The sequence below is a fragment of the Microbulbifer discodermiae genome, from assembly GCF_040742695.1.
GTDB lineage: Bacteria > Pseudomonadota > Gammaproteobacteria > Pseudomonadales > Cellvibrionaceae > Microbulbifer.
This window is the reverse complement of sequence record NZ_JBFLAB010000009.1, coordinates 57,672-98,382: the sequence shown is the minus strand read 5'-3', so window position 1 is coordinate 98,382 and position 40,711 is coordinate 57,672. Positions and strand designations below refer to the sequence as shown.

Sequence of the window (40,711 nt, the reverse complement as noted above, 5' to 3'; positions counted from 1 at the left end):
CTGCTGAAGCGAGGTGCTGCGAATCCAGCTTTCCAGGGTCGCTGCATCATGAGCGGTAATTGTAAAAACGTCAGGAGTATCCATGTGACAAGTATACGTGAAATCAAATCACGTAACCTTATTTTCCGCATGGGCCACTAGGGCAGACCGGGCGCCACAAAGCGGCGGTAGTAAGCCACCGACAGCGCGTAAAAGTCCTCATCGATACGGCGTCGCAATTCCACCAGGGAAACACCTCTGGCCTGCGCAGTCAGTCTCAGGCCGAACTCCGCCGGATCCCCGATCTGGCTGGCGCCGGCCCGCAACAACTCGAACACCCAGCAGTAGGGGTGCAGGGTTTCGTCGAAACGAATCTGCTGGTGCTTCAATTGGCGCAGCAGCAGCGCCCGATCCACAATCTCCAGCTGATTGCGCACCGCACTGGCCAGATAGGTCTCGCGGCGCTGCGCGATGAGGCGGCGCTGCTCTTCGCTGTAGCTATTCCAGTCAATCACTTCGTGGGCGAAGCGCTTGCAACCCCGGCAGACATCATCGCCGATACCGGTGGAGCAAACGCCAATGCAGGGAGTGCGAACTTTTTTATACATCGGGCTGTGGTCACGCCATTTGGTCTGAGTCTGTGCGCGGCCAGACTATTTGGTTTCCGGCTGGAAGAAAAGGCCGCTGCCCAGCCTCCGGTAAAATTCACCGTATAAATAGCGAAAATTGGCGTAAGTTATTGATTTTTCAATAAACTTAACAGGAATAGTGCTTTCCTGTAGAATTCCCGGCCCACATCCAGCGGTCACCACTGGAAACCCCGGGCCGGCATAGCCAGCCATACTTTCGCCAGCTGTTGGTGTCACCGAACCACTAAGAGGGACTTATCCGTGCTTGAAGCCTATCGCAAACAGGTCGCTGAACGCGCCGAACAGGGTATTCCGCCCAAACCTCTGAATGCAGAACAAGTGGCCGGGCTGGTGGAGCTGTTAAAGGCCCCACCCGCAGGCGAAGAACAGGAGCTGGTGGAACTCCTCACCCACCGGGTTCCACCGGGGGTGGACGAGGCCGCCTACGTCAAGGCCGGTTTTCTCTCCGCCATCGCCAAGGGCGAAGAAAGCTGCCCCCTGATCGACCGCGAACATGCCACCCGGTTGCTGGGCCAGATGCTCGGTGGCTACAACATCACCACCCTGGTGGAGCTGCTGGACGACACCAGTCTGAGCGAACTGGCCGCCGAGCAGTTAAAAGACACGCTGCTGATGTTCGACGCCTTTCACGATGTGGAAGAGAAAGCCAGGGCCGGCAACGCCAACGCCAAGGCGGTGATGCAGTCCTGGGCGGATGCCGAGTGGTTCACCAAGCGCAACCAGGTGCCCGAGAGCATCAAGGTTGCGGTATTCAAGGTCACCGGCGAAACCAATACCGACGACCTCTCCCCCGCCCCCGATGCCTGGTCGCGTCCGGATATCCCGCTGCATGCACTGGCGATGTACAAGATGGCCCGCGACGGCCTGACGCCGGAGGAGCCGGGAGTTACCGGACCGCTAAAACAGATAGAGGAAGTGCAGGCCAAGGGTCTGCCGGTCGCCTTTGTGGGCGATGTGGTCGGCACAGGCTCCTCGCGCAAGTCCGCCACCAACTCGGTGCTGTGGTATTTCGGCGAGGATATGCCCGGGGTACCCAACAAGAAAGGCGGCGGCATCTGTATCGGCGGGAAAATAGCGCCGATCTTCTACAACACCATGGAAGATGCCGGTGCTCTGGTATTCGAGGCCCCGGTGGATGCACTGAACATGGGCGACGTCATAGAGATCCGCCCCTACGAGGGCAAAATACTGGCGGAGGACGGTGGAGTACTGTCTGAATTCGAGCTGAAATCCCAGGTATTGCTGGACGAAGTACAGGCTGGCGGCCGCATCAACCTGATCATTGGCCGCGGTCTCACCACCAAGGCGCGGGAGTCCCTCGACCTGCCCCCGTCGGAGCTGTTCCGCAAACCGGAGCCGCCCACGGACACCGGCAAAGGCTATACCCTGGCACAGAAGATGGTCGGCAGGGCCTGTGGCGTCGACGGCATACGCCCGGGCACCTACTGCGAACCGAAAATGACCACCGTGGGCTCCCAGGATACCACCGGGCCCATGACCCGCGACGAGCTTAAGGATCTTGCCTGCCTCGGCTTCTCCGCCGATCTTGTGATGCAGTCCTTCTGCCACACCGCGGCCTATCCCAAGCCCGTGGATATCGACACCCAGCACACACTGCCGGACTTCATTATGAACCGCGGTGGTGTCTCCCTGCGCCCGGCCGACGGCATTATCCACAGCTGGCTAAACCGCATGTTGCTGCCCGATACAGTGGGTACCGGTGGCGACTCCCACACCCGTTTCCCCATGGGTATTTCCTTTCCGGCGGGTTCCGGTCTGGTGGCCTTTGCCGCCGCCACCGGCGTTATGCCGCTGGATATGCCGGAATCAGTACTGGTGCGTTTCAAGGGTGAAATGCAACCCGGCATCACGCTGCGCGACCTGGTCCACGCCATCCCCTACTATGCAATTCAGCAGGGTCTGCTGACCGTGGAGAAGAAGGGCAAGAAGAATGTCTTCTCCGGCCGCATCCTGGAAATCGAAGGCCTGGAGAACCTGACTGTAGAACAGGCATTCGAATTGTCCGACGCCTCCGCCGAGCGCTCCGCCGCCGGCTGTACCATTAAGCTGTCCGAGGACACCATTGCCGAATACCTGCGCTCCAATATCACCCTGCTGCGCTGGATGATCGCCGAAGGCTATGGTTCCAAGCGCACCCTGGAGCGCCGGGCCCGCGCCATGGAAGCCTGGCTGGAGAAACCGGAATTGCTGGAGGCCGACACCGACGTCGAGTATACCGCGGTGATCGACATCGACCTGGCCAAAATCAAGGAGCCCATCGTCTGTGCGCCGAACGACCCGGACGACGCCCGCCCCCTGTCCGAAGTGGCCGGCGACAAGGTGGACGAAGTCTTCCTGGGTTCCTGTATGACCAATATCGGCCACTTCCGCGCTGCCGGCAAACTGCTGGAGCAGGTAAAAGGCGGACTGCCGACCCGCATGTGGATAGCCCCACCCACCAAGATGGACGAACACCAGCTGATGGAAGAGGGTTACTACAATATCTACGGTCGCGCCGGCGCCCGCACCGAAATGCCCGGCTGCTCTCTGTGTATGGGCAACCAGGCGCGCGTCGCGCCAAACAGTACAGTGCTGTCCACCTCGACCCGCAACTTCCCCAACCGCCTGGGTGACGGCGCCAATGTGTACCTCACGTCGGCGGAGCTGGCCTCGGTGGGCGCCATCCTCGGCAGGCTGCCCACGCCGGAGGAATACCAGGAGTATGCGAAAAACATCAACTCCATGGCGGCGGATATCTACCGCTATATGAATTTCGACCAGATCGAGGAGTTCCAGAAGTCAGCCGAAGAGGGCAAACGAATCGCCGCAACGGAGATTCAGGAGGTGCGCGTCTAGCAGGCTGTTGAAATTCGAAGAATTTCGACGCCTGGTACCGGAATATGGATGTTCCGGCAAAATCAACGACGCCTAAGTCGTTGATTTTGGGAGAAAAGTGAAAATCACATTTTTCGCTTTTCGTGTTTTGAAACAGGCAGGATGCCTTTTTCAACAACCTGCTAAGGAACCCCTGATCAATTCGGTGCAACCTCTTAGGCTTTTATCAGCGCGGCAATCCAATAGATGATCCCTCATCCATTGGATTGCCGCTCTTGAAAACCTGCGCAATTACCCGGAATCGGTTGCTTCTTACAAGCTTGTACAGGCCCCCTCCGGGCGGAGGCACATCCTTGTGCCGCATAAACCCATTTAGCTACCGGGTCAACAGTTGCCGGCCACTCCCCTTACGACAGTTCAAACTGCTGTAACCTGCCAGCGCGCTTTTCTTCCGCAAAATCACAACTGGTTAGGCGAAACATCAGCATGTAATCAGACAGGCAGCGGGTATCGTGAATGTCACCGGGCAGAAATGCACTGCAGTCCCCCACCCTCATGGTATAGGCTCCGCGGCTGACCAGCTGTTCCCCGCCCCCCGGCTTTCCAAACTGGCCATAGGTGGCCATCTGCACTTCGCCGTACTGCAGCCCATAAAACACCCAGCCGTTGCCGTGATTGTGTGGTTTGCGATACTGGCCCTGATATTCCACATGGGCCAGCAAAATAAAACCCTGGTCCGGATCCCGGTACAGCTCCTCCGCGGCTGGCTTCGTCTCGTGCAACTGGGCGAGCCAGGGCTCGGTGCTGGCGGCGCCCGCCAGCCTGGCGACAGCCGTGCGGCAGCGGCTAATGGCGTCCGAGTTCAAACCGGTCCAGTAGCTGCGCAAGTCCGCGATACACTGATCCAGAGCATTTACAGTCATGATCTTTCTCCTCAGGTTAAAACAAAAGTTACAGTAATCCGGGCAGACAACTTCGCCTCTGGCAGGTTGCTGCCTCCAGATTTTTCTCAATCCGGATTTGCGGTCCGGACACAGCTGTGGGGGACAGCAGCCTGTGGTATTACCTTTGTATAGAAGCAGGATACGAATTGAAGCCGACTTTAAGTCAAATCCAATAAGGTAAATTTTTTCCTGGCAATCCAAAAATTCACTATCGGCAACTTGGCGGATTTTTGGTGGAGACTACCCAATAGATAGAGGACCAACTATTGAATTGAACCGTGAGTATCACGGTCGAATACTGCCACCAATGCCCGGATCACCACCGCCAGGACCAATAGCAACAGTGCCAGCACATAAACCTGATTCAGGCCCGCCACCACTAGTGTCGGGTCCACCTTTTCCACCCGAGACAGCCCCGAGGCCACCGCAAACACCACACCCATGATGGAAACACCCGTGAGCAGACCCAGATTTCTGGACAAATTCAGCAGGCCGGAAATATTGCCCCGCTGCTCTGCACCGGCGTCGTGCATTGTGAAGGCATTGTTCGAAGACAAATAAGTGCCGTAACCCGCCGCCGTGACGGTTGCATACAGCAGGTAACCGGGTACACCATCACCCAGTTCCAGATAGATCACTCCCAAGGCCCCGGACACCATCAGGCCCAGACCGACAAATATGGCCAACCTGGACTTGAAACGATCCACCAGCCGCCCCGCCACATGGGCGAAGATGGCCACCGAGAAGGATCCCGCCGACATCACCAAACCGGTCCGGGAAAAATCCAGTCCTAGAGCCATGGTCAGATAAAAGGGTGCCACCACCTGTGAACTCATCACCGCTGCACCTACCAGCAGATTCCCGGCCAAATTACCCCAGAGGGAATAGTCCCACTGGCTGGCGTTCACTGGAGAAAATGTACGCGATAGCCGCCGCTTCAACACCAGCAGGCTCAACAGCGCCACACCGGACAGGGCTGCGGCAATCACATTGACCGCGCCATAATTGCTGTTGAGTGGTTTAATGGACAGGGTGTAGAAAAGCACTGCGGAAAAAACACCGATAAAGATCGGCATCTCCAGCTGCGGCCGGACAATAGTCGCACCACGGACACCCGCATCATCGGGCAGAACCCTTTTCGCCAGCAGAAAGATGAGCATCCCTATTGAAGCCTGCACCAGGAAAACCGACTGCCAACTGAACACCTCCAGCAACAGCCCACCCAGTACCGGCCCAGTGCCTGTGCCGACAGCCGAGGCACTGCCGAGCAAGCCGATAGCCGTACCCGCGCGGGACTTGGGAAAAGTATCGCTGGCGATTGCCATGGCCACGGCCACAAACATCGCCGCACCCATACCCTGCAGGGCGCGGAAAAATACCAGCATCCAGATATGCGTGGAAATTCCACAGCAAAGTGCGGACAGGGTGAAGATGACCACTCCGACAACAAAAATATTTGTACGCCCAATCCTGTCGCTCACCCGCCCGGCGACCGCCAGGGTTGCGGTGAGAAAGGTCACAAAGGAAATAATGGCCCATTGGGCCCGGCCATAGGTTGTGCCGAGATCCTGGATCAGTGCGGGCAGCACGATATTGACACTGCTGACCGCCAGCGCGTTGACAGTGGTCGCCAGGCACAAAACCGCAAGAATTCCCCGTGTGGATATGTTTGCGCAGTCCTTGCGCGAACGCGAATTTAAATATTTTTTGACTGCAAACATCGGTTGTGAACTCGCCTTGCCAGGGGTGGTGGGAGAGGCTAGCATACAAATTCAAGTCGACTTGAGGTCAATACGGATGGCAAACCGACAGGACATTGATATCCGCGAAGTGTCGAAACTTTCGGGGCTGCCGGCGTCAACGCTGCGTTACTATGAGGAAAAGGGCCTGATCAAATCCATCGGCCGGCGGGGCATCACGCGGGTATTTCCCGCCAGTGTGCTGCAGCAGCTCCCACTAATCTCCCTGGCCCGCTACGCCGGTTTTTCCCTGGATGAGATAGGCACCATGTTCATTCACGGAGACAGGCCGGATATCGACCGGGAGCGATTGCTGCACAAGGCCGGCGAACTGGACAAAGCCATCGGCCGCTTACAAGCCATGCGCGACGGCCTCAGACATGTGGCCAATTGCCCCGAAGAAAATCAACTGGAGTGCCCCAAGTTTCAGAACCTGATCAAGAAGGCTATGAGATTGCAACACAGGGAAGAGCGCAAAGGGAAACCCAGGGCGCGAATAACCAATCGCCATTGAGTTGTCGCCGATACCCTGCCGGTGAAGAACCCTTTCGCTGCAGCGGCCTGCCCGGATGCCATGCAGCCACCCAGCCTCCGGGTTCGCAAAACCGTTAAAGAATTTATCTATATCAAGTAAATCCCGATATGCAGATACAAGTGTTACCCAGCCACAGATTTCATAACACCGGCGACCTGGGCCGGGCATTCAATCGCCTGGGGATCACCGATTTTCCCGCCGCTTGCCGGTATGTGCAGGAATTGCCCTATGGGCGCACCACAGACCGGGCAGACTGGCTCGGCGTGCTGCGGGAAAACCGGGGCAGCTGCAGCACCAAACACGCGTTGATCAAAGCTTTGGCTGCGGAAATTGGCATCTCCGTTGCTTTGTATCTGGGCATCTTTCAAATGTGCGAGAAGAATACACCGGGAGTTGGAAAAATATTGTCAAACGCGGGACTGAAGTATACTCCCGAGGCCCACTGCTACCTGAAATACCGCGGCCACAGGATCGACCTTACCGGCCTCAGCGCTTCCCCCGCTGAACTCGAATTTCTGCAGGAGACAGAAATAGAAGTGTGCCAAATCGGTGCCTTCAAAGTGAACTATCATCAAATGTTTATAAAACAATGGTACGGCGCAGCTGAATTTGACCGAATCTGGTCACTGCGGGAAGCGTGCATAGCTGCCCTTGGCACAGGGTAAATCAGCCGCGCCCAAGTCCAAGCCGTAGAATGGAAAAAACACTCAGAACTGGCCGTCGATAGTTTGATCCCGCCAGTAGCGCTGCATCTTCAGAAACATAAAAGACGCTGTCCAGGTGATCATCACCAGACCGGTCAGGGCCTCCAGGCCGGTGGTAAAGCGCAGGTTGCCCAGGGGCCAGATATCGCCGAAACCCAGAGACGTATAAGTGGTAAACGAAAAATAAATGCAGTCCACCAATGATCCGTCGAAATTGCCCTCCAGAGTTTCGAAATGCTCGGAGCGGACCATATAGTAATAGCCGAGCCCGAAGAGCACGATTTCGGCGATATGCGCTAACAGAGCACCAAATATGCCCACCAGCATCGCTGCATTGCGGCGCATTGCCCGCTTCTGGCTCAGGCGAAAAAGCCAGTTGAGCACTTCGTGGTGAATAACCACCACGGCTGCGACCAATGTGCAGTTGAGCAATAATGCAACCAACATCTCACCGCCTGTTCCGGAAAAATTCCTGCACCATGGCTGCTGTTTCCTCAGCCATGACGCCGCCCTCTACTTGAATACTGTGGTTGAAAAAATCCGCCGCCGCCAGCTTCAGGCGGCTCTCCACTGCACCGGCGCGGGGCTCACTGGCACCATAGACCAGGCGCTGGACACGTGCATGTACCATGGCCCCAAAACACATGGTGCAGGGCTCGATGGTCACATACAGGGTGGAGTGCGGCAAGCGGTAGTTGGCCTCGCACCGGGCGGCGCTGCGCAGGGCAATGACTTCGGCATGGGCACTGGGATCACAGCTGCCAATCGGGCAGTTACTGCCCTCACCGATGATCTCGCCGTTGCGCACCAGAACTGCGCCCACCGGAACCTCCCCGCGCTCGCCCGCCATCCCCGCCAGCTCCAGCGCCCGCTGCATAAAAGAATAATCTCTTGGTGTCGCCATGCTGTTGCTACTTCTTCTGCGTGACCAGTTTGCGCACTACGAAATCCGCTTCCAGTTGCAAGCTCTCTCTCAGTTCCAGCTCCCGGCGCACCTCGGCGCTGCCCTTCCAGGCAAACGGCGTCATCGCCAGAAAATCACCGATAGCGTCGCGTCCGCGGAGAGTGAACGGAAAGCAGCAGCGCATTTCCATTATGGGCGTGAATCCCGATAGCGGTTTCGGTGGCGCATGTGTCCGCGCGCGCGGATAGAGCGCCTGCTTCAGGGGCCACAGGTGCTCGGGACCGGGCGCCACATCCAGCAGACTGCCACCGGGGTTGACCACCCGGTGCAGTTCGCCGGCTGCAGCCGGCGCGAAAATCCTGAGCAGGTGGTCAACGCTGTCCCCTGCCAGTGGCAGTTCACGACTGCTGGCCACTACATACTGGGCACCGGACAACCCCTTGGCCGCCAACCTCGCCCCGGCTTTGGCGATGTCGACACCGGCCAGGGCGTCCTGAGGCCAGCCGGCGATGTGCAGCTGGCGCGTGTAATAACCTTCCCCACTGCCCACGTCCAGTAACTGCCGGCCGGCCACATAGGGTAAAAATGCGTTGATGGCCTCAGTCAGCGGCCGGTAGTGGCCGGCCTCCAGAAAACGGCGGCGCGCCTGCAACATAGCCGGCGCATCACCCGGTTCCCGGCTGCGCTTCTGCTGCACCGGCAGCAGGTTGACGTAGCCTTCGCGGGCGACATCGAAGCTGTGGAGGTTTTCGCAACGCCAGCTGTGCCGGCCGGGAGATAAAGGCAAGTGGCAGTGGGGGCATTGCCAGATCATTCCGCTTCCTTAACCAGCCGGCTCTCCGGCACCACCCTCTGCTGTCGCAATATCATGTCTGCGGACTTCTCCGCGATCGCCATGACCGGAGCGTTGGTGTTGCCACTGATGAGGGTGGGCATTATGGAGGCATCCACTACCCGCAGTCCATTCACACCGCGCACCTTCAGCTCCGCATCCACCACCGCCATGTCATCCCCGCCCATTTTGCAGGTGCCCGCCGGGTGGTAAATGGTCTCCGCATATTGACGGATAAAATTCTCTATCTCGCGGCGGTTCGGCAGCCGCTCGGTGGGGCTCCAAAGGCGCTTCCGGTATTTTTTAAGGTCCTCCTGCTCCAGGATTGCGGCGGCCATCTCGTAGCCCTCCGCCATCACCGCCAGATCCTCCGCCGCACTGAGGTAATTGGGTTGGATAACCGGCTGTGCCCGCGGGTCGGCGCTTTGCAGCTTTATCTCGCCGCGACTGTGGGGGCGCAGGGCACAGGTATGCAGCGAGTAACCGAAGCCTTTGGTTTTCCTGCGACCGTGGTCGAACAGCGGCGCCGCCGACAGGTGAAATTGCACATCCGGGAAAACGCCGGCCTTGCTGGAACAGGCAAAGCCCCCCGCCTCTGCCACATTGTTGGTGAGCGGCCCGGTACCCGCGAGCAAAAATTCCGGCAGGTGCAGCGCCATCTTCAGCTTCGCGCCCAGCGACTCGGAAAAACCTATTGGCGCTGAGGTCTCGACCACCTGGGTGATATCCAGGTGGTCCTGCAGATTTTTGCCCACACCCGGTAGATGGGCCTGGGTGGCGATACCCAGGGACCTGAGTTCATTTTCGGGTCCTATTCCCGACAACAGCAATAATTGTGGCGACTGAATCGCACCGGCACACAGCAGCACCTCCCGTTGGGCGAGAATCCTGCGCCCATTGAGCAACTGCACACCGCAGACCCTGTCGCCGCGAAACAGCAGCTTCGCCACCTGGATGTTCGTAGAAACTTTTAGGTTCACGCGATTTCTTACCGGACGCAGGTAGGCACCGGCGGAGGAACAGCGGCGGCCGTGCCGCTGGGTTACCTGGTAAAATCCCACTCCCAGTTGCCGGTCGCCGTTGAAGTCGTTGTTCAGAGAGTGGCCGGCGGATTCCGCCGCGCGCAAAAAAGCGCGGCCCGCCTCCGATGTCCATTTTAGATCCGACACCGCCAGTGGGCCGCAGCTGCTATGGAATGCACCGCCACCCCTTGCATTGCCCTCCGACAACAAAAAGTAAGGCAGCATACCGGACCAACCCCAACCGGGATTGCCGGCGGCTTCCCAGGCGTCGTAGTCGCCGCTATTGCCACGCATATACACCATGGCGTTGATGGAACTGCTGCCGCCAAGGGTGCGCCCCCTCGGCCAATACAGTCGCCGGCCCTTTAGTTCGGTTTGCGGCTGGGTATAGTGGTGCAGATTGTAGCGCTGCCCGGGAACCAGGTAGCCAATGCCTGCCGGCATCCGGATCAACAGGCTTCGGTCCGGAGGGCCCGCCTCCAGCAGGCATACGCTATCGCGCTCGTTCGCACTCAGGCGGTTGGCCAGTACACAGCCGGCGGACCCACCGCCGACGATAACATAATCAAACACCTGCTGACGGGGCATGGTTTCTCCGCTCTTTTTTGTTGCTGCCACTCCAACAGTACACTCGGCACTGGGCCCCGTTCAAGGTATGCCACTGGCAGATGAGCGCCATCCCTATTTGGTGAAACAGGAAAGCCAACATAACCCGTGGAAGCCCGGTATTGCACTAACCGCGACCCCACTTCGCGACTTTACATGCAGGGGCTTCAATGCCGGCGCAGTTCCACAGCCCGTCCCGCTCTTTGGCCGTCGGCGCTGCGGGCCCGCAGCGCCAGCGCAGCGCCAGCTGCGGAGGAATCCACGAAAGGCCGCCAGTGCTCCCCGTCAAAATACTCCAGTGGCAGCCCCGGATAGGGCAATGCCGTGTGCAACCGGTCGGTTCCTGCCACAGCGCCCGGCACCGGAATGCGGTAGCGGATTGTGGCCAAATCCAGTTTGAACAACTCCTTGTGTCCCAGAGCCGCGGTAAACTGATCCCAATCCGCCTGCAGAGCATCTCGATCCACCGCTCCGGTCCCAGCTGAAAACTTCTGTCCCACCATCAACGGCAGCTCCCAGTCGGCCCGGTGCCAGGCGCGCTCCGCCAGTGCCAGCAGCCGCGGGAAGACCATATATTCCACCTGCTGGTCTGTGCGCACCACCTCGCTCCACAATTGGCCCTGGATACCCCGCACCCGCGCAGCAAACTCCGCCGCAGGCGCTTCGGCAGCCCAGGTCCCACCATCGCGATCCGTAGATATTTCTGCCAATTGGGCGGTGTTCAATGGTGCGTAGCTAAAAACCTTGCGGGTGTCGATATAGCGGGAAGCCCAATAATAACCGCTCTCCTGCGGGTCCACCTCGTAGGGCATATCAAAATAGAGGAAGTCCGCGTGGGACTGCACCACATCGAACCCGGCTTCAGCCAGTCGCACACTCTCATCGCCCCCACCCGAAAACAGGGGGGCCCAGGCATTCGCATAATTTTCTCCCGTCGCCAGCGTCGCCACATCGTCGACGCGCTTTACACCGTCGTTCCAGGCTCCCATGGTGGCAATACCGGCTTCCTCGACCAGCAGGCTCACACGCCTGGCGTAGTATTCGCCCAGCTCATTCACTGAAGCGACCACTCCACTGTCGATGAGGCGCTGGCACTGAGGAGAACCACTCCAGGGCTGCCGGCGGAATTCAGCGGGGGCGTCCCCTTTTTCCGGATGGCTGCCGGGTGCCTCTTCAAAGGCCCCCCCGGCGAGAATATTGATGGCCTCGTCGCCACCAAAATGCCAGGTGGACAAGGTCTGACCCGCGGCGCGGTGCATTGCCTGTACCTCGCGCATTACCCTGCCCACAAATCGATAGGTGGATTCCATACAGGGATTGATATAACTGTCGTCGTAAAATTGCACCGACAGGAAACGGGTATCATCTTGGGGGTCTATCAGACGGTATTCCGCCGCCCGCTGCGGTGCGGACTTCTCCAGGCGCCGGTACCTGGCCTCCATAGCCACCACCGCCGCCCGCGCGTGGGCTGGCATATCGAATTCGGGGATCACCTGGATGTGGCGGGCGGCGGCATAGCGCACTATCTCAATATAGTCCTCCACCGAGAAATAGCCGCTGCCATTGTTGTCACTGTAGGGACCCGAGCCCAGTTGCGGCAACAGGCAACGGCTTTCGCTCAGATCGAAACAGCGCCGGGCGCCCACCTCGGTCAGCTCCGGTAAGCCGGGAATTTCCAGGCGCCAACCCTCGTCGTCCGACAGATGGAAATGAAAGCGATTCAGCTTGTATGCGGCCATCTGGTCCAGCAGCTTCAGAATCAGGCCCTCGCTGTGGAAATTGCGGCCCACATCCACAAACAGCCCCCGGTGCGCAAAACGCGGAGCATCCTCGACCTCTACCAGTGGGAGGGTCCGCGTGCGTGCATCCAGCAGCGCCAGGAGCGACTGCAGGCCGTAGAAGGCCCCGGCCCGGTCGCCGCCTATCACCGCAGCGCCACTCTCTCCAACCCGCAACTGATAAGCACCGGCGACCGGGTTTTCAAGGCTGTCCTTTTCCAGCGACACAACCACTGGGTAGGCCCCATCGCCGCTAGGGGCCAGATCCAGTTGCGCCAGCCGCCTCTGCACCGCCGCCAGGCTGCCCGGCTGTAGTGACGCTCCCTTTATCTCCACTATCTCCACACCCTGGGTCAGTGTCACCGCCCCTCCCAGTTCGCGGGTGCGTAGGGGTTTGGGAATAATGCGTGTCGACCAGCGCTCTTGGTCACCCGCGGCGGAATAAGCTGCGTAGCGGCTGGCCGCGGTGGCCAGGGTATTCTTGTCCTCCGCAGTGCGCTTCCAGTTGTCCGGATGATTGTGGGTGACCGGTTTTACCAAACCGGCAACACTGTCACTGTCGGTGGATTGGATGATGTGTGCCTCGCCCGCAGCATCCACGACAAACAGCCGCGGCATAAAGTCCGACTCGAACTGCATCCAGTTTTCCGCCAATAGATCAAACTCAACCGTCGCACCGGGCCCGATACCGGTGAAATCCGAGTTGGGCGTCAGACGGTGCAGGTCGCCTTTGACATGCTCCAACTCAAAATCATGGCGATTGCGCAGCTTGAAGGTGCGGCGAATACTGTGGAAATACAGGCTCCAGTCCCGCTCCCGGGCATCGATGGCCGGCCCATTGTTGATCAGTGAGATGCGATAAGTGGAACAAATGGCACCGCCGCCACCGGCACGCTTGCAGTCATCGCGCAGGTCTCCATCTACACCCTGGAAATTGGTGAGCACCTCCAGAGTCACAGCAAAATTCTGTGCTATCCGCTGTGGGGCTGAAACGCCACTTGACCGGTCGGGTGCGAAGGAATCGGTGCAGGCGGTGACGATACCGAGGACCAGGGTGACGACAAGCAGGGTACGGGTCATGGCATGGCTCTTATTGGTTTTGTGAGGGCTTTGTGCCACAACAATAACGCAAAAGACAACGCTGTCAATCCAGGCTTCCGGATGGATGGACCTCTATTCCCAGGACCCCCTGCAAACAGGCATGAATGGCAAAGATGAATAATCTGCCACATCAGGTCTTCAACAACCCTGGGTTGATTGGCTGCAACCCATCTTCCCAAAGTCGGCTGTAACAGGCGCCGGCAACTTAACCCGGCTCTCCCTGCCCTGTTCGGTTGGGGCCAGACCAATATTCGATGCAAACGGATGAAGCGCTAACGGCGCAAAAAATAACATCGCTTTACCGCACCCCACTATTCGATATCGACCTTCCGAACGACAATCTCCAAAAAACTAGATCATGTTTTCATAACAAAAATTCAAATACCCGCGGGAGGGCAATAAAAAACTCTGGCGCAACGCTCAGCAAAACCAGGCTGGGATCAGCGACAATTAGCTCAGCCTTTCGCAATGCGGTCTGCAGAGAAGTGACCACAATACAGAATATGTTCACTGAAATTTATTGCACCGGGTACCCCAACTGTGAGATACACAGGTTTGTCATGGGTGAACCATAATAAATTCAGCGGTTGACGATCAACCGTCGGGCAAGAAGTAAACACCCCAGGATAGATCCAATGGAATTCTGCAGTCACCGTTTCATTCGCGGCAAACACTTGTCAGCGGTGTTTTCCCTGATCTTTCTCCCTCTCCTCCCCAACCACTGTCCAGCCAACGACCAATTTATTCCCGACTCGGTCGGCGGGCTCAACCTACAGGCGGACAGCACTTTTTTTACCGACAGCGCCTTTGGCATGGACAATACGGCTCTCTACCAGTCAGCCGCGAGCCTGCGCAACAATTCCATGGGCACTGTCCAGCGCCAGCTGAATTACCAGTGGCTGCAAATGCATACCAATCCGGACGAGTTCACTCCCACCACCGGCGGCAAGGTGCTGAACGAAATCCTGCGTATGGGTTGGGACACTTATCGGCGACACAACAGGCACACCAAGGACAGTGCTCTACTGCGCTATACCAGCGGTAGCGGCAAGATAGGCAAGGCCTTTGACTATGACCTGCGCCTGTCCGACGACAAATTCCGGTTTTCGTTCGAATACGAATTCTGATCTGCGATCGCCGCGGCAGGCTCCTGTCAGCGGCGACTGTTTGCTAGAATCTCCGCCCCCAGGTCAGGCGGAGAGCACTGTGAGCAACCCCAATTCACCCACCAGTTTCTGTCAGCTTCCCATTGCCGGAGTCGGCCGCCGCCTGGCGGCGCTGGGATACGACGCGCTGATTATTGTCGGGTTGCTGATGGTTTTTATGTTCCTCGCCCTGATGATCGCCTCATCCTTTTCCGGTCTCAACTGCAACCCCCAGACCGCCGACTACACCCCATGCGTACGCGGCCCGCTGCTGCAGTTCGGCATGCTGGTGGTCATCGCCGGGTATTTTGTCTGGTCCTGGCGCGCCGCCGGACAGACCATCGGCATGCGGGCCTGGCGCCTGATTCTGGCCAGTCCACAGGGAGTACAACTCGGCTGGCGACAGTGTGGGCTGCGGCTCCTGGTGGCGCCCGTGTCACTGGCCTGCTTTGGTATCGGTTATTTCTGGGCCTGGACCCGCAGTGACCGGGCCAGTTGGCAGGATCTGGCCTCCAACTCACAGGTACGCCTGTTGCCGAAAAAATAAACAACCGAATGTAGGGGAAAACGGCAGCCGGGCACTGAACGGGCGCTAACGCGCCCGGCGCAGCAGGTACCAGCCTAGAGCGAAACACAGCAAAATCGGCACCGCCACGGCGATAAAGGGTGGAAAGCCGTATACCAACGATGATGGACCCAGCATGTCCTGCACCGTTTTGAACACGATACCCACAATCACACCGCTAAATACCCTGAGACCTGTCGTCACTTCCCGCAGCGGGCCAAAGATAAAGGAGATGGCCACCATTACCAGGCTGGCAATGGTCAGCGGTTGCAGTATCTTCTTCCAGAATTCCAACCAGTAACGGCTCGAATCCTCCGCCTTGCGATCCAGAAAATTAGCGTAGGACCAGAGATTGCGCGGCGACAGATCCGACGGCAGCGGCACTATCAGAGAAAACAGGCTGGGCGCGACACTGGTCTGCCAATCGCTCTTTGCCCTCGACTCGCTGCGCACCGCCTCCTCGCCAAACACCGTGGTGCGACTGTTGTCCAGCTGCCAGCCCTCATCCAGAAAGCGCGCCTTCTCGGAGAAGGTTACCCGCTCCAGCTCGCGTTTGTCGCCAAACCGGTAACGGGTGATACCGAACAGCTCGCCATCCGGCATGGCGGCATTGAAGTGGACGAATTCACCCCCATCGCGCATCCACAGGCCCTGTTCCAGACCGCCCCCCTCCAGATTTCCCAGGGCGACCGCCTTGCGGTTCTCCGCCGTCTGGCTGGTGATCGGCACGACCAGTTCCGCCAGCAGCAAGCCGCAGGCAATCAACACTATGACCGGTTTCATCACCGCCCAGGCGATACGACCAATGGACACACCGGCGGCCCGCATCACCGTCAGCTCGCTGGTGCCCGCCAGGGTTCCCAAACCAATCAGGCAACCCACCAGTGCTGAAAAACCCAATTGTTCATAAACCCGGCCGGGGATACTCCAGACCACATACTGCAACACCTCTCCCAGCTGATAATCGAGCTTGCGGTCATCCAGTTCATCAAGGAAGGCAAAAGTGAGATCCAGCCCCACGATCACCAGCAGTACACCGGCGATTGCCACCGCCACAGTGCGGGCAATATAGGCATCCAGCTTACGCATTCGCTGGCCCTCCACTGAGAGGCTCTACCGGGCGCGGCTTCCGGCCCCAAATGGGGCCTTCCAGCAACAGCAGGCCGAGAATCAGAAACGGCAAATGCACCAGCCAGATAGAGGCGGGGTCCTCTATTTTTCCGTCCTCGATAGCCCCCCGTACACGCAGCAGCAGCAGCAGATAGGCCAGGTAAAGTAGCACCGCCGGGATCATCTTGGCATAGCGGCCCTGCCGGGGGTTGGTGCGACTGAGCGGAACCGCCAGTACCGCCACCACCAGCACCAGTACCGGCAGGGAAAAGCGCCAGTGCAGGAAGGCCTGTTCCTGCCGGTCATCGCTGCGCCACAACTCCAGCGTGGAAGCGGACTGAATCTGGTCACTGCGGCGCTGGCGCACCTGGGGAATATCCAGCAGGATTTCGTAACTGGAGAATTTCATCAGGCGGTAATCCCGCTGGCCGGGCACGCCCTCGTAGCGATAGCCATCCCGAAGCACCAGGTAACGCAGACCGGTTTGCGCATCAATTTTCTGCACCCCCTCCTTGGCAAAATGCACCGTCTGGTAATCGGTCTCGGTGTCGCCGCGGGCGGTGCCCAGCTCGGCCAGGAAAACGTCGTACATGGTAGAGCGGTCCGCGCTGAGCGCGTCCGCATAGTACACGGCCCGGTCGCCCTCAGTGGCGATAAATTTTTTCGGTACCAGGTGATCAAACTCGTTGCGGGACTTGTCGGCGGTCAGCAGACCCGAGGAGCGCTCTATGCCGGTGGGTGTGAAATACAGGCTCAGGCCCGCCACCAGCAGAGCTACCATCAACGCCGGCGCCAGGGTGTAGACGAGCAGCTGGCGCTCGCTGAAACCACAGGCGCGCAGCACCGTCATCTCGCTGTCGATATAGAGGCGGCCGTAGGCCAACAGTATGCCGATAAAAAATCCCAGTGGCAGTACCAGCTCGAGAAATCCGGGCAGGCGGTAGCCCATCAGCGAAAACAGGATATTTGCGGAGAGATCCCCGGCGGCGGCCTCGGCCAGGTACTTTACGAAGCGCCCGCTCATCACTATCAGCATCAACACGGCAGTGACCGCCAGGGTGGCATACAGCAGTTCGCGGCTGAGGTAGCGAAAAATAATCACTGGGCGAGAGAATTCCTTGGCAGCCACAATGCGCTTCAGTCTGGATCAATTTTAGGTGGATTGCAGGCACTTACAGCAATCCAGACGCGCTCGGGTTAAACTTGTGCCGCGCATTATCACCAAAAACATTTCCAATGTCTCCTTCTGGAGCATTGTTTCAGAACCAGCGAAAGGATAGGAATCATGCGGTTTTCTGCCAAAGTCTCCGATATCAGCAAGCAGCGCGCTGCCTGTGTCATCATCGCCGTCGACAGCAAGGGCAAGCTGGGGGCCAGCGGCAAAGCGCTGGATGCCGCCTGTGGCGGCACAATAGACGAGATTCTGAAACGCGGTGACCTGGGCCTCAAGCTGGGTAGCACCATGGTGATCCCCCTCACCGAAGGGCCCGCCCAGCGGGCACTGGTGGTTCGCAGCGGTCCCGGAGCCCTGAGCCAGGCGGAGTTTCGCAAGCTGGCCAGCGCCACTGCCAACGCCGTCAAGGGGTTCAAGGACGCCTGCAGCTACCTGCTGGAACTGGAAGTGGATGACGCCGACATTGCCTGGCAGGCACAACAACTGGCGGCGGCCGTGGGACTTGCCAGCTACAAATTCACCCGCTACCAAACTGGTGCCGACCCCTACCCGCTGGCCAAGTTCACACTGCATGTCCCCGCCAGCAAAATGCTGAAGACCGTGAAAGCCGGGCTCGCTGTAGGCGCGGCCCAGGCATCGGGCAGTAACCTGGCGCGGGAACTCGGCAACCTGCCGGGCAATACCTGCACCCCCAGCTATCTCGCCGCCCAGGCACGCGCCATGGCAAAGAAGCACCCCAAGCTGACCACCACCGTGCTGGACGGGAAAAAAATGCAATCCCTCGGCATGGGGGCGTTTCTCAGCGTGGCCAAAGGCAGTGATGAGCCACCGGCGCTGATCGCCATGCACTACAAAGGTGCCAGTAGCAGCACTAAGCCGGTTGTACTGGTGGGCAAGGGAATCACATTCGACACCGGCGGTATCAGCCTGAAGCCGGGCCTGGCCATGGATGAAATGAAATTCGACATGTGCGGCGCCGCCAGTGTATTCGGTGTCATGCAGGCGATCGTCGAACTGGAGCCGGCCCTAAACCTGGTGTGTCTGGTGGCCGCCGCGGAAAACATGCCCAGCGGCGGCGCCAGCAAGCCCGGCGATATTGTCACTTCCATGTCCGGCAAAACCATCGAGATACTCAACACCGACGCCGAGGGTCGCCTGGTACTTTGCGATACCCTGACCTACGCCGCCAAATACAAACCCGAGATCATCATCGATGTGGCCACCCTGACCGGGGCCTGCGTAATTGCCCTGGGCAACCACGCCACCGGTCTCTACGCCAACCAGGACCAACTGGCACAGGATCTGATCGCCGCCGGTGAGCGCACCGGTGACCGCGCCTGGCGCATGCCCCTCTGGGACGAGTATCAAACCGCACTGGATTCCAATTTTGCCGATATGCAGAATATCGGCGGTCGCGAAGCGGGTTCCGTCACCGCTGCCTGCTTTCTGGCACGCTTTACCGAAAGCTATACCTGGGCCCACCTGGATATCGCCGGCAGTGCCTGGAACAGCGGTGCCGCCAAGGGCGCGACCGGGCGGCCGGTGTCGATGCTGCTGGAATATTTGCTCCAGCGCTGAGCCCACAAGCCACAAGGGGCCGACGGCCGTTCCACCGGGTCCGGCCGTCAGAGCCTGTTCACACTTTCACTTGCCATTTCCGCGCAGAGCTGGACATTCCCCCCAAGCCGTGTCTTGATGGTGGGCCTCTCTGCGCGCCAGGTTTGTCGCCACTGAGCCACAGGTTGCCGAGCAATGACCCGTATCGATTTTTATGTTCTGCCATCCGACCTGTCCCGGGATGGCGACAGCTTTGCCTGCCGGCTGGCTGAAAAGGCCCACCGCGCGGGGCTGCGGATACTGATCGCGGTGGACGACGAAGAGCGGGGCCGGCAGCTGGACCAGCTTTTGTGGACCTTTCGCGAGGACAGCTTTCTGCCTCACGACCTGCAGGCGCATGAAACCGGGGCGGGAATCGAAATCAACTGCGGCCAGGACCCGGGCCAGCACCACGGTCTGCTGATCAATCTGTGCAGTGAAACACCCGGCTGGTTCAGCCGCTTCGAGCGACTGGCCGAAATAGTGGTGCAGCAACCGGAGGCGCTGGCGAGATCGAGGGAGCGCTTCAGCCTGTTTCGCGACCGCGGCTATCCGTTACAATCACACCGTATCGGTGGCAGCTGATGGTCCCTGAGACAAGCTGGCCGTCTGGCCCAGGACAGTTCCAGAGCCGCAGACACAGGGATAACGGCACGGTGAACTGGCTGCCGGGCTGAAAGTCGCCGGCGAACAATAACTTCATAGACAGCTCAAAAGCATGTCCGGTCGAAAACACAAAAACAGACAGCGCGGACAGCGACGCGAACAACCCACGGAACTGCTGCGGGAACTGAGTGCCCTGCAGGAACTGCTGGGTAGCGGCGAAGCCGGTGATATTCCCCTGCTGGACCAGGTGGCGGACAAACCCCGTGCCGGTGGAAGTCAGGGCCTCGAAACTGAACCTGACAAGGCCCCCAAAACACCCACCGCCAACACACCAGTGCCCGAATCACCGCAAGGGGGCGAACTGCCGGTCCTGTTCGCACAGGTGGGCGGGACAACCAGCGAGGACTCCCGCGCGGAACTCAGTGCAACCGAGCGCGCGCTGCTGCGCCCACTGCAGGACCTGCGCAAAAAGGCGGAGTCCGAAAAACCTCCATCCGCGGATACGAAGCCGGGTGCCCCCCCCAAAGGCCAGGAGCAGCAGGAACTGTTCCAGACCCCGCCAGCACCGGCAGCGGAGGAAAACCCTTTTTTACCGGCCCATATCCGCGCCCGCCTGAGCAGCCGACAGCCGGACAAAACGCCGACCCCGGTCGCAGCCGTGGCCAGCGGGGATACGACTGAGCGGCGCCCCCAGTCAAGCGCAGAGCCGGTGCCTTTGAGCAAGGGTGCCTCCCCCCCTGCGGAGCATCCGAAACCGGAGACTGGCGAAACAGCACTGGTCGGGCCCCCAGCCCCGGCAGAAAGTGTCGATCAGCGGCGGCAGCTGGTCGACCGGCTGGTGGCCCGGCAGCTGCCGGAGCTGGAACGTCAATTGCGTGCTCGGATCGAAATGATGGTGGACGAACTGGAGGCACAGGGCTGAGTTCCCCCAGCAGCCGGTGACCTTTTGCCGCCAGGGCCGCAGCGGTATAATTGCCGCTTTTTTGGCGCAGCCCCTTCGCTTCCCGCACTGTTCCATACCCACAAGGCATGCGCCCGCAGTCAGTCACTAAAAGGTTTCCCACCCGCATGGACAAAACATACCAGCCTAACGCCATCGAACAGCAGTGGTACAACACCTGGGAGGAGAACGGCTACTTCAAACCCTCCGGGGATACGGAAGCCAGATCCTACTCAATCATGATCCCACCGCCGAACGTCACCGGCAGCCTGCATATGGGCCACGGTTTCCAGGAGTCCATCATGGACGCCCTGATCCGCTACCACCGCATGCAGGGGGACAACACCCTGTGGCAGGTGGGCACCGACCATGCGGGCATCGCCACCCAGATGGTGGTGGAACGACTGCTGGCGGCAGAGGGTGTGTCCCGCCATCAATTGGGCCGCGACAAATTTATCGACAAGGTATGGGAGTGGAAGCAACAGTCCGGTGGCACTATTACCCGCCAGCTGCGCCGCCTGGGCGCCAGTCCGGACTGGTCCCGGGAACGCTTCACCATGGATGAGGGCTTCTATAAGGCGGTACAGGAAGTGTTCGTGCGCCTGTATGAGGACGGCCTGATCTACCGCGGCAAGCGGTTGGTGAACTGGGACCCGAAGCTGCACACCGCCATCTCCGACCTGGAGGTGCTCAATGAGGAGGAGCAGGGGCATCTGTGGCACCTGCGCTATCCCCTGGCCGATGGTTCAGGCCACCTGGTGGTTGCCACCACCCGCCCGGAGACCATGCTCGGTGACAGCGCCGTAGCGGTGCATCCGGAAGATGAGCGCTACCGGCACCTGCTCGGCAAAAATATCAAACTGCCCCTGAGTGACCGCGAAATCCCCATCATCGCGGACGATTATGTAGACCGCGAATTTGGCACCGGCTGCGTGAAAATCACCCCGGCCCACGACTTCAACGATTACGAAATGGGCCAGCGCCACAGCCTCGAGATAATCAATATTCTCGACGCCGACGCCAACCTCAACGAATCAGTGCCGGAAAAATACCGCGGTATGGAGCGCTTTGCCGCGCGCTCCCAGATTGTCGACGACCTGGAGGCACTGGGACTGCTGGAAAAAGTGGAGCCCCACACCCTCAAGGTGCCCCGCGGCGACCGCTCTGGAGTCGTGATAGAACCCTGGCTCACCGACCAGTGGTATGTGAGAACCCAGCAACTGGCTGCAGAGGCCATCGCCGCAGTGGAGGACGGCCGGGTTAATTTCGTACCGAAAAATTACGAAAACATGTACTTCTCCTGGATGCGCGACATCCAGGACTGGTGTATTTCCCGTCAATTGTGGTGGGGCCACCGCATCCCCGCCTGGTACGATGAGGAGGGCAACGTCTATGTGGGGCGCAGCGAGGAAGAAGTGCGCCGCAAGCACAGCCTAGGCGCTGATATCACCCTGCGCCAGGACGAAGATGTGCTGGATACCTGGTTCTCCTCCGGTCTCTGGACCTTCGGTACCCTGGGCTGGCCCGAGGACACCCCGGAGCTGAGAGACTTTCACCCAAGCTCTGTACTGGTAACCGGCTTCGACATCATCTTCTTCTGGGTCGCGCGCATGATGATGCTGACCCTCTACCTCAAAAAAGAAGTGCCCTTTCACACTGTCTATGTCCACGGCCTGGTGCGCGACAGCCACGGCCAGAAGATGTCCAAGTCCAAGGGCAATGTGCTCGATCCCATCGATCTGATCGACGGTATCGACCTGGAAAGCCTGGTGCAGAAACGCACCACCGGCATGATGCAGCCGCACCTGCGCGAAAAGATTGAACAGCAAACCCGCAAGGAATTCCCCCAGGGTATCGCCGCCTACGGTACCGACGCCCTGCGCTATACCTACTACTCCCTCGCCTCCACCGGTCGCGATATCAAGTTCGACGTGGGTCGTATCGAGGGCTTTCGCAATTTCTGTAACAAGATATGGAACGCCTCCCGCTATGTGCTGCAAAACTGCGAAGGGCAGGATTGTGGCCAGGACAACAGCAGCGACTTTGAACTGACCCTCGCCGACCGCTGGATTATCTCCCAACTGCAGCGCACGGAAACCACCGTGCGCGAGGCCATGGATAGCTACCGCTTCGACCTGGCATCACAGGCCTTATATGATTTTATCTGGGGTGAATACTGCAGCTGGTACCTGGAGCTGTCGAAGCCGGTACTCTGGGACGAAACCGCTGCGGCCGCCGTGAAAAAAGGTACCCGCCGCACCCTGATCCGCGTACTGGAAACCCTGCTGCGCCTGGCGCACCCGCTGATGCCTTTTATTACCGAGGAAATCTGGCAGAGGGTGAAGACCCTGGCCGGCAGCGGAGGCGAATCCATCATGCTGCAGCCCTACCCGCAGCCCAATGCAAACAAATTTGACCAGCAAGCGGAAGCCGCGGTCGGCTGGCTGAAACAGGTGATCGAAGGTGTGCGCAACATCCGCGGCGAAATGAATATCTCCCCGGCGAAAAAAATCCCGCTGCTGCTGCGCGGAGGCTCCAGCCGCGACCGGGAACTGCTGGATCAGGCCCGGAGCCTGCTCACCAAACTGGCCAGCCTGAAAAGCATCTCCTGTCTGGATGCCGGTGAATCCGCGCCCGCCTCTGCCACCGCACTGGTGGGTGACATGGAGCTGCTGGTACCCATGGCCGGTCTGATTGACGTCAATGCCGAGAGCACTCGCCTGCAAAAGGAAATCGACAAACTGGCAAAAGACCTCACGCGGGTCCAAGGCAAACTCAACAACCCCAAATTCGTGGACAAGGCGCCGGCAGAGGTTGTTGCCAAGGAAAAAAACAAACTGGCGGACATGCAAAGTGCCTATGACCGCCTGCGCGAGAAACTGCAACAGCTCAGCGGTCTCTGAGACACCTTTGCAGCCCAGAGGGCTCCGCTGTTAGCCATGCGCCTGGCCACCATCGACGCCGGGCGCATTGCCTTGAGACTGCCACCGACGTGAGCCTAGCGGCGGTGGTCGAACCCAGCGCCAAAAAACCACCACCGGGTCTGTCACCTCCCCCCTCCCCCGACAGATGTCGCACGAAACTACAGAACTTTTCTTCATATGCATGGACTTCAAAAGAGTCAAACATTCTATGGCGCCTCTGGCGTAAAACCCTTTTAGCCTTTATAAAAAGGCCTGCACGACAAAAAGTATTTTCGGGAAAGACGGACGGCCATAAAATTTGAATGACTCCCTGGGTAAATCCACGGGATTCGCGGTTTTTATAAAAAGTTTTGCGCCAGCAGGCAGTGGCTGAGTCGGGACCCAAGTAGCAACCCCAGTCCTTTCCGATCTTTGCACAAGAGCGATTTTGCGCCACCTGCGTCCAACCCCAAAGCGCGGACAGGCGACAAAAAAATAACGGGGGAAGAAAAAGTTGAATAACCCAGCCCAGCTCGACCCGGACGTCTGGCCCCTGCTCGCCTATGCGCTCGCGGTTTTAGGCCTGATTCTGCTGATGCTGGTGGCATCCCACTTTCTCGGCCAGCGACGGCGCGACCCCGCCACCGACGAACCCTACGAATCTGGCATTGTCTCCCAGGGAGGTGCCCGCCTGCGCCTTTCGGTAGCCTACTACCTGGTCGCCATTCTGTTTATCGTCTTCGACCTGGAAGCGATCTACCTGTTCAGCTGGACCATCGCTTTTCGGGAAACCGGCCTGATGGGCTTTATCGAAGCGGCGATCTTTATATTCATACTCCTGGTCGGACTGATTTATCTGTGGCGCCTCGGTGCGCTCGACTGGGGCGGAAGACAACAAAGCCTCGTCGGGGACGGGCGACACCCGGAAAAGTAATTTCCAGACTAGCGAAAGGAATCCAATATGCGCTGGCAGTTGAGCAAAGTCGAAACGGAAGACAATCTGATTGCCGCCAACGGCGATAGCTTTTCCCGGGAAATCAAAAAAAATATTCTCCTCACCAAGTTGGAGGATTTGGTCGCCTGGGGTCGCGCAAATTCCCTCTGGCCATTCAATTTCGGCCTGTCCTGCTGCTATGTGGAGATGGCCACCGCCTTTACCAGCCGACACGATATTTCCCGCTTTGGGTCAGAAGTGATTCGCGCAACACCCAGGCAGGCGGACCTGATTGTCATCTCCGGTACCGTATTTATCAAAATGGCCCCAGTGCTGCAGCGCCTCTACGAACAGATGATGGAACCGCGCTGGGTGATTTCCATGGGGTCCTGCGCCAACTCCGGCGGCATGTACGACATCTACAGTGTGGTACAGGGTGTGGACCGTTTTCTGCCCGTGGACGTCTATGTGCCCGGATGCCCGCCGCGCCCCGAGGCACTCATGCAGGGCCTCACCCTGTTGCAAAAATCCATCGCCTCCGACCGCCGCCCCCTCAGCTGGGTGGTGGACGATCAGGGCCAGCGCCAAGTTCCCAAGCCGAGTCAGCGGGACCTGCACCGCGACAGGCGTATGCGCGCCGAAACGCTGCGCACACCCGACAGCGTTTAGGTTAAGCGGCCATGAGCAGCGTGATCGCCGCCAGCGTTTTCAGCCAGAGTCCATACCGCGCCGCCGCCGAAGCATTCGTCAGCGACCTGCGTGCGGAGAGCCCCAGCGACAGCTACTGGCTGCAGCCGGACTACACGGCTATGCCGACCCTGTGGGTAGACCGGCAGCGACTGCTGCCACTGCTGCGCTTTCTCAAGAGCGAAATCTCCCGCCCCTTCCCCATGCTCTACGACCTCACCGCCATAGATGAGCGCTTGCGGATCAACCGGGACGCGGGGCCCAAGCAGCAGCCCCAGAGCGACTTTACCCTGGTCTATCAACTGCTTTCGGTGGAGCGCGATCTGTTCATTCGGATAAAAGTGGCGCTGCCGGAATCGGCGCTGGCCATAGCGTCGGTCACCGGAATCTGGCCCAACGCCAACTGGTATGAGTGCGAGGTCTGGGATCTGTTTGGCATCCACTTCACGGACCACCCCCACTTGCGGCGCATCATGATGCCCGAGACCTGGGAGGGCCATCCGCTACGCAAGGATCATCACGCCCGCGCCACTGAGGAAGACCCCTTCACTTTAACCGCGGACAAGCAAAACGCTGAGCAGGAGGCACTGCTGTTCCGCCCGGAACAGTGGGGCATGGCGCGGGCCAGCGACAGCGCCGAATTCATGTTTCTCAACCTGGGACCCAACCACCCCAGTGTGCACGGAGTCTTTCGCGTTGCACTGCAACTGGATGGCGAGAGGATTGTCGATGCGGTGCCGGATATCGGCTACCACCACCGCGGCGCGGAGAAAATGGCCGAGCGCCAGGCGTGGCACACCTATATCCCCTACACCGACCGCATCGACTATCTCGGCGGTGTTATGAACAACCTGCCCTATGTGCTGGCACTGGAACAACTGGCGGGAATAACCGTGCCGCCGCGGGCGGAAACCATCCGGGTGATGCTGTGCGAATTGTTCCGCATCTCCAGCCACCTGGTTTTTTACGGCACCTTTGCCCAGGACGTTGGGCAGATGTCGCCGGTGTTCTATATGTTTGTGGACCGGGAGAAGCTGTTCGGGATCATCGAGGCCATTACCGGCGGACGCATGCACCCCGCCTGGTTTCGCATTGGCGGTGTGGCGCAGGACCTGCCGCGCGGCTGGGAGGCCATGATCCGCGAGTTTCTCGATTACATGCCCGCGCGGCTGCGCGAATACGAAGCCATGGTGCTGGACAACAAGCTGTTGCAGCGGCGCACCCGCGGTATCGGCGTCTACGACACCAGTGAGGCGCTGGAGTGGGGAATCACCGGGCCGGGTCTGCGCGCCACCGGACTGGAGTGGGACCTGCGCAAGCGCCGCCCTTACAGCGGTTACCAGAACTTCGAATTCGATGTGCCGGTTTTTGACGGTGGCGACTGCTTCGACCGCTGCCGGGTAAGGGTTGAGGAGATCCACCAGAGCCTGCGCATCATTCGCCAGTGCCTGGAAAACATGCCCCCGGGTCCCTACAAATCGGATCACCCGCTGGCCACGCCGCCGCGTAAAGCGCGCACCATGCACGACATAGAAACGCTGATTCAGCACTTCCTCAACAACAGTTGGGGGCCGGTGATGCCGGCCGGCGAAACCTTTTTTGCGGTGGAGGCCACCAAGGGCATCAACAGCTACCAGATTGTCAGCGACGGCGGCACCAGCGCCTACAGGACGCGCATCCGGACCCCCTCCTTCCCCCACCTGCAGATGATTCCGCTGATGAGCAATGGCCTGCTGGTGGCGGACCTGATTGCCATTATTGCCAGCATCGATTTCGTCATGGCGGACGTGGACCGATAGGGGCGCACAATGACCAGTACCTTCGAAGAAGCGGAAGTGATCGATCTGATGGAGCACAACACAGCAGCCAGGCCCGGCGGCAGCTCCCTGAGTGAAGCAGAGCGAAGGGAGATCGACGCGGAGTTTGCGCACTATGAAACCAAAGCCTCGGTGGGACTGGAAGCGCTGCGTATCGTGCAGAAACATCGCGGCTGGGTGTCGGACGAGGCCCTGCAGGCCGTATCCGCTTATCTGCAGATCCCCGTCGCGCAACTGGAGGGTGTCGCCACCTTTTTTCAGTTGATCTTTCGCCAGCCGGTGGGCAGGGAAGTGATCCTGTTGTGCAACAGTGTCAGTTGTTGGATCAAAGGCTGCGAGCAGCTGCAGAGAAACATAGAACAGCGGCTCCAGATCGCGCCCGGACAAACCACCCCCGATGGCCTCTTCACGCTGTTGGAAACCCCCTGCCTGGGGGACTGCGACAAGGCGCCGGTGATGATGATCGGCGAGGAGACGTACAGCAACCTCGATGAGCGCAGCATCGAGAAAATCCTGGAAGATAAGAAACACCACCATGCTGACCAAGCCCCTGACTAAAAATATCGGCACGGAAAACGTAGCTGCGGATATTGACCGTTATCGCGACAATGGCGGCTATCGGGGTTGGCTTAAATCCCTCTCCATGTCTCCGCAAGACATCGTCACCACCGTGCAGGACGCTGGTCTGCGCGGCCGCGGCGGGGCCGGATTCAATACTGGCCTGAAGTGGAGTTTCGTTCCGCCCGTCGGGCAGGGCCCCGAGATCAGATACCTGGTCTGTAATGCGGACGAGATGGAACCGGGCACCTTCAAGGACCGGCTGTTGATGGAGCGGGACCCACATCTGTTGATCGAGGGAATGGCCATCGCCGCCTACGCCATCGGCGCCACCAGCGCCTACATCTTTATTCGCGGTGAATACCATTTGGCCGCAACGCGTCTGCAGGAAGCCATCGCCGCCGCCACTGCCACCGGCCTGCTGGGCAAACAGATACAGGGCCGCGACTACAGCCTGACTATCCATGTACACCGCAGTGCCGGCAACTACATCTGCGGCGAGGAAACAGCGCTGTTGAACGCGCTGGAGGGCAGAAGGGCTATCCCCCGGGCCAAACCCCCCTTTCCACAGGTCAGCGGTCTATGGGGCAGGCCCACAGTAGTCAACAACGTCGAGACACTCTGCAACCTTCCCGATCTGATCGAGATGGGTGCCGGCTGGTATCGCTCCCTGGGGCGCGGCCAGGATTCCGGAACCAAACTGTTCGGCGTCAGTGGCATGGTGAAAAACCCAGGTACCTGGGAACTGCCCATGGGGACACCGATACGGGAAATTATCGAAGAACACGCCGGCGGCATGTTCGACGGCCTGAACCTGAGGGGCTTTCTGCCCGGCGGCGGCTCCACCGATTTCCTCGGCCCGGAACACCTGGACCTGCCAATGGACTACGACGTAATCGGCAGGGCCGGCAGCCGCATGGGTACCGGCACCATCACGGTGCTGGACGACCAGACCTGCCCGGTGGGGATGGTACTCAATCTCTCCCGCTTTTTCGCCCGCGAGTCCTGTGGCTGGTGCACCCCCTGCCGCGACGGACTGCCGTGGGTGGTGCAGTTGCTGGAGCGGATCGAGTTCGGCCACGGGAGTCGCGAGGACCTGCGGCTGTTGCAGGAACAGGCCCAGCGTATGGGACCCGGCAACACCTTCTGCGCCCTCGCCCCGGGTGCCGCGGAACCTCTGCAGAGTGCGCTGAAAATGTTCGCACAGGATTTTATCGATCACGTCACCGGCGGCTGTTGCCCCTACGACAGGGTGCAGGCGATCGAGCACAGAACCACCGGCTAGCAAGGACCCGGATAGATGCCGAACATCACCATAGACGGCAAGGAGTACCAAATAGGCGACGGGCAGAACCTTCTCAGTGCCTGCCTGTCGCTGGATATTGACCTGCCCTATTTCTGCTGGCACCCGGCCATGGGCTCGGTGGGCGCCTGCCGCCAGTGTGCACTGATCGAATACCGGGATAAGGACGACCGGCAGGGCAAACTGGTCATGGGCTGCATGACCCAGGTGAAGGATGGCGGAATCTACGGTGTGGAGGCAGAGACAGCGCGGGAATTTCGCGGCGGCATCATCGAAGATCTCATGACCAACCACCCCCACGACTGCCCGGTGTGCGAGGAGGGCGGGGAGTGCCACCTGCAGGATATGACCGAGATGAGCGGCCACACCCAGCGGCGCTACCGGGGGCTGAAACGCACCCACAAAAACCAGTATCTGGGCCCCTTCATCAACCACGAGATGAATCGCTGTATCACCTGCTATCGCTGCGTGCGTTTTTACCGGGACTACGCCGGCGGTACCGACCTGGAAGCCCTTGGACGCAACAGCCAGATTTACTTTGGCCGCCCGCGGGAGGGACTGCTGGAAAACGGCTTCAGCGGCAATCTGGTGGAAGTCTGCCCCACCGGCGTATTCACCGACAAAACCTTCAGCCAACACTTTGTCCGCAAGTGGGACCTGCAAACCGCACCCTCGGTCTGCGAGCACTGCGCCGTTGGGTGCAACACAGCCCCGGGCGCGCGCCAGCCCGGCAACGGCGGCGACACCCTGCGCCGGGTGGTCAACCTGTTCAACCGCGACATCAACGGCTACTTCCTGTGTGATCGCGGGCGCTTTGGCTACGACTATGTCAACAGCGCCGGGCGCATCAAAGGCGCACTGTGCGCCCGGCAAAGCGAATTGATCGGCAGCACCGCCGCCAGCGGCGACAAACTGCACCGGGAAATCGACCCGGCCAGAGCACTGCAACAATTTGCTGCGGCACTGGACGCGGCGGGAGAATCACAGCGCCGCCTGGTCGGCATCGGCTCTCCCCGCAGCTCACTGGAAAACAACTTCGCCCTCAGGCAACTGGTGAGCCCGGACAACTTCTACAGCGGACTGGCGGCGCCGGACCTGCACCTGCTGCACCTGGTGGACACCATTCAGCGGGACCCGAGGGTGTTCAGCCCCTCAACACCGGAGATAGAGGAAGCGGATGCTGTACTGATCCTCGGTGAGGACCTGGACAATACCGCTCCCCGCATTTCCCTGGCCGTGCGGCAGGCGGCGCGCAATGTACAGCGGCGAGAGGCTGAAGCCCTGGGCATTCCGCTGTGGCAGGACGCCGCAGTGCGGCAGCTGAGCGAACCGCTGACACCGGTCATCTTCGCCGGCAGTTACGCCCCCGCCTGTGTGGATCTTGTCGCGGAAACACTGCTCGGCACGCCGGAACAGACGGCCCGATTCGCCTTTATGGTGGCCGAGCTGGTATTGGAGCGCGAACCGGAAGCAGACGGAGCCGGCCCGGAACAAATCGCCCTGGCGCGGCGCACAGCGCAGATTCTGAAGACTGCCGCGCATCCGCTGATAGTGTCCGGATGCAGCAGCCGCGACGAAGGTATTCTCAAGGGCGCCGGCACCCTGGCCGCGGCGCTTGGGGAGGTGCGGCGCTCCCCCTGTGCTACCTACCTGGTATGCCCGGAAGTCAACAGCCTCGGGATAGCGCAGATGTTTGCGCCACAAAAGGGGAGCCTGGAGCAGCTGGTGCTGGATGGCGATGCCGGCACCCTGCCCACAACCCTGGTGGTCCTGGAAAACGATCTCACCCGCAGAGCCGACCCACAGTTGCTGGACAGACTGTTTGCACAGGCGGACCAGGTCATTCTGCTGGACAGCCTGTTTAACGCCACCGCACGCTGCGCCGACCTGATTTTTCCCGCCGCCGCCACCGCAGAATCCCAGGGCACCTATATCAATAGCAACGGGCAGGCGCAGCGCTTCTACACAGTCTATGAGGGCGTCGGCTTTATTCAGGAAAGCTGGCGCTGGCTGGCCGACGCGGCGGCCCTGTGCCGGACCGGGGGCGATTCGTCCCCAGTATTCCCCGACTGGCAGCACGCACCACAGGTCACCGACGCCCTGGTTGTGGCCTTTCCCCAGTTCGTATCTCTGGCAGATCTCGGCCCGGACGAGAATTTCCGTATCGAGGGTATGAAGACTGCCCGCCAGAGCCACCGCTACAGCGGACGCACCGCCATCCACGCCGAGGCCGAAGTGGCGGAAATGCCACCGCACAGAGACCCGGACGCGCCCCTCAGTTTCAGTATGGAGGGTATTCACAACGCCAACAGATCGCCCCTGCAGGCCAGCATCTGGGCTCCGGGCTGGAATTCGAATCAATCGCTGTACAAGTTTCAGGAGGGTGTGGGGGGGCCGCGTAAAAGCGCGCCTCCGGATATCCGTTTGCAAAGGGCCGCAGAGCCCATCCCTCCCTGGAGCTGGCAAGGGGATGGCCCCCCCATAGATTCTCACGCAGAGCGGCTGGTGCCGCTGTACCGGCTGTACGGCTCCGGGGAACTGAGCAACAGCGCGACTTCCATCGCCAGTATCCTGCCGCCGCCTTTCGCTCTTATCAGCGTCCGCGACGCCGCGCGGCTGAAGGTGGACGACGGCGGCCGACTGCGCCTGTCGGTGGGTCGGGAAATTCTTAAAGTGGATGCGCGGATATCCGGCGAGCAGCCCGAGGGTATCCTGGCGGTGTCCTGCGGACTTCCCCACAGCCAGGCATTCTCCGCCGCCCTGCCCGTTGAAGGGCAAGTGGAAGCACTGGTCGCCGAAGACACCACTCACAGCGGAGATGTTCGATGACAGGCCCGGCTTCCATCAACCTGCTGCACATAGTCGGCATACTGGTCACAGTGGTACTGCTGGCGGCGCTGCTCACCTGGGGTGAACGGCGACTGCTGGGATTTTGGCAGGACCGCCCCGGCCCTAACCGGGTGGGCCCCTTCGGGCTGCTGCAGGTTGTGGCGGATATGATCAAGCTGTTTTTCAAGGAGGACTTTGTCCCCCGCTTCGCCGACATTCCGGTATTCATTATCGCCCCGACCATCGTTATGGCGGCGATGCTCCTGGGGTTCGTGGTCATTCCCATCACCCCCACCATCGGCGTTGTCGACCTCAATATCGGCCTGCTGTTCTTTATCGCCATGACCTCCCTGGCAGTGTACAGCGTGATACTCGGCGGCTATGCGTCAAACAACAAATACGCCCTGCTGGGCGGTCTCAGGGCCGGCGCACAGACGGTATCCTACGAAGTGTTTATGGGCATCAGCCTGATGGGCGTGGTGATGCTGGCCGGGTCCTTCAATCTGCGCGACATAGTAGCGGCGCAGCAAAATGGCTGGTACATAGTGCCGCAATTCGCCGGCTTCCTGGTGTTTTTCATCGCCGGCATCGCCGAAAGCCACCGCCTGCCTTTCGATCTGCCAGAGGCCGAACACGAACTCACCGCCGGTTTCCACACCGAGTATTCGGGCATGAAATTCGGCATGTTCTTTGTGGGGGAATACCTCTCTGTCATTTTGACCTCCGCTCTGATAACCACACTGTTTCTCGGTGGCTGGCTGGGACCCTGGTTGCCGCCCCTCTTCTGGTTTTGCCTGAAAACCGCTTTTCTGGTGATGCTGTTTATTCTGCTGCGCGCCGCCCTGCCGCGCCCGCGCTACGACCAGCTGATGCGCTTCGGCTGGACGGTGATGCTGCCCCTTGCCCTGTTCAACCTGCTCGCGACAGGAGGAATTCTGCTGTGGCTCAACTAGACCTGGAGGCACCCTATGCTGGCTAGCCAGTTGCGCAGCATGTGGCTGGTGTTCAAACACCTGTTCAGCCGCAACGCCACTGTGCAGTACCCGGATGAGAAACCCTACCTGGCCCCACGCTATCGCGGGCGCATTGTGCTGACCCGGGATCCGGACGGCGAAGAGCGCTGTGTGGCCTGCAACCTGTGCGCGGTTGCCTGCCCGCCGGACTGCATCTCACTGCAAAAAACCGAGGATACAGACGGCCGCTGGCGGCCGGAGTTTTTTCGCATCAATTTCTCCCGCTGCATCATGTGTGGCCTTTGTGAGGACGCCTGTCCCACCTACGCCATTCAGCTGACACCGGATTTCGAGATGTGCGAGTACGATCGCCAGAACATGGTGTACGGAAAAGAGGACCTGTTGATCAACGGGCCGGGGAAATACCACGAATACAGTTTTTACCAGGTCGCCGGCAAAGCGATCGGGGCCAAGGCCAAGGGACAGGCGGAAAATGAAGCCGCCCCCATTGATGTCAAAAGCCTGAACCTGTGAAAAAGGGTGTGGGCTGCGCACAACAATAACCGACCTGGAGTCATCGAAATGCCGGGCATTTCTTTCCACTTCGTCGCGATCATCGCGCTGATTTCCACCGCGCTGGTCATTTTCAGTCGCAACGCGGTACACGCGCTGCTCTACCTGATCGTCTCTCTGCTGGCGGTGGCGGTAATTTTTTACCAGTTCGGCGCGCCCTTCGCCGCAGCCCTGGAAGTCATCGTCTACGCCGGTGCAATCATGGTGCTGATGATCTTCGTCATCATGATGCTCAACCAGGGGGATGCGGCGGTGGCGCAGGAAAATCAGTGGATGCAGCCGCGGGGGTGGGTCGGTCCCGGCCTGCTGTCGGGGCTGCTGCTACTGCAAATGCTATGGCTGTTGTTTGCAGATGCCGGCGGCGGTGATCCTACACATCACCGGGTGGGAGCCAAGGAAGTGGGCATAGCCTTGTTCAGCCGTTACCTGCTGGCGGTAGAGCTGGCCTCCATGCTGTTGCTGGCGGGCCTTGTCGGAGCATTCCATCTGGCGCGACCCAGTCGCCATAACCTCGGGGAGATGGACCATGTGGATTGACGCCCTGGGCCCGGTGGGCCTGTACCAGGGACTAGCCCTGGCCGCGATGCTGTTTTGTCTCGGTCTGGCGGGGCTGCTGATCCGCCGCAACATCATCTTTATGTTGATGAGCGTGGAAATCTGCACCAATGCCGCGGCACTGGCATTTGTGGTCGCCGGATCTCACTGGGGCAATGCCGATGGGCAGGTGATGTTCGTGTTTGTCATCACTCTGGCGGCGGCGGAAATTGCCATAGCCCTCGCCCTGGTGCTCCAGTTTTACCGGAGCCGGCACACAGTCGACATAGACCGTCTCAACTGGTTGCGAGGCTGACATGCACCAACTGCTTTTGTGGATACCCCTGCTGCCCTGTGCGGGCTTTGTGCTGCTCGCGGCGATCCCCCTGTGCAGCCGGCGCGAGCCTGCGGAACTGGTGAGCGCCATCATCGGCGTCGGCAGCGTCGGCCTGGCGGCGCTGATCTGCCTCTATCTGGCGGCCGGTGTATTTTTAGGTGCGCCGGAGGCGGAGCTGCAGCTGTCCCTGTGGAACTGGATAGGGGTTGCCAACCTGCAACTGGAGTTCGGTTTTGTTGCGGACTGGCTCACCATGGTGATGTTGCTGGTCATCACCGGGGTCGGTTTTCTGATCCACTTGTACTCCGCCGGTTATATGCGCGGCGACGACGGCTACCGCCGTTACTTCGCCTACCTCAACCTGTTTGTCGCCGCCATGCTGGTACTGGTACTGGCGGACAATTTGGTATTGCTGTACCTGGGCTGGGAGGGCGTGGGCCTGTGCAGCTATCTGCTGATTGGTTTCTGGTATCGCGACCCGGCCAATGGCGCCGCCGCTCGCAAGGCGTTTATCGTCACCCGGGTGGGCGATACCGCCATGGCTATCGGGCTCTTCCTGTTATTCGATCAGTTTGCCACCCTCAGCATTCGCGAACTCAACGATGCAGTGGTGCAACCCGCGGTGGACCCCACCACAATCACTATCGCGGGGCTGCTTTTGCTGGGCGGGGCAGTGGGCAAATCGGCCCAGCTACCGCTGCAGACCTGGCTGCCCGACGCCATGGCCGGCCCCACCCCGGTGAGCGCCCTGATCCACGCGGCGACCATGGTCACCGCCGGTGTGTATTTGATCGCCCGAATGCACCCCCTGTTCACTCAATCCGAGATTGCCCTGACAGCCGTTGCCTGGGTCGGCGCCCTCACGCTGCTGCTCGCCGGGTGCAGCGCCCTGGTGCAGTCCGATATCAAGCGGGTGCTGGCCTACTCCACCATTAGCCAGATCGGCTATATGTTCCTGGCCCTGGGAGTGGGCGCCTGGTCCGGGGCGATTTTTCACCTGATGACCCACGCCTTTTTCAAGGCCCTATTGTTCCTGGCCGCCGGCTCAGTGATTCTCAGCCTGCACCACGAGCAGAATATTTTTGCCATGGGCAACCTGCGCAAAAAAATCCCGTTTACGTTTATCTGTTTTACCATCGGTTGTGCCTGTCTCGCCGCACTCCCTTTCACCTCCGGCTTTTTCAGCAAGGACCAGATTCTTATCCTAGCCTGGCAGTCGCAGCAGGGGTTCAGCGGCCTCTGGCTGGCCGGGGTACTGGGCGCCCTGATCACCGGTATCTACAGTTTTCGACTGCTGTTTCTGGTGTTCTTCGGCCGCGATGGCAGCGCTTCGGTCCGCTGCCAGGATGAAAACACCCCTGCCATGGCACTGCCATTACTGCTGCTGAGCGCACTGGCGCTGCTGGGAGGGCTGCTGACACCGCCACTACAGGCGGTGTTCGGACAGGCCGCTTCGGGACACGCCCCCCTCTTGGCGGAGACCCTAGCCATCGCAGCGCCACTTGTGGGGCTGGCCATCGCCTGGCGGTTGTTCCTGCGGCGCCCGGTACCCACTCAGCTTCCGGCCCGGTTGCAAACCTTCTGGCGCGACGGCTGGGGCTTCGATTGGCTCTATGAGCAGCTACTGGCAAGACCCGTTTTGGCGCTGGCACACCTCAATCGCAATGACATTATCGACAGTGTGTACAAAGGCTCCGCCTACGCCAGCCGGCAACTAAACCTGTTTTTTGCCGCCTCGCAAAACGGCCAGGTGCGCTGGTATATGGCCACGCTGGTGGCCGGCTCTATTCTGTTCCTCGCCCTACTGGTGGCCCTATGACAATACTGGCAATCATCTCGCTCCTCTTTGCCGGTGGCATCCTCGCCTGGTGGGGGGAACGCCACCTGCGCGGCAGCAGCCAGTGGATCTCCCTGCTGGCTATCGCCGGTGCAACGATACTGCTGCTGCGCTACTGGGGCCTCGCCACCGCGGACATGACCGCGGCGCCCGCAGGGCTATGGTGGGACAGCCTGCAACTGAGCTGGATCCCGCGTTTCGGTATCAGCTTTTTCCTGGCCCTGGACGGCCTGGGATTTCTGCTGATCCTGCTGACGCTACTGATGGGTTTATTTGGTCTGATAGTGACCTGGCGGGAGGTCAGTTTCCGCCGCGGGTTTTTCTATTTCAATTATCTGTGGACCCTCGCCGGCGTGGTGGGCGTGTTCACCGCTATGGACCTGTTTCTGTTCTTTTTCTTTTGGGAAGTAATGCTGATCCCCATGCTGCTGCTGATCGCCATCTGGGGCTATGAACAGCGGATATTTGCGGCGATCAAATTCTTTATCTTTACCCAGGCCAGCAGTCTGCTGATGTTGATGGCGATAGTGGGCCTGGTCTATGTCCACTTCGAAAACACTGGTGTGGTCACCTTCAACTACCGGGATCTCCTCGCGGCCCAGTTCTCTCCCCAGACGGGGTATTGGCTGATGCTCGGTTTCTTCGTCGCCTTTGTGGTGAAGCTGCCCGCAGTTCCGGTGCACACCTGGCTGCCGGACGCACACACCCAGGCGCCCACGGCGGGGAGTATCCTGCTGGCGGCGATACTGCTGAAAACCGGCGCCTACGGGCTGCTGCGTTTCACCCTGCCGCTGTTTCCCCAGGCCTCCGCGGCCTTTGCCCCCATGGCAATGACCATCGGTGCCATAGGCGTAGTGTACGGGGCCGTATTGGCCTTCGCGCAACGGGATATGAAGCGACTGGTGGCCTATTCCAGTGTCAGCCATATGGGCTTCGTGCTCCTGGGGCTCTATGCGCTGAATACGGTTGCGATCCAGGGCGCAGTGATGCAGATGCTGGCCCACGGCGTGAGCACAGCGGCGCTGTTTGCACTGGTAGGCGCCTTGCAACACCGACTGCATACGCGCGACATGGAATTGATGGGGGATCTCTGGAGCCAGGTGCCGAAACTGGCCGCCATTGCGCTGTTTTTTGCCGTTGCCTCCCTGGGCCTGCCGGGGCTCGGCAACTTTATCGCCGAATTTATGGTGCTGCTGGGCACCTTCGACAGCAACCGGACCATTGCGGTGGTGGCTGCCATCGGCCTGGTGGGTGCGGCCATGTACGCCCTGCAGATGATGCAACGGGCTTTCTTTGGCGAGCGCCGCGGGCCCCCGCCGGAAGCGGGTAAAGCGCAAGCCCTGGCCGATCTCAACCTGCGGGAAACCGCTGCGTTGCTGTTTCTCGCTGTGGCACTGGTGCTGCTCGGCCTGCGACCGCAACCGGTGTTCGACATCAGCGCACCCGCCGTTGCCGGTTCGATACAACCCTTGCAGGGCGCGCCGATCAATAGCAGTCAGGCTGCACCACCCAAACTGTCACGCCAGGTCGCGCAGAGCAAAGGGGATTGAAATGAACCTGCAGGAACTCCACGGTATTTTGCCGCTACTGGTACTCACAGCCGGCATCACCCTGCTGTTGCTCCAGGTTTCCTTTTGGCGCGGACACCGCAGGGCCCTGGCCAGCAGCCTGCTGATTCTCACCGCAACTATTTACGCCTGCTACAGCGCTGCCCGTCAACTGCAGCAATTGGACACCCAATCCATCTCTGTCACAAGTCTGATGCTGGTTGACCATACGGCACTGTTTATCTCGGTGCTGATGCTGCTGGCTGCCGTCGCGGTAGCGGTGTTGGGGTTCAACCACCTGCGCCAACGCTGTTCTCACACCACTGGCAGCGGCGACCTGGCGGAGGAGTTCTACATACTGTTGCTGCTGGTGTTATTGGGCGCCTGTACCCTGACTTTTGCCAGTCACTTTGCGGTCCTGTTTCTCGCCCTGGAGCTGATGGGGTTGGCCCTCTATCCACTGCTGGGATTCGCGGTCACCGGAGTCAAGTCGTCCGAGCGGGAGAGGACCTACTCCCTGGAGTCCGGCCTCAAGTATCTGCTGCTGTCAGCCCTGTCCACAGCCCTCGGCCTGTTTGGCATAGCGCTGATTTATGCCGCCTCCGGCACCCTGGATTTCACCGGCGTCGCAAGTGCAGTGGCCCGGACAGACGGCGGTGTTCTCCTGCCCAGCGGCTTAATCCTTCTGCTGGTCGGCATTGCATTCAAACTGTCACTGGTGCCCTTTCACATCTGGACACCGGATGTCTACCAGGGTGCACCGACACCGGTCACCGCCCTGATCGCCACTGTGGGCAAGGGGGCCGTAATCGCAATTTTGTTGCGCCTGCTGGCGCAACTGGACCTGCTGGCATTCCCGGTGATCTCCAATATGCTGGTGGTGCTGGCGATCGCCAGCATGTTAATCGGAAACCTGCTGGCGCTGATGCAGGCCGACATCAAGCGGCTGCTGGCCTACTCCTCTATCGCCCACATCGGCTACCTCATAGTGGCGCTGATGTTTGGCGCCACGGCATTTGGGGTGGAAGCCGTGGCCTATTACCTGGTGGCCTATGTGGTGACCACCCTGGGGGCTTTTGCCGTGGTCAGCCTGGTGGCGGATGCGGCCTGGTCAAATGCCCCGGACAGTGGGACAGAGCCGGGAGACGCTGTGACAGATCCCTTCCAGCGCAGCTACTATCGCGGACTTTTCTGGCGCTCGCCCTGGCTGGCCTGCTGCCTGGCGGCGATGTTGCTCTCTCTGGCGGGGATACCGCTCACCATCGGGTTTATCGGCAAATTCTATATATTTGCCGCCGGCGTTCAGGCCGGCCTCTGGCTGCTTCTGGGCGCCGTGGTGCTCGGCAGCGCCCTGGGACTCTTCTACTATCTGAAACTAATGCTCACCATGATGCAAAAGGATGACAGGGAAAGTCCGCTTTTGCTCTTAACTGCAAATAACCTACAGATCAGACTGTCCGGGCAGATATTATTGATATGCCTATCCGCCTGTCTGTTGGTTTTCGGCATATTTCCCCAAACCCTGATCGACTGGATCAATTGATGAAAACCCTAGCGAAGGAGCGCTCCATGCGAGACCATCTACACTCTAGTGCCGCAACCCCATATTGACACAGTACCGAGAGGCAGGCCCATGAAAACTTTCAAGCAGGCATGTGAGGTGCTCAAGGACGCTGAGAAGTTCCATTTGGATATGGCGGATCTCTACCAACAACTGCTGCAAAAATCGCCGGACAACCGCACCCAGTTACTACTCAGGCACATGCTGGAACACGAGCAGCGCATGGCGAGAAATCTGGCCAACTACAGCGACGTCGCACAGCTCAAGGTGATGCGAACCTGGCTGCAATACACCCAGGAGGAGTCAGCCAGTGATTTCCTGCGGGATATCGATCTCAGCGATCCACCCACCATCAGTGAAATCAATACCCTGGGGCGCGCGGTGGACCGCTACTTTTCCGAGCTTTACCAGGCGGTTTACGGCGCTATCGAGTCCGCCGAGGTAAAGGAAGTCTTTGAGGATCTGAAACAGATTCAGGACAAAGAGCGCATTACCCTGTCCATGGCGACCAATTCCCTCTGGGACATGTAGGAACCGGTAGAGATTTACCGGCATCGACTGAAGCCGGTATCACTCCCAACGAAAAGCCACCGGGTGGGCCATCTGGATGCAGGTCTTGGGGAAAGGCAACAGCCGGTTATCCGGGCGGCTGCCAGTTGATCACCGGTTGAGTTTCCCGATCTTCGCAGAGCCAGATTACGGCCCGCAGTTTGTCGCGAAACTTTCCGTCCGGCTGGTAGAGCCGGCTCCAGTCCCCCTGGGAAAAAGGGACGCCGTCCAGCCGCATATGCTCCATCAATGCCGCCTCGGTTTGATAGTCCACCTGCAGGGATTCCTGCGTGTCGAAGTCCGTCGACATGCGCAGACTGATTCTGTTGCCCTGGCGATCCAAATGCAGGATCTCGCCCATCCAGGCGGTGAGCTGGTTGGGATCGCAGGTCAGATAGGGCGGAACTGCCAGGCGCCGCTGGGCGGCCACAGGCGCAGATAACAGCAGGATCAGGAAACCGAGCAGGATTTTTTTCATACCGGGAGTCTAGCCCAGTGGAGGAAGGGGGGAAAGCCCCCCTTCCCGGCTTTTTACAGGCCGCGGTAGACGTTGCTCAACTCGTCGGCGCGATTGGATTGGCCGGTGGTGAACTCGTACATACAGGAGTCATAGGTGTAATCCATAAAATTATGGATCGGGTCCAGGCCACTGGCATTCTTACCCTTGGTGCAGGAATCGCGACCTACGGGGCAACCATTTGCCGGTGACCTCTCTGCTGGCGTGTCGGCAACAAAGTCGCCATCGCCATTACAGCCACCCTGGAAGGTGTGATACAGGCCCAGCCAGTGCCCCACTTCGTGGGTCATGGTGTCCCCTTCATTGTAAGGGGCGGCATCGCCGCCGGGCAGTGAGCCGGTCAGCACCACTACGCCGTCACGCACCGGGTTGGAGGCATAGTTGCTGGGAAAGGTCGCCCAGCCCAGCAGGCCGCCGCCGATGTTGGCCACGTAAATATTGAGGTCAGTCGCATCACCCACCCGCAACGCGGATTTCATGGCGGTTTCCTCAGCGGAGCCGGAGTTC

36 protein-coding genes (1 of these 36 running past the window's edge) are annotated in these 40,711 nt (G+C 59.8%); 23 read left to right on the top strand and 13 right to left on the bottom strand.

Annotation, left to right across the window (positions count from 1 at the left end; translation table 11 throughout):
* Positions 1–137: 137 nt before the first annotated feature.
* Positions 138–587, bottom strand: a complete 450-nt coding sequence (locus tag AB1S50_RS05535) for a DUF1289 domain-containing protein (protein WP_367149484.1) — start codon at positions 585–587, stop codon at positions 138–140.
* A gap of 45 nt (positions 588–632) precedes the next feature.
* Positions 633–821, bottom strand: coding sequence for a hypothetical protein (locus tag AB1S50_RS05530; protein ID WP_367149482.1), 189 nt, complete (start codon positions 819–821; stop codon positions 633–635).
* A gap of 48 nt (positions 822–869) precedes the next feature.
* Here AB1S50_RS05530 and acnB point away from each other — a divergent pair, with 48 nt between their 5' ends.
* A complete protein-coding gene (gene acnB / locus AB1S50_RS05525; RefSeq protein ID WP_367149481.1) occupies positions 870–3,485 on the top strand; it encodes a bifunctional aconitate hydratase 2/2-methylisocitrate dehydratase in 2,616 nt (871 codons plus the stop codon).
* Positions 3,486–3,871: 386 nt separating this feature from the next.
* On the opposite strand, the gene AB1S50_RS05520 is transcribed toward acnB, so the two are convergent.
* Both AB1S50_RS05520 and AB1S50_RS05515 read right to left on the bottom strand, forming a co-directional pair.
* Positions 3,872–4,387, bottom strand: a complete 516-nt coding sequence (locus AB1S50_RS05520; RefSeq protein ID WP_367149480.1) for a hypothetical protein — start codon at positions 4,385–4,387, stop codon at positions 3,872–3,874.
* Between the two features lie 284 nt (positions 4,388–4,671).
* Complete coding sequence (locus tag AB1S50_RS05515; protein WP_367149479.1) at positions 4,672–6,129, bottom strand: MFS transporter; 1,458 nt, start codon at positions 6,127–6,129, stop codon at positions 4,672–4,674.
* 76 nt (positions 6,130–6,205) lie between these two features.
* On the opposite strand from AB1S50_RS05515, the gene AB1S50_RS05510 reads away from it, so the two are divergent.
* The gene (locus AB1S50_RS05510; RefSeq protein WP_367149478.1) at positions 6,206–6,661 is read left to right on the top strand and encodes a helix-turn-helix domain-containing protein; all 456 of its coding nucleotides are present in this window, start codon (positions 6,206–6,208) and stop codon (positions 6,659–6,661) included.
* Positions 6,662–6,789: 128 nt separating this feature from the next.
* The gene (locus tag AB1S50_RS05505) at positions 6,790–7,347 is read left to right on the top strand and encodes a hypothetical protein (protein WP_367149477.1); all 558 of its coding nucleotides are present in this window, start codon (positions 6,790–6,792) and stop codon (positions 7,345–7,347) included.
* 42 nt (positions 7,348–7,389) lie between these two features.
* Here AB1S50_RS05505 and AB1S50_RS05500 read toward each other — a convergent pair whose 3' ends face one another.
* The 5 genes from AB1S50_RS05500 to AB1S50_RS05480 form a co-directional block, all read right to left on the bottom strand.
* Positions 7,390–7,833 carry a potassium channel family protein gene (locus AB1S50_RS05500; protein WP_367149476.1) on the bottom strand — a complete coding sequence of 148 codons (444 nt, stop codon included), beginning with the start codon at positions 7,831–7,833 and terminating at the stop codon, positions 7,390–7,392.
* A gap of 1 nt (position 7,834) precedes the next feature.
* The gene (gene tadA, locus AB1S50_RS05495; RefSeq protein WP_455363736.1) at positions 7,835–8,290 is read right to left on the bottom strand and encodes a tRNA adenosine(34) deaminase TadA; all 456 of its coding nucleotides are present in this window, start codon (positions 8,288–8,290) and stop codon (positions 7,835–7,837) included.
* Between the two features lie 7 nt (positions 8,291–8,297).
* Positions 8,298–9,104 (bottom strand): putative RNA methyltransferase, encoded by an 807-nt coding sequence (locus tag AB1S50_RS05490; RefSeq protein ID WP_367149475.1) that lies wholly within the window; start codon positions 9,102–9,104, stop codon positions 8,298–8,300.
* Entirely contained in the window at positions 9,101–10,732 is a 1,632-nt protein-coding gene (locus AB1S50_RS05485) for a GMC family oxidoreductase (protein WP_367149474.1), read from the bottom strand. Before AB1S50_RS05485 ends, AB1S50_RS05490 begins: the two co-directional genes overlap by 4 nt.
* Positions 10,733–10,917: 185 nt before the next feature.
* Positions 10,918–13,608: a family 20 glycosylhydrolase gene (locus AB1S50_RS05480; RefSeq protein ID WP_367149472.1), complete on the bottom strand. Its 2,691-nt coding sequence runs from the start codon at positions 13,606–13,608 to the stop codon at positions 10,918–10,920.
* A gap of 656 nt (positions 13,609–14,264) precedes the next feature.
* Between AB1S50_RS05480 and AB1S50_RS05475 the strand changes: the two genes are divergently transcribed.
* Together AB1S50_RS05475 and AB1S50_RS05470 are read left to right on the top strand one after the other, a co-directional pair.
* Positions 14,265–14,756: a hypothetical protein gene (locus AB1S50_RS05475; RefSeq protein ID WP_367149471.1), complete on the top strand. Its 492-nt coding sequence runs from the start codon at positions 14,265–14,267 to the stop codon at positions 14,754–14,756.
* Positions 14,757–14,835: 79 nt separating this feature from the next.
* Positions 14,836–15,321 (top strand): RDD family protein, encoded by a 486-nt coding sequence (locus AB1S50_RS05470; protein WP_367149470.1) that lies wholly within the window; start codon positions 14,836–14,838, stop codon positions 15,319–15,321.
* Between the two features lie 45 nt (positions 15,322–15,366).
* Here AB1S50_RS05470 and lptG read toward each other — a convergent pair whose 3' ends face one another.
* Together lptG and lptF are read right to left on the bottom strand one after the other, a co-directional pair.
* A complete protein-coding gene (lptG, locus tag AB1S50_RS05465; RefSeq protein ID WP_367149469.1) occupies positions 15,367–16,428 on the bottom strand; it encodes an LPS export ABC transporter permease LptG in 1,062 nt (353 codons plus the stop codon).
* The gene (gene lptF, locus AB1S50_RS05460) at positions 16,421–17,551 is read right to left on the bottom strand and encodes an LPS export ABC transporter permease LptF (RefSeq protein ID WP_367149467.1); all 1,131 of its coding nucleotides are present in this window, start codon (positions 17,549–17,551) and stop codon (positions 16,421–16,423) included. Before lptF ends, lptG begins: the two co-directional genes overlap by 8 nt.
* Before the next feature lie 183 nt (positions 17,552–17,734).
* Here lptF and AB1S50_RS05455 point away from each other — a divergent pair, with 183 nt between their 5' ends.
* The 18 genes from AB1S50_RS05455 (at position 17,735) to AB1S50_RS05370 (ending at position 39,669) form a co-directional block, all read left to right on the top strand.
* A complete protein-coding gene (locus AB1S50_RS05455; protein ID WP_367149465.1) occupies positions 17,735–19,201 on the top strand; it encodes a leucyl aminopeptidase in 1,467 nt (488 codons plus the stop codon).
* A gap of 174 nt (positions 19,202–19,375) precedes the next feature.
* Entirely contained in the window at positions 19,376–19,804 is a 429-nt protein-coding gene (locus tag AB1S50_RS05450; protein WP_367149464.1) for a DNA polymerase III subunit chi, read from the top strand.
* A 133-nt stretch (positions 19,805–19,937) separates the two neighbouring features.
* The gene (locus tag AB1S50_RS05445; protein ID WP_367149463.1) at positions 19,938–20,747 is read left to right on the top strand and encodes a hypothetical protein; all 810 of its coding nucleotides are present in this window, start codon (positions 19,938–19,940) and stop codon (positions 20,745–20,747) included.
* Between the two features lie 146 nt (positions 20,748–20,893).
* Positions 20,894–23,668 carry a valine--tRNA ligase gene (locus AB1S50_RS05440; RefSeq protein ID WP_367149462.1) on the top strand — a complete coding sequence of 925 codons (2,775 nt, stop codon included), beginning with the start codon at positions 20,894–20,896 and terminating at the stop codon, positions 23,666–23,668.
* 514 nt (positions 23,669–24,182) lie between these two features.
* On the top strand, positions 24,183–24,602 hold the full coding sequence (gene ndhC / locus AB1S50_RS05435) for an NADH-quinone oxidoreductase subunit A (protein ID WP_367149460.1): 420 nt from the start codon (positions 24,183–24,185) through the stop codon (positions 24,600–24,602).
* A 27-nt stretch (positions 24,603–24,629) separates the two neighbouring features.
* On the top strand, positions 24,630–25,271 hold the full coding sequence (locus AB1S50_RS05430) for a NuoB/complex I 20 kDa subunit family protein (RefSeq protein ID WP_367149459.1): 642 nt from the start codon (positions 24,630–24,632) through the stop codon (positions 25,269–25,271).
* Between the two features lie 11 nt (positions 25,272–25,282).
* Positions 25,283–27,088 (top strand): NADH-quinone oxidoreductase subunit C/D, encoded by a 1,806-nt coding sequence (gene nuoC, locus AB1S50_RS05425; protein WP_367149458.1) that lies wholly within the window; start codon positions 25,283–25,285, stop codon positions 27,086–27,088.
* Positions 27,089–27,097: 9 nt separating this feature from the next.
* The gene (gene nuoE, locus AB1S50_RS05420) at positions 27,098–27,664 is read left to right on the top strand and encodes an NADH-quinone oxidoreductase subunit NuoE (protein ID WP_455363735.1); all 567 of its coding nucleotides are present in this window, start codon (positions 27,098–27,100) and stop codon (positions 27,662–27,664) included.
* Positions 27,642–28,949 (top strand): NADH-quinone oxidoreductase subunit NuoF, encoded by a 1,308-nt coding sequence (nuoF, locus tag AB1S50_RS05415; RefSeq protein ID WP_367149457.1) that lies wholly within the window; start codon positions 27,642–27,644, stop codon positions 28,947–28,949. Before nuoE ends, nuoF begins: the two co-directional genes overlap by 23 nt.
* Before the next feature lie 15 nt (positions 28,950–28,964).
* On the top strand, positions 28,965–31,796 hold the full coding sequence (gene nuoG, locus AB1S50_RS05410; RefSeq protein WP_367149456.1) for an NADH-quinone oxidoreductase subunit NuoG: 2,832 nt from the start codon (positions 28,965–28,967) through the stop codon (positions 31,794–31,796).
* A complete protein-coding gene (gene nuoH / locus AB1S50_RS05405) occupies positions 31,793–32,749 on the top strand; it encodes an NADH-quinone oxidoreductase subunit NuoH (protein ID WP_367149454.1) in 957 nt (318 codons plus the stop codon). Before nuoG ends, nuoH begins: the two co-directional genes overlap by 4 nt.
* A gap of 15 nt (positions 32,750–32,764) precedes the next feature.
* Complete coding sequence (nuoI, locus tag AB1S50_RS05400) at positions 32,765–33,283, top strand: NADH-quinone oxidoreductase subunit NuoI (RefSeq protein WP_367149452.1); 519 nt, start codon at positions 32,765–32,767, stop codon at positions 33,281–33,283.
* 48 nt (positions 33,284–33,331) lie between these two features.
* On the top strand, positions 33,332–33,859 hold the full coding sequence (gene nuoJ / locus AB1S50_RS05395; RefSeq protein ID WP_367149450.1) for an NADH-quinone oxidoreductase subunit J: 528 nt from the start codon (positions 33,332–33,334) through the stop codon (positions 33,857–33,859).
* On the top strand, positions 33,849–34,172 hold the full coding sequence (gene nuoK, locus AB1S50_RS05390; protein ID WP_455363734.1) for an NADH-quinone oxidoreductase subunit NuoK: 324 nt from the start codon (positions 33,849–33,851) through the stop codon (positions 34,170–34,172). Before nuoJ ends, nuoK begins: the two co-directional genes overlap by 11 nt.
* 1 nt (position 34,173) lies before the next feature.
* The gene (nuoL, locus tag AB1S50_RS05385; protein WP_367149449.1) at positions 34,174–36,012 is read left to right on the top strand and encodes an NADH-quinone oxidoreductase subunit L; all 1,839 of its coding nucleotides are present in this window, start codon (positions 34,174–34,176) and stop codon (positions 36,010–36,012) included.
* Complete coding sequence (gene nuoM, locus AB1S50_RS05380; RefSeq protein WP_367149447.1) at positions 36,009–37,580, top strand: NADH-quinone oxidoreductase subunit M; 1,572 nt, start codon at positions 36,009–36,011, stop codon at positions 37,578–37,580. Before nuoL ends, nuoM begins: the two co-directional genes overlap by 4 nt.
* Position 37,581: 1 nt before the next feature.
* Positions 37,582–39,120, top strand: a complete 1,539-nt coding sequence (locus tag AB1S50_RS05375) for an NADH-quinone oxidoreductase subunit N (RefSeq protein WP_367149446.1) — start codon at positions 37,582–37,584, stop codon at positions 39,118–39,120.
* A gap of 90 nt (positions 39,121–39,210) precedes the next feature.
* On the top strand, positions 39,211–39,669 hold the full coding sequence (locus AB1S50_RS05370) for a hypothetical protein (RefSeq protein WP_367149445.1): 459 nt from the start codon (positions 39,211–39,213) through the stop codon (positions 39,667–39,669).
* Positions 39,670–39,775: 106 nt separating this feature from the next.
* Here AB1S50_RS05370 and AB1S50_RS05365 read toward each other — a convergent pair whose 3' ends face one another.
* Together AB1S50_RS05365 and AB1S50_RS05360 are read right to left on the bottom strand one after the other, a co-directional pair.
* A complete protein-coding gene (locus AB1S50_RS05365) occupies positions 39,776–40,165 on the bottom strand; it encodes a hypothetical protein (RefSeq protein ID WP_367149444.1) in 390 nt (129 codons plus the stop codon).
* Positions 40,166–40,218: 53 nt separating this feature from the next.
* Positions 40,219–40,711, bottom strand: the 3' portion of a protein-coding gene (locus AB1S50_RS05360) for a zinc metalloprotease (protein ID WP_367149443.1). Its footprint extends 425 nt past the window's final position; the window shows 493 of its 918 coding nt (coding positions 426–918); its start codon lies off the right edge, out of view — the gene reads right to left on this strand; its stop codon occupies positions 40,219–40,221.

What these genes read in the sequence shown, in the direction of transcription:
- AB1S50_RS05535 (WP_367149484.1), bottom strand. Translation starts at nt 587, where the DNA reads ATGTATAAAAAAGTTCGCACTCCCTGCATTGGCGTTTGCTCCACCGGT.
- AB1S50_RS05530 (WP_367149482.1), bottom strand. Translation starts at nt 821, where the DNA reads ATGGCTGGCTATGCCGGCCCGGGGTTTCCAGTGGTGACCGCTGGATGT.
- AB1S50_RS05520 (WP_367149480.1), bottom strand. Translation starts at nt 4,387, where the DNA reads ATGACTGTAAATGCTCTGGATCAGTGTATCGCGGACTTGCGCAGCTAC.
- AB1S50_RS05515 (WP_367149479.1), bottom strand. Translation starts at nt 6,129, where the DNA reads ATGTTTGCAGTCAAAAAATATTTAAATTCGCGTTCGCGCAAGGACTGC.
- AB1S50_RS05510 (WP_367149478.1), top strand. Translation starts at nt 6,206, where the DNA reads ATGGCAAACCGACAGGACATTGATATCCGCGAAGTGTCGAAACTTTCG.
- AB1S50_RS05505 (WP_367149477.1), top strand. Translation starts at nt 6,790, where the DNA reads ATGCAGATACAAGTGTTACCCAGCCACAGATTTCATAACACCGGCGAC.
- AB1S50_RS05500 (WP_367149476.1), bottom strand. Translation starts at nt 7,833, where the DNA reads ATGTTGGTTGCATTATTGCTCAACTGCACATTGGTCGCAGCCGTGGTG.
- tadA (WP_455363736.1), bottom strand. Translation starts at nt 8,290, where the DNA reads ATGGCGACACCAAGAGATTATTCTTTTATGCAGCGGGCGCTGGAGCTG.
- AB1S50_RS05490 (WP_367149475.1), bottom strand. Translation starts at nt 9,104, where the DNA reads ATGATCTGGCAATGCCCCCACTGCCACTTGCCTTTATCTCCCGGCCGG.
- AB1S50_RS05485 (WP_367149474.1), bottom strand. Translation starts at nt 10,732, where the DNA reads ATGCCCCGTCAGCAGGTGTTTGATTATGTTATCGTCGGCGGTGGGTCC.
- AB1S50_RS05480 (WP_367149472.1), bottom strand. Translation starts at nt 13,608, where the DNA reads ATGACCCGTACCCTGCTTGTCGTCACCCTGGTCCTCGGTATCGTCACC.
- AB1S50_RS05475 (WP_367149471.1), top strand. Translation starts at nt 14,265, where the DNA reads ATGGAATTCTGCAGTCACCGTTTCATTCGCGGCAAACACTTGTCAGCG.
- lptG (WP_367149469.1), bottom strand. Translation starts at nt 16,428, where the DNA reads ATGCGTAAGCTGGATGCCTATATTGCCCGCACTGTGGCGGTGGCAATC.
- AB1S50_RS05455 (WP_367149465.1), top strand. Translation starts at nt 17,735, where the DNA reads ATGCGGTTTTCTGCCAAAGTCTCCGATATCAGCAAGCAGCGCGCTGCC.
- AB1S50_RS05450 (WP_367149464.1), top strand. Translation starts at nt 19,376, where the DNA reads ATGACCCGTATCGATTTTTATGTTCTGCCATCCGACCTGTCCCGGGAT.
- AB1S50_RS05445 (WP_367149463.1), top strand. Translation starts at nt 19,938, where the DNA reads ATGTCCGGTCGAAAACACAAAAACAGACAGCGCGGACAGCGACGCGAA.
- AB1S50_RS05440 (WP_367149462.1), top strand. Translation starts at nt 20,894, where the DNA reads ATGGACAAAACATACCAGCCTAACGCCATCGAACAGCAGTGGTACAAC.
- AB1S50_RS05430 (WP_367149459.1), top strand. Translation starts at nt 24,630, where the DNA reads ATGCGCTGGCAGTTGAGCAAAGTCGAAACGGAAGACAATCTGATTGCC.
- nuoC (WP_367149458.1), top strand. Translation starts at nt 25,283, where the DNA reads ATGAGCAGCGTGATCGCCGCCAGCGTTTTCAGCCAGAGTCCATACCGC.
- nuoE (WP_455363735.1), top strand. Translation starts at nt 27,098, where the DNA reads ATGACCAGTACCTTCGAAGAAGCGGAAGTGATCGATCTGATGGAGCAC.
- nuoF (WP_367149457.1), top strand. Translation starts at nt 27,642, where the DNA reads ATGCTGACCAAGCCCCTGACTAAAAATATCGGCACGGAAAACGTAGCT.
- nuoG (WP_367149456.1), top strand. Translation starts at nt 28,965, where the DNA reads ATGCCGAACATCACCATAGACGGCAAGGAGTACCAAATAGGCGACGGG.
- nuoH (WP_367149454.1), top strand. Translation starts at nt 31,793, where the DNA reads ATGACAGGCCCGGCTTCCATCAACCTGCTGCACATAGTCGGCATACTG.
- nuoI (WP_367149452.1), top strand. Translation starts at nt 32,765, where the DNA reads ATGCTGGCTAGCCAGTTGCGCAGCATGTGGCTGGTGTTCAAACACCTG.
- nuoJ (WP_367149450.1), top strand. Translation starts at nt 33,332, where the DNA reads ATGCCGGGCATTTCTTTCCACTTCGTCGCGATCATCGCGCTGATTTCC.
- nuoK (WP_455363734.1), top strand. Translation starts at nt 33,849, where the DNA reads ATGTGGATTGACGCCCTGGGCCCGGTGGGCCTGTACCAGGGACTAGCC.
- nuoL (WP_367149449.1), top strand. Translation starts at nt 34,174, where the DNA reads ATGCACCAACTGCTTTTGTGGATACCCCTGCTGCCCTGTGCGGGCTTT.
- nuoM (WP_367149447.1), top strand. Translation starts at nt 36,009, where the DNA reads ATGACAATACTGGCAATCATCTCGCTCCTCTTTGCCGGTGGCATCCTC.
- AB1S50_RS05375 (WP_367149446.1), top strand. Translation starts at nt 37,582, where the DNA reads ATGAACCTGCAGGAACTCCACGGTATTTTGCCGCTACTGGTACTCACA.
- AB1S50_RS05370 (WP_367149445.1), top strand. Translation starts at nt 39,211, where the DNA reads ATGAAAACTTTCAAGCAGGCATGTGAGGTGCTCAAGGACGCTGAGAAG.
- AB1S50_RS05365 (WP_367149444.1), bottom strand. Translation starts at nt 40,165, where the DNA reads ATGAAAAAAATCCTGCTCGGTTTCCTGATCCTGCTGTTATCTGCGCCT.